69 protein-coding genes and 1 other annotated feature (2 of these 70 running past the window's edge) are annotated in these 56,405 nt (G+C 35.3%); of the genes, 14 read left to right on the forward strand and 55 right to left on the reverse strand.

Features of this window, described 5'->3' with window-relative positions:
- The 5 genes in view from ID741_RS14075 to ID741_RS14095 are tightly spaced (at most 17 nt apart) and all read right to left on the reverse strand, a layout consistent with a single transcriptional unit that may run on beyond the window.
- A protein-coding gene (locus ID741_RS14075) for an ABC transporter substrate-binding protein (RefSeq protein ID WP_438720366.1) crosses the window boundary here: on the reverse strand, positions 1–1,048 show its 5' portion. The gene continues 23 nt to the left of window position 1, outside the view; 1,048 of the gene's 1,071 nt are visible here — the first part of the coding sequence; it begins with the start codon at positions 1,046–1,048; the stop codon falls past the left edge of the window.
- Positions 1,045–1,890, reverse strand: a complete 846-nt coding sequence (locus tag ID741_RS14080; protein ID WP_438720367.1) for an ABC transporter permease — start codon at positions 1,888–1,890, stop codon at positions 1,045–1,047. Before ID741_RS14080 ends, ID741_RS14075 begins: the two co-directional genes overlap by 4 nt.
- Positions 1,890–2,693, reverse strand: a complete 804-nt coding sequence (locus ID741_RS14085; RefSeq protein WP_218324543.1) for an ABC transporter permease — start codon at positions 2,691–2,693, stop codon at positions 1,890–1,892. The genes ID741_RS14080 and ID741_RS14085 overlap by 1 nt, the downstream gene beginning before the upstream one ends.
- 9 nt (positions 2,694–2,702) lie before the next feature.
- A complete protein-coding gene (locus tag ID741_RS14090; protein WP_438720368.1) occupies positions 2,703–3,791 on the reverse strand; it encodes an ABC transporter ATP-binding protein in 1,089 nt (362 codons plus the stop codon).
- Positions 3,792–3,808: 17 nt separating this feature from the next.
- Entirely contained in the window at positions 3,809–4,351 is a 543-nt protein-coding gene (locus ID741_RS14095) for a helix-turn-helix domain-containing protein (RefSeq protein WP_218324541.1), read from the reverse strand.
- Positions 4,352–4,553: 202 nt separating this feature from the next.
- Between ID741_RS14095 and ID741_RS14100 the strand changes: the two genes are divergently transcribed.
- Genes ID741_RS14100 through ID741_RS14115 form a run of 4 tightly spaced genes read left to right on the forward strand, consistent with a single transcriptional unit; the run spans position 4,554 to position 7,487 of the window.
- Positions 4,554–5,546, forward strand: coding sequence for a YhdH/YhfP family quinone oxidoreductase (locus ID741_RS14100; RefSeq protein ID WP_438720369.1), 993 nt, complete (start codon positions 4,554–4,556; stop codon positions 5,544–5,546).
- A gap of 48 nt (positions 5,547–5,594) precedes the next feature.
- Complete coding sequence (gene coaB / locus ID741_RS14105; RefSeq protein ID WP_438720370.1) at positions 5,595–6,311, forward strand: phosphopantothenate--cysteine ligase; 717 nt, start codon at positions 5,595–5,597, stop codon at positions 6,309–6,311.
- Positions 6,308–6,853 carry a phosphopantothenoylcysteine decarboxylase gene (gene coaC / locus ID741_RS14110; RefSeq protein WP_218324538.1) on the forward strand — a complete coding sequence of 182 codons (546 nt, stop codon included), beginning with the start codon at positions 6,308–6,310 and terminating at the stop codon, positions 6,851–6,853. The genes coaB and coaC overlap by 4 nt, the downstream gene beginning before the upstream one ends.
- A gap of 4 nt (positions 6,854–6,857) precedes the next feature.
- Positions 6,858–7,487 (forward strand): ECF transporter S component, encoded by a 630-nt coding sequence (locus tag ID741_RS14115; RefSeq protein ID WP_218324537.1) that lies wholly within the window; start codon positions 6,858–6,860, stop codon positions 7,485–7,487.
- Positions 7,488–7,491: 4 nt separating this feature from the next.
- Here ID741_RS14115 and murB read toward each other — a convergent pair whose 3' ends face one another.
- Both murB and ID741_RS14125 read right to left on the reverse strand, forming a co-directional pair.
- A complete protein-coding gene (gene murB / locus ID741_RS14120; RefSeq protein ID WP_438720371.1) occupies positions 7,492–8,406 on the reverse strand; it encodes a UDP-N-acetylmuramate dehydrogenase in 915 nt (304 codons plus the stop codon).
- A 64-nt stretch (positions 8,407–8,470) separates the two neighbouring features.
- Entirely contained in the window at positions 8,471–9,382 is a 912-nt protein-coding gene (locus ID741_RS14125; RefSeq protein ID WP_438720372.1) for a Gfo/Idh/MocA family protein, read from the reverse strand.
- Positions 9,383–9,458: 76 nt separating this feature from the next.
- Between ID741_RS14125 and ID741_RS14130 the strand changes: the two genes are divergently transcribed.
- Both ID741_RS14130 and ID741_RS14135 read left to right on the forward strand, forming a co-directional pair.
- Positions 9,459–10,214, forward strand: a complete 756-nt coding sequence (locus ID741_RS14130; RefSeq protein ID WP_438720373.1) for an exodeoxyribonuclease III — start codon at positions 9,459–9,461, stop codon at positions 10,212–10,214.
- 13 nt (positions 10,215–10,227) lie between these two features.
- Positions 10,228–10,761: a 3'-5' exonuclease gene (locus ID741_RS14135; RefSeq protein ID WP_438720374.1), complete on the forward strand. Its 534-nt coding sequence runs from the start codon at positions 10,228–10,230 to the stop codon at positions 10,759–10,761.
- Positions 10,762–10,787: 26 nt separating this feature from the next.
- Here the strand turns inward: ID741_RS14135 and ID741_RS14140 are convergent, their stop codons facing one another.
- The 4 genes from ID741_RS14140 to ID741_RS14155 all read right to left on the reverse strand — a co-directional run bounded on the left by ID741_RS14140 (position 10,788) and on the right by ID741_RS14155 (position 13,695).
- Entirely contained in the window at positions 10,788–11,309 is a 522-nt protein-coding gene (locus ID741_RS14140; protein ID WP_438720375.1) for a GNAT family N-acetyltransferase, read from the reverse strand.
- Positions 11,302–11,769, reverse strand: coding sequence for a tRNA (adenosine(37)-N6)-threonylcarbamoyltransferase complex ATPase subunit type 1 TsaE (tsaE, locus tag ID741_RS14145; RefSeq protein ID WP_438720376.1), 468 nt, complete (start codon positions 11,767–11,769; stop codon positions 11,302–11,304). The genes ID741_RS14140 and tsaE overlap by 8 nt, the downstream gene beginning before the upstream one ends.
- Positions 11,770–11,873: 104 nt before the next feature.
- Positions 11,874–12,857, reverse strand: coding sequence for a phosphate acetyltransferase (gene pta / locus ID741_RS14150; RefSeq protein WP_218324530.1), 984 nt, complete (start codon positions 12,855–12,857; stop codon positions 11,874–11,876).
- Positions 12,858–13,011: 154 nt separating this feature from the next.
- Positions 13,012–13,695 (reverse strand): uracil-DNA glycosylase, encoded by a 684-nt coding sequence (locus ID741_RS14155; RefSeq protein WP_438720377.1) that lies wholly within the window; start codon positions 13,693–13,695, stop codon positions 13,012–13,014.
- 84 nt (positions 13,696–13,779) lie between these two features.
- Between ID741_RS14155 and ID741_RS14160 the strand changes: the two genes are divergently transcribed.
- Positions 13,780–14,643, forward strand: a complete 864-nt coding sequence (locus tag ID741_RS14160; RefSeq protein WP_438720378.1) for a Cof-type HAD-IIB family hydrolase — start codon at positions 13,780–13,782, stop codon at positions 14,641–14,643.
- Between the two features lie 21 nt (positions 14,644–14,664).
- Positions 14,665–15,183 carry an LURP-one-related/scramblase family protein gene (locus ID741_RS14165; RefSeq protein ID WP_218324527.1) on the forward strand — a complete coding sequence of 173 codons (519 nt, stop codon included), beginning with the start codon at positions 14,665–14,667 and terminating at the stop codon, positions 15,181–15,183.
- A 17-nt stretch (positions 15,184–15,200) separates the two neighbouring features.
- Here ID741_RS14165 and ID741_RS14170 read toward each other — a convergent pair whose 3' ends face one another.
- Positions 15,201–15,779 carry a GNAT family N-acetyltransferase gene (locus tag ID741_RS14170; protein WP_438720379.1) on the reverse strand — a complete coding sequence of 193 codons (579 nt, stop codon included), beginning with the start codon at positions 15,777–15,779 and terminating at the stop codon, positions 15,201–15,203.
- 116 nt (positions 15,780–15,895) lie between these two features.
- Here ID741_RS14170 and ID741_RS14175 point away from each other — a divergent pair, with 116 nt between their 5' ends.
- Positions 15,896–16,966, forward strand: coding sequence for an endonuclease/exonuclease/phosphatase family protein (locus ID741_RS14175; RefSeq protein WP_438720380.1), 1,071 nt, complete (start codon positions 15,896–15,898; stop codon positions 16,964–16,966).
- 107 nt (positions 16,967–17,073) lie between these two features.
- Here the strand turns inward: ID741_RS14175 and ID741_RS14180 are convergent, their stop codons facing one another.
- From ID741_RS14180 to ID741_RS14280, 21 genes are all read right to left on the reverse strand, one after another.
- A complete protein-coding gene (locus ID741_RS14180; RefSeq protein ID WP_438720381.1) occupies positions 17,074–19,827 on the reverse strand; it encodes a hypothetical protein in 2,754 nt (917 codons plus the stop codon).
- A 111-nt stretch (positions 19,828–19,938) separates the two neighbouring features.
- Complete coding sequence (locus ID741_RS14185; RefSeq protein ID WP_438720382.1) at positions 19,939–20,280, reverse strand: LPXTG cell wall anchor domain-containing protein; 342 nt, start codon at positions 20,278–20,280, stop codon at positions 19,939–19,941.
- A 93-nt stretch (positions 20,281–20,373) separates the two neighbouring features.
- Positions 20,374–21,453, reverse strand: a complete 1,080-nt coding sequence (locus tag ID741_RS14190; RefSeq protein WP_438720383.1) for a DUF916 and DUF3324 domain-containing protein — start codon at positions 21,451–21,453, stop codon at positions 20,374–20,376.
- A gap of 31 nt (positions 21,454–21,484) precedes the next feature.
- A complete protein-coding gene (locus ID741_RS14195; protein WP_438720384.1) occupies positions 21,485–22,186 on the reverse strand; it encodes a WxL domain-containing protein in 702 nt (233 codons plus the stop codon).
- Positions 22,187–22,207: 21 nt separating this feature from the next.
- Complete coding sequence (locus ID741_RS14200; RefSeq protein ID WP_438720385.1) at positions 22,208–22,942, reverse strand: WxL domain-containing protein; 735 nt, start codon at positions 22,940–22,942, stop codon at positions 22,208–22,210.
- A gap of 775 nt (positions 22,943–23,717) precedes the next feature.
- Positions 23,718–24,104, reverse strand: a complete 387-nt coding sequence (locus ID741_RS14205) for a hypothetical protein (RefSeq protein ID WP_438720386.1) — start codon at positions 24,102–24,104, stop codon at positions 23,718–23,720.
- Positions 24,105–24,120: 16 nt separating this feature from the next.
- Positions 24,121–24,546 (reverse strand): PAS domain-containing protein, encoded by a 426-nt coding sequence (locus tag ID741_RS14210; RefSeq protein ID WP_438720387.1) that lies wholly within the window; start codon positions 24,544–24,546, stop codon positions 24,121–24,123.
- Between the two features lie 356 nt (positions 24,547–24,902).
- Entirely contained in the window at positions 24,903–25,163 is a 261-nt protein-coding gene (locus ID741_RS14215) for an SWEET family sugar transporter (RefSeq protein WP_218324517.1), read from the reverse strand.
- A 289-nt stretch (positions 25,164–25,452) separates the two neighbouring features.
- Positions 25,453–26,151, reverse strand: a complete 699-nt coding sequence (locus ID741_RS14220) for a putative ABC transporter permease (protein WP_218324817.1) — start codon at positions 26,149–26,151, stop codon at positions 25,453–25,455.
- Between the two features lie 447 nt (positions 26,152–26,598).
- Positions 26,599–27,993 (reverse strand): Fe-S cluster assembly protein SufB, encoded by a 1,395-nt coding sequence (gene sufB / locus ID741_RS14225; RefSeq protein WP_438720388.1) that lies wholly within the window; start codon positions 27,991–27,993, stop codon positions 26,599–26,601.
- Positions 27,994–28,004: 11 nt separating this feature from the next.
- On the reverse strand, positions 28,005–28,481 hold the full coding sequence (gene sufU / locus ID741_RS14230) for a Fe-S cluster assembly sulfur transfer protein SufU (RefSeq protein ID WP_218324512.1): 477 nt from the start codon (positions 28,479–28,481) through the stop codon (positions 28,005–28,007).
- Complete coding sequence (locus ID741_RS14235; protein WP_438720389.1) at positions 28,468–29,703, reverse strand: cysteine desulfurase; 1,236 nt, start codon at positions 29,701–29,703, stop codon at positions 28,468–28,470. Before ID741_RS14235 ends, sufU begins: the two co-directional genes overlap by 14 nt.
- Positions 29,703–30,980, reverse strand: coding sequence for a Fe-S cluster assembly protein SufD (sufD, locus tag ID741_RS14240; protein WP_218324510.1), 1,278 nt, complete (start codon positions 30,978–30,980; stop codon positions 29,703–29,705). The genes ID741_RS14235 and sufD overlap by 1 nt, the downstream gene beginning before the upstream one ends.
- Positions 30,981–30,993: 13 nt before the next feature.
- Complete coding sequence (gene sufC, locus ID741_RS14245) at positions 30,994–31,764, reverse strand: Fe-S cluster assembly ATPase SufC (RefSeq protein ID WP_438720390.1); 771 nt, start codon at positions 31,762–31,764, stop codon at positions 30,994–30,996.
- A 204-nt stretch (positions 31,765–31,968) separates the two neighbouring features.
- Positions 31,969–32,817 (reverse strand): MetQ/NlpA family ABC transporter substrate-binding protein, encoded by an 849-nt coding sequence (locus ID741_RS14250; protein ID WP_218324508.1) that lies wholly within the window; start codon positions 32,815–32,817, stop codon positions 31,969–31,971.
- Between the two features lie 63 nt (positions 32,818–32,880).
- Positions 32,881–33,576, reverse strand: a complete 696-nt coding sequence (locus ID741_RS14255; RefSeq protein ID WP_218324507.1) for a methionine ABC transporter permease — start codon at positions 33,574–33,576, stop codon at positions 32,881–32,883.
- On the reverse strand, positions 33,569–34,597 hold the full coding sequence (locus tag ID741_RS14260; RefSeq protein WP_438720391.1) for a methionine ABC transporter ATP-binding protein: 1,029 nt from the start codon (positions 34,595–34,597) through the stop codon (positions 33,569–33,571). The genes ID741_RS14255 and ID741_RS14260 overlap by 8 nt, the downstream gene beginning before the upstream one ends.
- Positions 34,598–34,651: 54 nt before the next feature.
- Positions 34,652–34,894, reverse strand: a binding site (T-box leader).
- A 72-nt stretch (positions 34,895–34,966) separates the two neighbouring features.
- Complete coding sequence (locus ID741_RS14265) at positions 34,967–35,266, reverse strand: glycine cleavage system protein H (protein WP_218324505.1); 300 nt, start codon at positions 35,264–35,266, stop codon at positions 34,967–34,969.
- Positions 35,266–35,622 (reverse strand): arsenate reductase family protein, encoded by a 357-nt coding sequence (locus ID741_RS14270; protein ID WP_218324504.1) that lies wholly within the window; start codon positions 35,620–35,622, stop codon positions 35,266–35,268. Before ID741_RS14270 ends, ID741_RS14265 begins: the two co-directional genes overlap by 1 nt.
- Complete coding sequence (locus ID741_RS14275; protein WP_438720392.1) at positions 35,615–36,823, reverse strand: FtsW/RodA/SpoVE family cell cycle protein; 1,209 nt, start codon at positions 36,821–36,823, stop codon at positions 35,615–35,617. The genes ID741_RS14270 and ID741_RS14275 overlap by 8 nt, the downstream gene beginning before the upstream one ends.
- Positions 36,824–37,415: 592 nt before the next feature.
- Positions 37,416–37,601, reverse strand: a complete 186-nt coding sequence (locus ID741_RS14280; protein ID WP_438720393.1) for a hypothetical protein — start codon at positions 37,599–37,601, stop codon at positions 37,416–37,418.
- A 101-nt stretch (positions 37,602–37,702) separates the two neighbouring features.
- On the opposite strand from ID741_RS14280, the gene ID741_RS14285 reads away from it, so the two are divergent.
- From ID741_RS14285 to ID741_RS14305, 5 genes are all read left to right on the forward strand, one after another.
- Positions 37,703–37,918, forward strand: a complete 216-nt coding sequence (locus ID741_RS14285) for a hypothetical protein (protein ID WP_438720394.1) — start codon at positions 37,703–37,705, stop codon at positions 37,916–37,918.
- A gap of 16 nt (positions 37,919–37,934) precedes the next feature.
- Positions 37,935–38,264, forward strand: a complete 330-nt coding sequence (locus ID741_RS14290) for a DUF5960 family protein (RefSeq protein ID WP_218326063.1) — start codon at positions 37,935–37,937, stop codon at positions 38,262–38,264.
- Between the two features lie 59 nt (positions 38,265–38,323).
- On the forward strand, positions 38,324–38,587 hold the full coding sequence (locus tag ID741_RS14295) for a hypothetical protein (RefSeq protein ID WP_438720395.1): 264 nt from the start codon (positions 38,324–38,326) through the stop codon (positions 38,585–38,587).
- A 60-nt stretch (positions 38,588–38,647) separates the two neighbouring features.
- Positions 38,648–38,908 (forward strand): hypothetical protein, encoded by a 261-nt coding sequence (locus ID741_RS14300; protein WP_438720396.1) that lies wholly within the window; start codon positions 38,648–38,650, stop codon positions 38,906–38,908.
- A gap of 393 nt (positions 38,909–39,301) precedes the next feature.
- Positions 39,302–39,502 carry a hypothetical protein gene (locus ID741_RS14305; protein WP_438720397.1) on the forward strand — a complete coding sequence of 67 codons (201 nt, stop codon included), beginning with the start codon at positions 39,302–39,304 and terminating at the stop codon, positions 39,500–39,502.
- 14 nt (positions 39,503–39,516) lie between these two features.
- Here the strand turns inward: ID741_RS14305 and ID741_RS14310 are convergent, their stop codons facing one another.
- From ID741_RS14310 to ID741_RS14415, 22 genes are all read right to left on the reverse strand, one after another.
- The gene (locus ID741_RS14310; protein WP_438720398.1) at positions 39,517–39,864 is read right to left on the reverse strand and encodes a ribonuclease G; all 348 of its coding nucleotides are present in this window, start codon (positions 39,862–39,864) and stop codon (positions 39,517–39,519) included.
- A gap of 260 nt (positions 39,865–40,124) precedes the next feature.
- The gene (locus ID741_RS14315; protein ID WP_438720399.1) at positions 40,125–40,826 is read right to left on the reverse strand and encodes a DUF3800 domain-containing protein; all 702 of its coding nucleotides are present in this window, start codon (positions 40,824–40,826) and stop codon (positions 40,125–40,127) included.
- A 382-nt stretch (positions 40,827–41,208) separates the two neighbouring features.
- Positions 41,209–42,012, reverse strand: a complete 804-nt coding sequence (locus tag ID741_RS14320; protein WP_438720400.1) for an N-acetylmuramoyl-L-alanine amidase — start codon at positions 42,010–42,012, stop codon at positions 41,209–41,211.
- Entirely contained in the window at positions 42,013–42,324 is a 312-nt protein-coding gene (locus ID741_RS14325) for a hypothetical protein (RefSeq protein ID WP_438720401.1), read from the reverse strand.
- On the reverse strand, positions 42,324–42,530 hold the full coding sequence (locus ID741_RS14330; RefSeq protein WP_438720402.1) for a phage holin: 207 nt from the start codon (positions 42,528–42,530) through the stop codon (positions 42,324–42,326). Before ID741_RS14330 ends, ID741_RS14325 begins: the two co-directional genes overlap by 1 nt.
- A complete protein-coding gene (locus ID741_RS14335; protein ID WP_438719304.1) occupies positions 42,531–42,884 on the reverse strand; it encodes a hypothetical protein in 354 nt (117 codons plus the stop codon). It lies immediately after the preceding gene.
- Positions 42,885–42,914: 30 nt separating this feature from the next.
- Positions 42,915–43,382, reverse strand: a complete 468-nt coding sequence (locus ID741_RS14340; RefSeq protein ID WP_438720403.1) for a hypothetical protein — start codon at positions 43,380–43,382, stop codon at positions 42,915–42,917.
- A gap of 28 nt (positions 43,383–43,410) precedes the next feature.
- On the reverse strand, positions 43,411–43,536 hold the full coding sequence (locus tag ID741_RS14345; RefSeq protein WP_438720404.1) for a CD1375 family protein: 126 nt from the start codon (positions 43,534–43,536) through the stop codon (positions 43,411–43,413).
- A 37-nt stretch (positions 43,537–43,573) separates the two neighbouring features.
- Entirely contained in the window at positions 43,574–43,687 is a 114-nt protein-coding gene (locus tag ID741_RS14350) for a CD1375 family protein (protein ID WP_438719386.1), read from the reverse strand.
- Complete coding sequence (locus tag ID741_RS14355; protein ID WP_438720405.1) at positions 43,680–44,018, reverse strand: hypothetical protein; 339 nt, start codon at positions 44,016–44,018, stop codon at positions 43,680–43,682. The genes ID741_RS14350 and ID741_RS14355 overlap by 8 nt, the downstream gene beginning before the upstream one ends.
- Positions 44,019–44,041: 23 nt before the next feature.
- Positions 44,042–45,247, reverse strand: coding sequence for a BppU family phage baseplate upper protein (locus tag ID741_RS14360; protein ID WP_438720406.1), 1,206 nt, complete (start codon positions 45,245–45,247; stop codon positions 44,042–44,044).
- Between the two features lies 1 nt (position 45,248).
- Positions 45,249–47,318: a phage tail spike protein gene (locus ID741_RS14365; protein ID WP_438720407.1), complete on the reverse strand. Its 2,070-nt coding sequence runs from the start codon at positions 47,316–47,318 to the stop codon at positions 45,249–45,251.
- A 50-nt stretch (positions 47,319–47,368) separates the two neighbouring features.
- Entirely contained in the window at positions 47,369–48,085 is a 717-nt protein-coding gene (locus ID741_RS14370) for a phage tail protein (protein WP_438720408.1), read from the reverse strand.
- Between the two features lie 56 nt (positions 48,086–48,141).
- Positions 48,142–52,851: a phage tail tape measure protein gene (locus ID741_RS14375; RefSeq protein WP_438720409.1), complete on the reverse strand. Its 4,710-nt coding sequence runs from the start codon at positions 52,849–52,851 to the stop codon at positions 48,142–48,144.
- 211 nt (positions 52,852–53,062) lie between these two features.
- Entirely contained in the window at positions 53,063–53,422 is a 360-nt protein-coding gene (gene gpG, locus ID741_RS14380) for a phage tail assembly chaperone G (RefSeq protein ID WP_438720410.1), read from the reverse strand.
- Positions 53,423–53,456: 34 nt separating this feature from the next.
- Positions 53,457–54,044 (reverse strand): major tail protein, encoded by a 588-nt coding sequence (locus ID741_RS14385; protein WP_438720411.1) that lies wholly within the window; start codon positions 54,042–54,044, stop codon positions 53,457–53,459.
- 16 nt (positions 54,045–54,060) lie between these two features.
- Positions 54,061–54,429: a hypothetical protein gene (locus tag ID741_RS14390; protein ID WP_438720412.1), complete on the reverse strand. Its 369-nt coding sequence runs from the start codon at positions 54,427–54,429 to the stop codon at positions 54,061–54,063.
- On the reverse strand, positions 54,426–54,788 hold the full coding sequence (locus ID741_RS14395) for an HK97-gp10 family putative phage morphogenesis protein (protein ID WP_438720413.1): 363 nt from the start codon (positions 54,786–54,788) through the stop codon (positions 54,426–54,428). Before ID741_RS14395 ends, ID741_RS14390 begins: the two co-directional genes overlap by 4 nt.
- On the reverse strand, positions 54,789–55,124 hold the full coding sequence (locus ID741_RS14400; RefSeq protein WP_438720414.1) for a phage head closure protein: 336 nt from the start codon (positions 55,122–55,124) through the stop codon (positions 54,789–54,791).
- A complete protein-coding gene (locus tag ID741_RS14405; protein WP_438720415.1) occupies positions 55,114–55,464 on the reverse strand; it encodes a head-tail connector protein in 351 nt (116 codons plus the stop codon). The genes ID741_RS14400 and ID741_RS14405 overlap by 11 nt, the downstream gene beginning before the upstream one ends.
- A gap of 15 nt (positions 55,465–55,479) precedes the next feature.
- Positions 55,480–55,770, reverse strand: a complete 291-nt coding sequence (locus tag ID741_RS14410; protein ID WP_438720476.1) for an Ig-like domain-containing protein — start codon at positions 55,768–55,770, stop codon at positions 55,480–55,482.
- Positions 55,740–56,405 carry the 3' portion of a phage major capsid protein gene (locus ID741_RS14415; protein ID WP_438720416.1) on the reverse strand. 465 nt of this gene lie beyond the right edge of the window, so 666 of the gene's 1,131 nt are visible here — the last part of the coding sequence; its start codon lies beyond the right edge, outside the window; the stop codon is at positions 55,740–55,742. Before ID741_RS14415 ends, ID741_RS14410 begins: the two co-directional genes overlap by 31 nt.

Here is a 56,405-nt window from a genome sequence, read left to right on the forward strand (position 1 = left end):
CTAAATACAAATCATTATAAATCTGTAAATACTCTGAGCCTAAATCTTTATAAACCTCCAAGTGGCTAATCGTTTCATCATCAGGATAAAACTGCGGATCATTTGAGATTTCCTTTGGTAATAGTGCTAGTGCTTTTTCATTAGGTGTTGAGTAACCAATATATTCTGCGTTTTGAGCAGCATTTTTTGGTTGTAGCATGAAATTAATAAAATCGTAGGCGCCTGCTTGGTTTTTTGATGTTTTAGGGATGACAATATTATCAAACCAAAGATTGGAGCCTTCTGACGGAATAACGTAATGAAGATGACTATTTTCTGCCATCATATCAGCGGCTTCACCAGAAAATGTTACTGCTACCGCACTTTCTTCATTAGCCATATACATTTTAATTTCATCAGCAACAATTGCCTTAACATTTGGTGTTAAAGTATTTAATTTATCTACTGCCTGATTTAGCTGTTTCATATTTTTACTATTGATGGAGTCTCCTAAACTATCTAATGATAAGCCCATGACTTCACGCGCCCCATCAATCAGCATAATATTATTTTTTAATTCTGACCGCCATAAATCATCCCAATGTTGGATTTTTTCACCAGAAATAAATTTATCATTGTAAACAATGCCTAAAGTTCCCCAAAAATACGGAACTGAAAAAGTATTGTTCTCATCAAAAGATTGATCTAGAAAACGAGCATCGATATTTTCCAGTCCTTTAATTTTACTATGATCTAGTTTCAACAGTAACTTTTCTTTTTTCATTTTTTGAATCATGTATTCGCTAGGAATTGCTATATCATAGGCGGTACCACCTTGTTTAATTTTGGCTTCCATTGCTTCGTTAGAATCAAAGGTTTCATAATTGACTTTGTAGCCATATTCTTTTTCAAATTTAGTTAGTAATTTTGGATCAATGTAATCGCCCCAATTGTATATATTTAAGACCTTTGAACTAGCATTGCTGCTACGATTAATTTGCCAAACAGCTAACGATAAAATACAAATGATCCCAATCACACCAATGAATAAAGCGTATAGTTTTCTCATTTCAGTACTGCCACCTCCTCAAAATCCCGTTTGCGTTTGCGGCTTTTTTTCGAATTGTCGCGACTAATAAAATAATAACCTACAACTAAAATGAGTGAGAAGATAAAGACAAGTGTCGATAAGGCATTAATTTCCAAACTGATTCCTTGACGGGCTCGCGAATAAATTTCCACAGACATCGTAGTAAAACCATTTCCGGTTACAAAGAAAGTTACGGCAAAGTCATCTAAGGAATAAGTGAAAGCCATGAAATAACCCGCAATCACTCCTGGAGTCAAAAATGGTAAAATAATGTTTTTTAAAACTTGCCAATTATTTGCCCCTAAATCTCTTGCTGCGTCAATCATAGAATCATTCATTTCTCGTAATTTCGGTAAAACCATCAAGACCACTATCGGAATACTAAACGCCACATGGGAAATCAGCACACTGAAAAATCCTAGTTGAAACGAGCGAATCCAACCACCTAACATCGTAAATAAGATTAAGAAACTGGCACCGATAATTACATCCGGTGAAACCATTAAAATATTATTCAAACCTAATAACGCATTGCGAGAGCCGCGTTTTCTTGTATAGTAAATTGACATTGCGCCAAAAGTGCCTATCGCTGTAGCAATTAAGGCTGACAAAAAAGCTAAAACAAAAGTTTGCAACACAATACTAATCAAACGACTATCAGCAAATAAATTCTGATAATGTTCCCAAGTAAAATGAGTAAAGTTGCTCATATTGCCGCCTGCGTTAAATGAATAGAAAATTAAATAAAAAATCGGCAAATACAGCAAAACAAAAATAACTATTAAATAAATGTTTGCCCATGAAAATTTATTCTTCTTCATTAATTACGCCCTCGCTTTCTCTCACCCGTTAACATCATGACAATAAACATTGCTAAAATTAAAATCACTCCAATTGTTGAACCCATGCCCCAATTTTGAGTCACCAAGAAATGTTCTTCAATCGCAGTTCCTAAAGTGATTACCCGATTGCCACCGATTAAACGAGTCAGCATAAATAGTGACAAGGATGGAATAAATACAGCTTGCACACCACTTTTTACTCCATTTAATGATAGCGGGAAAATCACTCGCCGAAAGGTTTCAAAATTATTTGCTCCTAAATCACGACTGGCACTAATTAATGAAGGGTTGATTTCTTCCAATGCATTAAAAATTGGCATAATCATAAAAGGAAGTTCAATATAGGCAGCTACAAACATAAAGCTAAAATCAGTAAATAATAGCTGCTTCGGTCCAATCCCAATGAAACTAAGGAAATCATTGACTGAACCATTGGCACTAAAAATCCCGATAAAAGCATAAGCTTTCAATAATAAATTTACCCATGTCGGTAAAATTACCAGCAGTAAAAAAAGTTGCCGATGTTTTAGACGAGACAAAAAATAAGCAGTTGGATAACTCAAGAATAAAGTAAATAAGGTAATCAAAAAGGCAAAAACCACCGAATTCAGAGTCATTCTTAAATAAGTACTAGAAGTCAGATAGGTCCGATAATTATCTAAAGTAAAATGTCCCGACATATCAAAGAAAGATTGATAAACAATTAAAATCACGGGGGCAATTACAAAGAATAACAGCCAAAAAAAGTAGGGAACGGAATAAAAACGACGCATATTTTTCATAAGTTCCTCCTAATCTTCATAGCTTTCTAAACGAGCATCAAATTCTTCTTCTGATTCATTGAAACGCATTACATGGATATCTTCTGGTTCAAAATACAAACCAACTTGACTACCCTTTTTAGCTTTTTTGGTCGAATGAACCATCCACTCATTTCCATCAGAGTCAATGCCATTCATTTCATAATGAACACCACGGAATAATTGACTATCGACAGTTACAACTAACTTCCCTTTTTCTGGTGTCGTCAAAGTTAAATCTTCTGGTCGTAGTACTACTTCCACAGATTCATTTGGCCGCATCCCACCATCAACACATTCAAATTTTTTCCCAACAAATTCTACTAAATTATCTTCAATCATCGTACCGTTGACAATATTACTTTCTCCTACAAAATCAGCGACAAAATGATTAATCGGTTCATCATAAATATCAACTGGTGTACCACTTTGGACAATTCTACCCTTATTCATCACAAAAATTTCATCGCTCATGGCTAAAGCTTCTTCTTGATCATGGGTCACAAAAATAAAAGTAATTCCTAAGCGTTTTTGCAATTCTCGTAATTCATATTGCATGTCTGTCCGTAATTTTAAATCCAATGCTGATAAAGGTTCGTCTAATAATAAAATTTTGGGTTCATTAATAATCGCTCGTGCGATAGCCACTCGTTGGCGTTGTCCACCAGACATTTCGCTGATTTCACGATTTTCATAGCCTTCCAACTGTACCAATTTCAAAGCTTCTAAAACTTTTTTCTCAATCTCTTTTTTATTTAAACGTTTGATTTTTAGACCAAAGGCAACATTGTCAAAAACATTCATATGAGGAAACAAAGCGTAATCTTGAAAAACGGTGTTAACTTGCCGTTTATTTGCTGGTACATCATTCATCCGTTTGCCTTCAAGAAAAATATCACCTTCAGTTGCATCGGTAAATCCAGCAATAATTCTTAGAATAGTCGTTTTACCGCAGCCAGAAGGTCCCAACAAAGTATAAAAGCGACCTTCCTCAATATCAAAATTGATTTTTTTCAACACCGGTACATCATCATCATATTTTTTAACTACATCTTTAAAAGAAATAATTGTGTTTGTCATTTCTTCACTCCTAACTTCTATAAATAAGAATCTGTCGCTACAATCAATAGCTGACTTTTGCCATTCGCTGCATTTTGCAAACGATGAGGTTTACTAGCTTCATAATAAATACTCTCTCCTGCATTGGCTATGTAATCATCCTCGCCAAATTGCAAAGTAACCTTGCCAGCTAACACATAAATAAATGTCTCTGATAATGAAGGTGCAAATTGTTTATATTGCCCATTTTTTTCAAAAGTTAGCAAAATAGGTTCCATTTCTTTTTCATTTGATTCTGGAATCAACCATTTGATTTGATAACCATTGGATTCATCATGATAAAAAGTCATTTCTTCATCTGAATAAACAATTTTTTGATTGACATTTTTTTGACTAAAGAATTGCTCTGGCGTCACACCTAAAACAGCTAAAATATCAAAAAAAGTTTCCATTGAAGGTGATGAGACATCATTCTCCAATTGTGAGATATACCCTTTAGATAAATCGGTTCTTTCGCCTAGCTCTTCTTGAGTCAAATTTTTTTGAACCCGTAAATTTTTTAATTTCTCGCCAATTTTCATATATTTACTCCTTGTGTTTGGTATTAGTAAACTTAGAGTTTAATACAACTATTCAAGTATACGAAGATTATCCTAAAATGCAAGACAACCATCCCTTTTATGAGAATCTTTTAAACAAAAAAATAAAGCAGATTCATTTGGCTTTTTGTCTTTTTTTCGCTAATATAGAGGGTATAAAATTGTTTGAAGGGAGCACCAACTAATGCCGACCTATAAAAGATTTCGCGTATCCAAAGATCAAACTGTATCGTACCAAATTGAAAATTTTGAAAAACCACAACCAAAAGAAAATGAGGTATTACTTTCCATCAATTATTCCAGTGTGAATTATAAAGATGCTTTAGCAACAAGAGATAATACCGGGGTTTTACGTTACTACCCGATCACTCCGGGGATTGATTTAGCTGGGACAGTTTTAGTTTCTAATCATCCAGATTTTGAAGTTGGTGATACGGTCATCGCTAATGGTTTTGATATCGGAGTTGCTCATGATGGTGGCTTTAGTCAATTAGCGGTTATTCCAGGAGAATGGTTGGTTCACTTACCGAAAAATTTAAGTGAAAAAGATGCGATGATTTTTGGCACAGCTGGATTTACTGCGGCGTTGGCAGTGGATGCTTTGAAAAAACATGGATTAAATTCTGATAGCCGTGTTTTAGTTACTGGAGCTACCGGTGGTGTTGGTAGTTTTGCAATACATTTTTTAAAAGAATTAGGAATCAAAAATATTATTGCTTTAAGCCGAAAAGAAACTAAAATCGATGAATTAAAAAAATTAGGTGCGAGCGAGGTTTTACAACCACAAAGCTTTTTGCCAGAAAAAGCTCGACCTTTAAGTAAACAGTTATTTGATTTTGTAATTGATTCTGTTGGTGGCGATTTATTAAGTCAGTTAATTCCTTTTGTTGGCTATGGAGGTAGTTTAGCCCTTTGCGGAAATGCTGCTGGAATTAAATTAAACACAACTGTCTTGCCTTTTATTTTAAGAAGTGTCAATTTATTAGGAATTGATTCTGTCAATGTACCTTTAGAAAAACGGCTACCAGTTTGGGAGGAATTAGGCAGTTGGCAAGTCCCTGAAACTTTGACTATCAATACGACAACTTTGGAAAAATTACCTGATGTCGCAGAAAGTTTACTGGCAGGTACTCACGTTGGACGTACCATCGTTGAATTAAATACGCCATCCGTTTAAACATTTTTTTAATTTTATTGTCTTATTCAATATTAGGAGGAAATCAACATGCGTATCTTAATTACTGCTGGTGGAACGGCTGAAAAAATTGATGATGTCCGTTCGATTACTAATCATTCTAGCGGACGCCTAGGTCAAACGATTGCCGAAAAATTTCCCAAAGAAGTAGAAATTGATTACATTACAACGAAACAAGCGTTACAGCCTAAAGGTGACAATATCAAAATTTATTTGATTGAATCAACCACTGATTTAGCAAAAAAAATGACCGAGTTACTAGAAAAAAATCCTTATCAAGCAGTCATTCATAGTATGGCGGTCAGCGATTTTACTCCTGAAAATTCTGTCACTATGGAAACTTTGGAAGAAACAATTTCAAAAAATCCAACTGATTTAGCCAATGCTCTAAAAGTAGCTGCCGATAGTCGAACTGAAAAGAAAATTTCTTCTAATACTGATCATTTAGTCATCATTTTGAAGCAAAACCCAAAAGTGATTTCGATAGTTAAAAAAATCCAACCAGAAACGATCTTAGTTGGTTTTAAATTATTAGTTGACGTCCCGATGATAGAGCTATTAAATGTCGCTAAAACCAGTCTGGAGAAAAATCAAGCTGATTTTGTTTTAGCCAATGATTTAACTGAAATTTCTGGAGAAAACCATCATGGTTACTTATTGAATAAAAATGGAAAAGTTAAAGAAGCCAAGACCAAATCAGAAATTGCCGATTTAATTATTCAAGCAGTAACGGAGGAAACAAAATGAAAACTATTTTATTAGGTGTCTCAGGCAGTATATCTGCTTACAAAGCTGCCGATTTAACCAATGAGTTAACAAAATTAGGCTATCAAGTCGATGTTGTGATGACTGACAGTGCCACAAAATTCATCACGCCTCTTACGATTCAATCTTTGTCTCACCGTCCTGTTCATTTGGACGTGATGGAGGAAATTGATCCAGCTTTAATTAATCATATTCAACTAGCTAAGCAAGCCGATTTATTTTTAATCGCACCAGCTTCAGCAAATACAATAGGAAAACTTGCCAACGGGATTGCTGATGATTTATTATCAACAGTAGCACTTGCTCTTTTACCTGAAACACCGAAGTTGATTGCACCGGCAATGAATACTTACATGTATCAAAATCCGATTATGCAAAAAAATTTAGCGACTCTAACTGATTTGGCTGGTTTTAAGGAAATTAAACCACGAGAAGCTCTGCTAGCATGTGGGGATTATGGTCGTGGCGCTTTAGCGACAGTTTCAGATATTGTAGAAGAAGTATTATCGAACTTGAAGGGATAGCAACATGAAAAATATGAGTGTCAGAAATTTTGCTTTGACTGCGATGTTTTTAGCAGTCATGATTATTTTGGCGGTAACGCCTTTAGGATTTATTCCGATTGGTCCGATTAATGCAACCACGATGCATGTTCCAGTAATAATTGCATCAATTGTTTTAGGACCCAAAATCGGTGGCAGTTTAGGTGGGATTTTTGGGGTCATGAGCATTATTCGCTCAACCATTATTATTACACCGATGTCTTTTGCGTTCTCTCCACTAATTGCCAATCCATTAACTGGACATGGTGATTGGCGAGCACTGATCGTCGCAGTCATTCCACGTATTTTAGTTGGTATTGTCCCTTATTTTGTTTATAAAGGTGGACAAAAAATCTTGAATGAAAAAGCTGGTGGCTTAAGTTTATTCTTAGCGGGATTGGTTGGTTCTATGACCAATACAATTTTAGTCATGGGCCTAATCTTTATATTCTTCAAAGATAGTTATGCCCAAGCAATGGAGGTTGCCGCCAATACTGTTTTAGGTTTGATCTTAGGAATTGTCTTTGGTAGCGGCATTGTAGAAGCTGTAGTTGCTGGTATTTTAACGACGGCCGTCGCAGCCATCTTATTAAGATTAATGAAAAGAAGAGCCTGAGAAATTAATTCTCAGACTCTTTTTTTGGTTCTTCACCGATAATTCTCACTTCTGTTTCTAAATCCACATCGAATTTTTCTTTGATGACAGATTGAATATGGGCAATTAATTCAGTGTAATCTGTTGCAGTGGCCTGGTTAATATTAACAATAAAACCTGCATGTTTTTTAGAAATTTGCGCACCACCCCAGATCAAGCCTTGTAGCCCAGCATCTTGGATTAATTTCCCAGTAAAATGACCAACTGGCCGTTTAAAAACACTACCGCAGGATGGATATTCTAATGGCTGTTTTAACTGGCGTAATTCCGTTAATTCTTCCATTCTTTTTTGGATCAAAGCATAATCGCCTTTAGCTAATTTAAATCGCGCACTTAAAACAACGACTGGGTTTTCTTGAACTTTCGAATGACGATAGGCAAAGTCCATTTGACTAGCTGTCCAAGTTTCGATAGAACCATTTGGCAATAAAATTTCTGCATCATAAAACACATCTTGCAATTGGCCATCATAAGCTCCTGCGTTCATAAAGACCGCTCCACCAACACTTCCTGGAATGCCACAAGCAAATTCAAAGCCACTTAAATTATTTTCTAATGCCAAATAAGTTGTATCAATTAATTTCGCACCAGCTTGTGCTGTGATCATTTCACCAGACACTGAAATTTCTTTCATCTCTGTCAAAATAATAACCACTCCACGAATTCCGCCATCTCTGACAATTAAATTACTGGCATTTCCCAAAACTAACCATGGAATATTCGCTTCTTGACAAGCGGTAACTAAATTTTGAACTTCTTGATTGTTTTTTGGAAAAGCTAATAAATCAACAGGTCCGCCGGTTTTAGTAAAAGTATAGTTTGCTAATGGTTCATTTTTTAAAATTTTTATTTCTGGATATTTTTCTAAAATTTGGTACACGTCTTCTGCTCCCTTACATATGACATCTGATATATTCTATCATGGTCAAAATAAATTCACCAGATTAAATTGTATGACGAAAATGTTGGGCTAACAATTCAGCACATAAGCGATGACTTGAAAGAACATCTCTTTGCTTTAAATCATGCGATTCATGCTTTACAGCTGCCACAAATTGCTCCACTATTTGTTCAAATCCACGTTTAAACAAGGTCATTTCCCAATCGGAAAACTGTTCAATCGTAATGTCTCTTCCTCTGATTTCTTGATAATCGGTCAAATTTTCGACCATTGCTGTTTTTTCTGAATTGGTTACTTGATAACGTTCATATTTGGCACCACTTTGTAAATCCATCGAAATAAAGCATTCTGTTTGTTTTGTCGATAAATGCATATGTGCATAAGTCATCATTCCATCAGTTTCTTTCACTTTACCAGTCATTTTTATAATCTCGTCATCTAGCAAATAAACTGCTGTGTCGACTAGATGAATAAATAAATCATAAATGCCGTATTCAGTCGCTAGCGAATGACTGATTTCATTTTTTTCTAAATGAATTGTTCTCTTATTAGGCATTTCCTTTAGCGCAACTACTTTTGGCGCAAAACGTCGATTAAATCCTGCCATAAAAATCAGATTTTTTTCTTCTGCTAATGTTAACAATTCCTTGACTTCTTGATAATTCTCACTAATAGGTTTATCGATAAAGACCGAGATATTATTTTCCAAGCAAGTCTTTGCCAGTTGATAATGGGCTTTTGTAGCCGCATGAATCAAACAAGCTTCGATTCCTTGCGTCATTAATTCATTTAAATCTTGATAAACTTCACTAAAACCAAATTGCGCTGCTAATGCTTTACGAGTCATTTCATTACTAGAAGCAAAATAAAAATCTGCTTGATTGCGTATCTTTAAATAAGTAGGTAAGTATGCTTTTTGAGCAATACCACCAATACCAATAACACCTATTTTCATTTAAGTTTTCCTTCTTTCTTTTAAAAATTATTTCGTTTAAAATAAGTATATGACAATTCGTACAGGAGGAATCATTTTGAAATTAATTTCGTGGAACGTCAACGGCCTACGGGCAATTATGAAAAAGAACTTTATGGAAGTTTTTAACCAATTAGATGCCGACTTTTTCTGTCTGCAAGAAACCAAATTACAAGCTGGTCAGATTGAAATGGATCTACCAGGCTATTATCAATACTGGAATTATGCCGAAAAAAAGGGGTATTCTGGGACAGCTATTTTTACAAAACACGAAGCTCTATCTGTTCATTACGGTCTTGGAATGGAAGAACATGACCAAGAAGGTCGCTTGATTACTTTAGAATATCAAGATTATTATGTAATCACTTGTTACACACCAAATTCCCAAAACGAGTTAAAACGATTAGATTATCGCATGACTTGGGAAGAAGCTTTTCTAAATTACTTAAATCAGTTAAAAGCGAAAAAGCCCGTCATTTTCTGTGGTGATTTAAATGTCGCCCATGAAAATATTGACTTAAAAAACTGGAAAACCAACCAAAAAAATGCTGGTTTCAGCCCACAAGAACGTGAAAAATTCAACATTCTTTTAGATAATGGCTATATTGATACTTTCCGCTATTTCTATCCTGATTTAGAAGGCGTTTATTCTTGGTGGAGCTACCGCTTTAACGCCCGTAAAAATAATGCTGGTTGGCGGATTGATTATTTTGTTGTCTCTGACGATCTGAAGAATCAATTAATTGATGCTAAAATTTGGACAGAAATCACGGGTAGCGACCATTGTCCGGTGGAATTAGATATTTCTCTTTAAGAGGTGAAGCAACTTGAACTTTATTGCGATGGATTTTGAAACAGCTAATTATCAGACCCACAGCGCCTGTTCTTTAGCACTTGTCATGGTAAAAAATGATAAAATAGTTGGGGAATATTATACCTTAATCAAACCTCAGACAGATTTTTTCTGGAAAAATATTCAAATTCATGGTATTAAACCAGAAGATGTAGCAAACGCACCAGAATTTCCAGAAGTTTGGGATCAGATTAAACATTATTATTTAGAAAATCGCTTAATTGTCGCTCACAATGCCGGTTTTGATACAAAAATTTTAGCCGGTTGTCTGGATTATTATCATATTCCGCAGCCCCATTATTTATCCTTGTGTACAGTGCAAACAAGTCGGCGGCTGTTTCCCGAAATGCACAATCATCGGCTAAATACGGTCTGTGATGAATTAGATATCCCTTTAAATAACCACCATGATGCTTTAGAAGATAGTCGAGCGTGTGCTAATATTCTATTATATCAAGCAGAACATTTTGGTACCCACCCACTAAAAAAATTAGTTAAAGCTTTATAAAAACTAGCTTAGGCCATGAGCCTAAGCTAGTTTATCATTTTACTCATCAATAATACGGTCAAAAATTCGCCATCATTACTTCTTGCGCCCCGTTCCAAAGAAGCTTCTTCTTTAAAACCTAATTTCTGATACAAATGAATTGCTCGTTTATTTCTTTCTTGCACGGTTAATTCTAATCGATAAATTACTTCAGTTTCTTCTGACCAAGCAATTATCTCTTCTAGTAAAATAGTACCTAAACCCATTCCCCAGAAATCTTTAAAAATACTCATTCCAACTTCACCAACGTGTCGAATCGGTGCTTCTGAGCTAGCTTTCACTGAAGCATTACCGACAATCATACCATTAACTTCTGCCACTAATAAAATATTATTTTCGCTCTCATAAATAGATTCTAGGTTTATCGCAAGTAATTCCTCGGTCAACTCAATCCCCAGCTCATCAACGACTATAAAATCTGTCTCTTGATTAACGATATTAGTGAATGCTAAAATTTCAGCAGCATCTTCTGGAATCGCTTCACGAATGATTACTTCAAAATTATCCATACTTTTTCTCCCATTCATTCAAGATGCGCTCAGCAAATTTCTGTCCTTTTACACCGTGAGCGACTAATTCTATCTCGCGACTATTATCATCGACTTTATTTAAAATAAGTTCTAAATAATCTAACGGCATGTATTCCCCTAATTGCTTGCCCCACTCAATCACCGACAAGCCATCACCTTCAAAATAATCATCTAAACCTAAATCATCCGCACCTGATTCAATTCGATAAACATCCATATGATATAGAGGTAAACGACCTTGCTGATACTCACGAATAATCGTATAAGTAGGACTTTTAACCATCTGTTGAATCCCTAAGCCTAATGCTATTCCTTTAGTCAAAGTAGTTTTTCCTGCACCAAGATCTCCCGTTAACACAAGATTATCGCTTGCTTCAGCAGTCTGACCAATGATTTCTCCTAGTCTTTGACTTTGATTCACATCTGCTAAATAAATCATCTACATCTCTCCTCTTTGACAGTATAACGATTTCTGTCGGTGAAGCAAAGTAATCTCTACGAAAAAAAGAAGCCCAAATAACGAGCTTCTCTTTAAAACAAATTTTAGTCTTCAATTAATGTTTGTGCTGCCGTGATGATTGATAATTTGTAAACATCTTCTTCATTGGCACCACGTGAAAGGTCAGAAATTGGTTTGTTTAATCCTTGTAGGATTGGTCCAATTGCTTCAAACCCACCAAAACGTTGCGCAATTTTATAGCCGATGTTTCCTGATTGTAATTCTGGAAAGACAAAGACAGTTGCTGTTCCAGCTACTTTTGAATCAGGTGCCTTTAATTGTGCTACAGCTGGAATATAAGCTGCATCAAATTGTAATTCACCGTCAATTGGTACATTTGGTGCTAAACTTTGCGCAATCTTAGTTGCTTCTGCTACTTTGTCTACTTCTTCTGAGCTCGCAGAACCTTTAGTTGAAAAACTCAACATCGCAACTTTTGGATCAATGTCGAATAATGCTGCTGTTTTTGCTGATTCAGCAGCAATTTCAGCCAATTCTTGCGCATTTGGATTAACGTTAATCGCACAGTCAGAGAATAGATATTTTTCTTGGTCACGACCACGAACCATTAAGAACGCTCCGCTGGTTCGGCTGATTCCTGGTTTAGTTTTAATAATTTGCAGTGCTGGACGAACAGTATCACCGGTTGAGTGAATTGCACCACTGATCATACCATCAGTAATATCCATATAAGTCAACATTGTTGCAAAATAGTTTTCATCTTTTAATGTTTTTTCAGCTTGTTCTTTTGTTACTTTGCCTTTACGACGTGCAACAAAACTTTCAACCATTTCATCCCAACGATCAAATTTATCAGGATCAATGATTTCAAAGTTAGCTACGCGAATACCACGAGCATCTGCTGCCTTTGTAATTTCTTCTGTATTCCCCACTAAAATGGGTTCCATTAGTTCTTCGGCTTTCAAACGTGATGCAGCACCTAAAATTCTTGCATCAGTTGCTTCCGGAAAAGCAATCTTAATGTTGCGACGAACAATCTTAAATTTCAAGCTATCAAATAGTTCCACAGTTATAAACCCTCCAGTAATTATTTACACCAAACATCATACAACACTTCATAAGAAAAAAACAGAAAAATTTTGCTGTATTAGTAAAAAAATTCTAATGAATAAACAAAGAAAGCCTTTTAACAATTTCTCTTATATAACAGAAAACGTTGTATTATTCATCTGTTTCAGATAGTTCCCAATCAATTGGTTGCTCTCCCCAACTTTTTAAAATTTGATTAGTTTTCGAAAAAGGTTGAGATCCAAAAAATCCTCTCCTTGCTGATAATGGTGATGGATGTGGCGCCGAAATTATCGCATGCCTTTGTAAATCAATCATTTTGCTTTTTTCTTGTGCTGGCTTCCCCCACAAAATAAAAACAATTGGTTGTTCACGCTGATTTAATTTCCGGATAATTTCGTCAGTAAATTGCTCCCAACCCTGTCCACGATGAGAATAAGCAACCCCTTCTCGAACAGTTAAAACAGTATTCAATAATAACACGCCTTGATGTGCCCAACTCATGAGATTTCCGTGAGAGGCTGGCTTTATATCCACGTCTGTTTCCATTTCTTTATAGATATTTCTTAAAGATGGCGGAATTTTTACTCCGTTTTTGACAGAAAAGGCCAAACCTTGCGCTTGTCCTCCACCGTGATAAGGGTCTTGTCCTAAAATCACTACTTTTACTTGATCGTAAGGTGTTAAATTTAAAGCTGTAAAAATTTCATTCTGTGGTGGGAAAATTGTTTGTGTTTGATATTCTTCTTCTAAAAATTTAGTTAACGTAAAAAAATATGGCTGCTCAAATTGATCAGATAAAACCTTACGCCAACTATTGTCTAATAGTAATTCCATTTTTTTGCTCCTTTATACCTATGGGTTCATCATCAAGAATATGGTACACTATCAATGAAAAAGAAGAAAGTTAGGTGAACAATTTTGATTAAATTAATTGCTTCTGATATGGATGGCACTTTACTAAACCACCAGATGCAAATTTCTGAAGAAAACATTACCGCTATCAATAATGCTTTAGACAAAGGTCTAAAATTTATTACGTCTACCGGCCGAGGTATTATCCACGCAGAACGGGCTTTAAATCCCACCGCGATTCGCGTGCCGATGATTTTACTAAACGGTGCTCAAATTGTTAATCAAGATAGAGAGACTGTTTATACAGCAGCTATCCCGCAAGACTTAGCCTTTAGTGTCTTAAATCATTTAAACGATCAAGCCATTTATGCAGAAGTATTTACAGCAGAACACGTCTATTCTGAAAATCAAGCTGTCAGAGAAGCTTTTCTGAATCAAAATGTCTTAGATCATGCGCCAGATTTAACACCTGAAGAGTTAGCTGTCCAAGTGGCAAATGTGATTGAAGAACTCCACACTGATTTTGTTCCAGATATTCAGGCAGAACTTATCAAAACCCAAGAAGAAGTATTAAAAATTATTGCCTTTGATAAAAATGGGGCAGAAATTTTAGAAAAAGTCTCTGCAGATTTGGCTGGCTTAGGAGATTTAGCTATTACTGCTTCTGACAGTACTAACCTGGAAATTAATCATAAAAATGCTCAAAAAGGTGTGGCACTTGCTCATTATGCTCAACAGTTTGATTTTACATCAGACGAGATTATGGCAATTGGAGATAACTATAATGACATAAGTATGTTAAAATATGCTGGTACGAGCTTTGCGATGGGTAATGCAGAATTACCTGTTAAAGAAGTAGCCAAGTTTGAAACTGCCACCAATGAAGAAAGCGGCGTCGCCCTTGCCATTCAACAGATTCTTAGTGAATAATTCAAAAAAGCGGTGATAGAAATGACGGAATATTTTATTCAAGAACAACAACTCAGCGCAACTACCCGAACCGTCATTAAAAATTGTCAGGGAAAAGCGTTATATCTAATGGTCGGAAACTGGGGTCGCAAAGGCAATGTTTTGACCCTTTACGATATGTCAGGTGAAGTGGTTGCTGCCATCAAGCAGGCCAGCGTAATTTTTGGACACAAGTTTGAAATTTATCTTGGGATTGAAAAAGTTGGTAATCTCCACAAAATTTTTAATTGGCCTGGTGATTTTTATTATATTAAACATTTAAATTGGGCTGTTTATGGAAATATTTACCACCATAAATATAAAATCAATCATTTTAATGAACCGATTATGCGGATGGATAAAGCAACATTATTAACCGGAGATTACTATGTGATGGATGTTACCAATCCAAAAGATGCACCGATTTGTATTTGCATTGCAGCAATCATGGATTACTGGCTTTACAATCGAAAAAAACAACCCGAAAATACTTCAAATCTTGAAGTAAATTTCTCATCCTAAAAAAGTAGCGCAGTCGTCTATTTAGACGGTTGCGCTACTTTTTTCTGCATATGATCATATACATGTCCGCTCAATGTCATTTCCCCAACATCATGAAATCCTTGACGCGCATATAAACGTTTGGCTTGAGGATTACCTTGGTCAACATTCAAGCCGATAACTTCTTTACCGTCACGAAGGGCCAATTTATCTAATGACTCTATTAATCGTGAGCCAATTCCATGCCCTCTAAATTCAGGATTTACCGCGATTGAATCGAGATACCATTCTCCAGGCACAGTCTCAGGATCAATAAACATTTTAATATCTTCTTCAATCCCTTTTTCTTTTAAGTAATTCATCAGTGGTAAGTCAATCACAGCCTCATCTTCCGCTGGATAACCAAAAGCAACGCCAGCGATTTCCCCATCAATCTCATCGACAATACCACGACGATAACTGTAGCGATAAGTTGGATCTAAAAAACAATCGGCAATCACTTTTTTCGTCTCTTCTTCACTGAAATAGTTCAGAAAATCTAACTCCATATCCTTTAAAATAATTAAAATTAACTCTGCGGCTGCCATACCGTCTTTTTTTTCTGCAAAACGAATCATTTCCAAGCTCCTTTAATTAATTTCTATACCCAGTGTAACATCTCTTCCGCTAAGTTTAAAACTAACTAAGATTATTTTCTATAAAATTCTGCTATCATATCTTTGGAGGGATTAAAATGAAAAAAATATTGAAAATAATTGGTATCTTAATTGGCTTATTTGTTATTGTAATCGCAGGCTATCTTATCTATCTTTTTGCCTCTTATGACCGCATTGCTGATAACCAAGCATTAAAACCACAAAATATTTCTCAGCAAGAACTAACAACGAATACCGAATATCGCGCTATGACCTATAATATTGGCTATGGCTCTTATCCACCAAGTTACAGCTTCTTTATGGATGGTGGGGATAAATCAATTGCTGATTCTTCACAATCAGTGAAAGCTAATCTAGCTGGCGTCATAAATACGACTAAAAGTTTGGATCCAACCTTGGCTTTCTATCAAGAAGTCGATCAAAAAGGAACTCGTTCAAGACAAGTCAACGAAGTCCAAATGTTAAAAGATCAATTACCAAGCTATAATAATCTATACGGTGAAAATTATCACTCAGCCTATTTATTCTATCCCTTTACTCAACCAATCGGCCAAGCTAAATCTGGCCTAGTTACTTTGAGCCATGGAGAAATAACAGCTGCCAGACGTTATTCTTTACCGATTGAAACTAATTTTAATAAATTTTTCGACTTAGATCGCGCTTTTACTGCCGCATATATTCCTACTGAAAATGATAAGCAATTAGTTGCCATAAATATCCATTTTTCAGCTTATACAAGTGACAAGAAAATTCAAACAGCGCAATTTAATAAACTGTTTGAATTTATTAGCGAAGAATATCAAAAAGGTAATTATGTACTAGTTGCTGGCGATTATAATCACGATCTTTTAGGCAATAGTCCAGAAATTTTTAACACGACGAAAGAACGTCGCACTTGGACACACCCATTTCCAAAAGAAAAATTACCTGCCGGTTTTAGTCTACTAAATGAAGACTTAGCTAAAGATGCTGTTCCATCTGCTCGTGATTTAAACGAACCTTATCAAAAGGGAAAAACATTCACTACTTTAATTGATGGCTTTATCGTTTCAGATAATATTGAAGTGAAAAACTTACAAGTAGAGGATACCGAATTTGAATATTCGGATCATAATCCAGTTTATTTGGACTTTCAATTAAATGAATAAATTGAGTGACTCTTTTTAAATCAAAAAAGCTTAAAGAAAATTAATCGATAAAACAAATTTTCTTTAAGCTATTATTTTTGTTCCCATTTTCGTAGAGAAAATTTACTCTATGGCTGAATACCATTAATAAATGTCCAATTTAATGTTGCTTTATAATCCCCTTTAGAACTACCTCCAGCTGTTTTGATAGAAAAACCATTTCTCTTATTTTCTGGCACATTACCTAAATTACTCTCTAATGTCCAATCATCAGAAATAGTAACGCCACTACTAGCATCTCCATCCGAGTTGGCATCAAATATAGTCAAAGATTCATTTATTACATTTTTTGGTGCTCCGTTTTTATAATAACTTAATGCACCATTTAGTTCTTTAGATTGATTAGAATCAATTATTTTTGTACTTTCGACATTTAATGCCCAGTCAGTAGTATTAGTATTATTTTTAATTTCAAGTTTACCGTCAATACTTTCAGGGAAATAATTCTTTTCTTTGAATTCAGTCTTTTTCTCACCAAAATCTATTGCATTAGGAACAGTGAATTCTGGAAGGTTAGCTGCATAATAATAATTCACATTCGTTTGATTTTTTTCAAGCATACCCAAAGTTAATGAAACAGGATCAGCTAATTGATACTGAGTACTTTCTTTGTTTAAAGTAGCATATTTAAAAATCCAGTTATCCTTGTCATATTCGTAATCCTGCAAGTTTAAATTATAGGTACCATCAACTGCTAAATCGGTGTCATCAATCTCAATCTCTCTAGCCTCTGTGATAGGTTCATCCGCATTGTTGAGATATTTTAAATTAATTTTATACTTATTAGCTGATACATTTACCGTTTGTGTGACAATATCAGACTCTTGATTATATTCATCCACTGCTTTAAATGAAAATGTATGTGTACCTATATCTCCTACATCTAGATATAATAAATTGGGAATTTCGAATTCTTTTTCATCCCCAAGATCATTACTAGTATCAATTTCCGAAAGCAATTGATACTCTCCACCATCAAGTGAATAATACATCTTAACTTTGCCAGATTCTACCGAGCTGACTGTTCCTTGTAATTGACCGCGTTCCCTTAGTTTTAAATCTGTAGAGTTTTGATCATCCAATTTGATAATTGGTTTTTCAAATTTTTGTAACACATTTAAGATAGCCGAGTTGATTTTGCCTGTTTCGCCACCAACGCTTGCGGTAGCTGTACCATTAAAGTACACTGGACGACTGACATTTAAATAATTCATTAAGGCAGAAATCGGTTGCTGATTTCCTTCGTCATCTAAAATAGTTTGGCTAGTAACGATACTTTTTGTAGGGTCATCAGTAATATCTTTTCTTTCAAAGAAATCGACGATTCGCATAAACCGATTCCCTCGACCACCTTTTTCACTGAGGGAAGGATCATTAAGTTCTCCGTATGTCATCAACAAATCTTTATGAGATATAGTAAGATTTCTTTCGTTGTACAGCGAGCCTTCGAGAGCCATAGTATAATCATCTCCGTCAAGCTCTTGGAACTCTGTCGCCAGATAATTACCCTCACCGTCCAGTTGGGAATGAAGATTAAAACTTTTCAGAGGATCGAGGTTTAAACCATCACTGGATATTTGATCTGACACATCTCTAATCTTATCAATTGGTGAGAAATAGCTACTCCAGGAAGGGATTGAATTGTTTTCTACTGGATTTTTTTCAAGTTTACTTATATCGAAATACGCATCCTCAATTCCCCCTAATCTCTTTCCGTATCCAGCTAATCCTGGTGCTAGCATCAGTTCGTTATCAAGAAGGTAGAATGCCCATTCCAATTTATTAGCCGGATCAGGTGGTAAGGTTCCTTTAGTTAATACCTTACCTGGACTATTATCTGCTCCTTTAAAGGCATCAGCATTCCCAATAGGATCATAGTTCATTTCTATCAATTCATTTCTTGTTAAATTCCCTTCGTAACGATTGACGTCAATGTCAATATGCCCTGCAGCATGGCCGAGTATATCACCCAACCCGCTCAATGTGGCGATCAGACCTTCTAAAACAATAGGACGAGTGGTCATATCCCCTCTTTCAGACAACGAAAAGTTACTGTAATTTACACCTTTAATTAAGATATAAATGGCGCTAGGATCATCTTCACTCCATCTAGTGTATCTCGGAGCCCAAGTAACTGGAAAATAAAGTTTAGGAAATGGTAGAGGGACAGTATTAAGGGCTCGAAGTATATACCTTGAACTAGCTCCAGAGTTTTTCCAGTTAATTGATTTTGCCATCGAACGAGCATCTACACCTGGGGAAAAAGCTAGCCGCACGTATGCACCATAGTTTCCTGTCTGGATATCAGATAGAGCATTACTAGCTCCTTCAAGTTTTATACTTGCAGTCAAGGGAACAATCCCGGTACCTTTCCAAGTTCCTCCTTTAAATGGTTCGCTGCTCGAACCCGGTGTATAACTTGTCCTAAACTCCGCCTTAGGATCGATTCCGACAATATTAGCAAGAAATCCTGCGTCTCGAGTAAGTAGCTTCATTGATGATAATTTTGTATAATTGTTATTTGCTCCTAGAACCTCTCCTAGACCCGTTTGTTGAAAAGTTGTATAGTTGGTCTCCATGAGGCTTTCTAAGAAAATTCCAGTAACGTTACCGTTCTCATCTGTTTCCTCACGTATTTGACCCGCATTAGGATCATCAGCTCCCAGATTAATGTCTGGTTCATATTCTTTCCCAAATTTAAATTCGTCATATTCACCTAAATTTGGATCTTCATCATCTGCCGCAGCAGCTGTCAATGGAAAAACTGCTGCTAAAAAAAATGTTAAAAATAACATCATTAAACCTTTAATTTTTCTATCCATTTATACCCATCCTTATCTTAATTTCCAGATATATCTCAATTAAATATTATTTTAATTTCTCTATCTGAAAATTTGAATTCACAATAGTATAAAGGGGCTATTTGTTCTTATTCAGATAGTTTTTTCTTTCGCGTATTCCTTTTTCCTCTTATATAACAGGCAAAGTAAAATTATCAAAACCAAGAGAATGCCTATTAAAGATAGATTTATGGAAATTATTTCTCCCGTTTGTGGAAGGGTCTTTCTTATGTTACTTGCAGGACGATAACCAGTTGTTACCGGATTTCCTTGCGGTCCTGCAGGTTCACCAGGATCTGGTGTTGGCGAATCCGCAAATTCTGATAAAGTAACACTACCTGGTGTCGAAGCGGCCATTACTTCGACAGGACTGTTAATGAGGAGGATCCACAAAAAACAAAATATGGAACAAAACAAAGCAAAGAATTTTTTCATTGCTCAGTACCTCCTTGTTTCAAATCATTAGAAATAATTGGTGTATTGTATATACACTGAAATCATAATACTTACTAGTTTAAAGTTGTTAGTTTATCTATCCTGTCCTTCTTCTTTTTTCTTTTTACGACGATACAAGACAAAAAGTAATATTAATAATAGTATTATTAGAATGACTATTAATAATATAATTAACCATGTCCAATTTGATTCTTCGACTTCAGGATCATTAATTGCTTTTGAACTATATTCTCTCACTTCATTTTCCGTAATCGTGAAATCTTCTGTCCATTCCCAAGTCTTTTCTGCCCATTTTGGATCTGTCGTGGTCGCTTTTACATTCATCGTATAACGACCTGCTTCCATTGGTTTATCATTATAAAAAACTGGGAAGGAATAGTTTGAATTTGGTGCCATGATTAACCCACTAATTTCGTTAGAATACAACACTTCATACTCTCCACGTTTCATTACTTCTGCCGAAACAGTTAGATTAGATAAAACTGCTGCTTGATCATTTTGTAAATTCGCATTGATTACTTTTCGATAATTATTCAATCCTGTCGTAATATTTAGTAAGTTCATATTGGGTGCTTCAATCTCTTTATTCACAGTTAGCTTGATAGCCATCGCATAACTATACATGTTATTAATAGAAATTCCTTCAGAACTAGAAGTCGTTTCATCTTGCCCATCCCTTAAAAAATACCAAGAACCTAAATAAACACCATCTGGAATATTATCGGGTATTTTGATTTCTACTGTGACAACTTCAGAACTATTTGGTGCAATTGTAGCATCAATATCTGATGCTACAATCGTCGAAAAATCACTAACCTTAAATTTTAAACTACTATCGTATTTTTCTGGTTGGGAAGTATAGCTAATTTCTCCATTAGCATTTGTATAGGTTGTAAATATGTCAGAATGAACGCTGATTTCTTCTGCCTCGGAATTCTGAATCCGTGCTTGAATCGTTCGTGTTTCTCCTGGAGTCACCAGTAAATCATAGTACGAACTGGCTTCTGAAACTTGTGCTCCTTCAGGACTTATTTTTTGTACACTATATCCGACACCAGCATTTTGAGTTGATGCTACAGTGACTATGCTTCCCCCAATAAAAAACAAAAGAAATGCCAGCAAATTAACAAATAATATATTTAATTTTTTCATTCAGCATAACTCCATATATATAATTTATTTTTTAGCTATACACATTTGCAGTCAATGTCCAAGTTATAGTGGATTCATATGTCTTATCTTCTTTTGATTGTCCACCTGGAACATTTAACGCAACTTCCGCTGCATTCCAAGTGTTCACAGAAGTTGCTTTACCCACACCTGAGTTATCAACCCCAAATACGGTAAGAGTATTTAATTCATCAGCTGAAATAGTTCCACCTTTTGTAGAAATATTCGAAACAGGTGTTTCGCCAGTAGTGCTATTTCTAGCTACACCTGATGGCAGAACAAGCGTTGCACCAGCTAAAACATCACTTGTCGTACTTGTAAACTCAGTCATTCCAACATTGACGCTCCAACCATTGAGCTCAGAACGATTATCAGTTACTTGTAAATAATTAAGTTTATTGGTACTTTCAGGGGTATTTTTGTAGGTTGCTGCTGTTGCAGAAACTTTTTGTGTACCAAATTTAAATTGCTTTGGAATTACATCTAGTGACAATGGCCCTTGGTTCTTGGTTTCTTCATTATCACCATCATTTCCACCAGGATCAGGTTTACTCGGATCTGTTGGATCTACTGGTTTAGTCGGATCATCATTAATCACAAAAGAAATATTACCATCAGTTTCCCCCACTGAATTTTCTGCTGCTAATACAGGTGATACTGTAGACAGAGATAGAACAATGATTAATGCGATACTGGCTAATTTAAAATTTTTCACTTTTGTCTACTCCTCTACAAATTAGATTGTTGGTCCGGCAGTTAGTGACCATTCCACATTGTTCGTATAAGTTCCTGCTTTAGCTACTCCTGCAGGAATGGTTAATTCAACTTCGCTAGATTTCCACAATGAAGTTGAGGTTGCTTTCCCTTTATTTGTCGTTGTTGATGTTGGAGCAAAAACAGTTTGTTCAGCAGTTGAAATATTCAACCCAGATCCACCAACCGTTGTAAAACTAGTATCGATAGAAGTTGACGGAACATTTAAACTATTCCGAGCATCTGCTTTTGGTAATTTAATATAAGCACCCGTCAAAATATTGTTAGTCCCATCATCAGTCAATTCTCGATCTTGTTTAACTTTTACAGTCCAACCAGTAACATCTGCTTCACGATTATCCGTTACTTGTAAGTAGTGTCGATCACCTCGTTCTTCGGAATTATCCATAGCTACACCAGTGTAAGTATGTTTAGTTTGATACATTTTTTGCACACCAAAATCAAATTTTTTCGGTGCAACATCCAATGATAGAGGACCTTCATTTCCGGTACCTGGATTATCTGGATCTTCTGGTTCCAATGGTTTAGTAGGGTCTGTTGGATCTACTGGCTTAGTCGGATCATCATTTTCTTCTAAAACAATACTACCTGGAGTCTTAGCAGTTGACGGTAGACTCTCAGCATTTACTGGTAAACTACCTAGTAACAAACTACTGCACAACAATGCACCCATTAACATTTTTTTGTTCATTTTCATTCTGTACATCTCCTTTTCTTAATTAACAAATTGAATGCGTATTCAAAACTTCAAAAATACATATTCAAGTTATCTAATAAATCAAAAACGGACATCTCAAAAACAAAGTAACTATCAATTGGTTTTAGTTTCAGCGACATTTTACCAACTACACCATCATGCACCCCCTCAAAAATTCCGTTTCAAGACTAATAATTATTAGATTAAAGATTGAACACCTTTAATTACATTGAGAAAATTATTACTATCAACACATTAAAAAACAAATATTCAAAAAGACGATATTTTTATAACAATTTTTTATATATCGAAAGATAAAATAAGAAAATATCAAATAATTTTATATAAAATATTAAAAAGCTAAAAAAAAATACGCGTTTTTTGATAAATTTAATTTACAAATTAAGCTTAGAATCATTTTAGATGTTTGTCAAGAGAATTTTTAGTTATTCTTATTTAAAAAAATTATCTAAACAAACATTATATTTATTATTTTTTAAATTATTTTCAAAAAAATAAAAAAGCTTAAAGAATGTTGGTTTCAACATCCTTTAAACTTTTTTGTTTAATTCTATTATCCTACAGAACCTTCCATATAAAGGCTGGCTATTTTATAGTTTCGAGTAGATATGTTCATTCTCGCTATTGAAGTCTTTTAACCTAATAGCGATAAGATAAAAGCACATAGTTTTACCCAATGTCACAGATTTTTTCACAGACCACCAACGCCAAAATACATATTATTAAATTCTCATCTTGCGTGGGATATTATTTCTCATTTTATAGACGATTTTTTATTGTAAACTAAGGCATTTGTTTGGCCTATCAAACCTTTTTTTGCAGTCAATATAAACTTTAATTTGGCATTAGATACTTTGATAAATTTATACGTAGTACCATCACTATCTTTATATACTAATGCTTCATCAGTATTTTTATTAACTCGTCTGAGTTTCATCGTTTGTTGATCATCAATGGTCAATGATATCTCGTTACTTTTGGTAGATGTTATATCTAATGTACTGCTAAGTTCGCTATCAGAAGATTCCCAGTTCCCCACAAGCCAACCAGAATCATTGTCACTTTTTAAATTAATTATGGTTAAGATTCCGCCCGTTATTAACACAATAACTCCCATGGCTACTACTAATTTCTTCTTCACGATTCATTTAACTCCATTATTTAGAACCCTTTTTAATCAAATTCAAAAAGTGTCCAATTTTTGATTTACCAACTAAATGTGAAACGTCCTGTGTCACTTCAATACAGCCGATGTAATTGCCTTCGTCATCTCTCACTGCGAAGAAGCTAATTTGAATTTGTTTCCCTTTTGCTGGAATGACCATTACTTGTTGACTAATTTCTCCACTATGCATTTGATCTAGCAATTTATTTATTCGCTTATTGCTTTTTCCTGGGTGTACATCCAGAACATGCTTGTTCAAGGCACTCTTATCTCTGTCAAACAACCGCATAGAGTTATTAGAGTACCACTTCACAATGTCGTTTTCGTCGATAAAATCAAATTCCTGTGGTATAGCTCTGAAAATACCATTTAATTGTTCAATCGTTAGTCTGCCTGATTCTAATTCAATTGGTAACATATTTTTCCTCTTTTCTTTTTACACTAGTTTACTTAATTGCTCTTTAGCAACTTTTGATTAAATATATATTCTGATGTTTACCTTTTAAATGGAACTTCTGAAAGAAACTATATAATTTTCTAGCTACATTTGCCCCGCTTTTAAAAAGATAACGGCTAACTTACTATGAATGAACATTGCTGTAACTAAAAACTTCTCCAATTACAATTTTGATATATTATTTCAAGTTTTCCTATTTTTCGCATTTATATCGGCTAAAACCATTGGCGAAAATGTTAGGAAATAACTACTATAAGAACTTTTTTTCACAGTGAATCAATTCGCATGTAATGAGATCATCTTTGAATAATCGATTATTATAAAGCAGTAAGAAATGTTATTAAGCCAAATATTATCCCTGGAAAGTTAGCTGTTGCTAATGGGATATCTCTTGGTTTTTTTCCAAGCCCATAAATTACCCATAAGGTGCAATTCACTGCTGCTACCATTGGCTGTATAGGATTACCCTTTGAACCGGACAAGTTGTCTATTATCTGAGGTATATAAGAAACGTACATCAAAATTGACATGATAGTTGCTGTCCAACTCAAATATCTAATAAACTTATTGTTTTCCATTTTAAACCGCCTCGTATTCTTGAATAATATATTTTTTCTAATGATAATCTGTGCACGCTAAAAGACCTAGCAATACAACCGATTTTATTCGTCTAATCATTATATTTGTCTCCTTAAGTCTATAAATGCTTTACTATAAAAAAAGTGGTGGGCATTAATTAAAACGAAAAAATTTTTTCGTTAAAAATGAAAAGTAGTTGGTATGCTTCATTTGGTATTCTCTATTTTATTTTGTAATCATGGTTACATAGATAGAGAAATTTGGTTCTTAATATGAATTATGCTCATACTAATTACTTTTTTTAAATTTCATATTGGGATAATTCTTTACAATTCTATTCAGATTATGAAGTCGCAAATTTTTATGTTTTTGAGACAAATTTTCAAGCACCTTTGTTCTACCCTTTGAAGATCTTTTATTTTCGAATATATGTTTTAGCCTATATTCTTTGATTGCCGCGTTCTCAGTATCAGATTCATCTATGTGAACTTCGACTTCTTTTTTAGTAGTAATTGTAAATGTAAATGTCGTCACGACATCAGTTAAAAATAAGATTGCTAAAAGAATCGGGCCAATGCTCCGTGTATTATTTATGAAAAGATGAATATAATATTGAAAAAATGGATTAACAATTTTTATTAGAATAAGACAACCAATACCCCAAAAAAGAGAAACAGGAACAGCAACCCTTCCACCAATATTTAATGGAACATTTGTGTAATCCCATAATTTCATATTAAATAATTTTTCAAGTAACCAGCTAGTTATATATTCGATAATCGTTACAATTACAACAACATTGAAATATAAGTTTAGTAAGGTTCCCGCGTTTTCTGGTACTAATAACAGTACTGCAACTACACCAAAACCATAGACAGGACAGTATGGTCCTAATAAAAAACCTCGATACACAAAATGTTTATCCTTAATCGAACAAAAAATACTTTCCCAAACCCAACCTACAAATGAATAAACAATAAATGTCATAAAAAGTGTTTCAATACTCAATTTATTTACCTCGCTACCTGTCTTTATTTAGTGTGACTATTTCCAACTTCAATATTTTTTGGATGTTCTGTTAGCCAATACAGTTATTTTTTAATTATTTCCTATGCAAAAAATAATGTTGAACTAAATCACCTAGAATTAAGTATACCAAAATATGCTAATAGTACGATGGACATTTTACAATGAATCTATCTCAAAGTTTTATTATCTATATTACAAACAGTTACAACTAGGGTGATATATTCGATACTGTTATCTTGACCATATATTTATAGACCTACTTCCCATTACCGCAAAAGCTGATAAATTTGCTCAATTTGTTGGTTTTAAAAAAAGTCACAGACCTTTTCACAGAGCCTACTATTTTTAAGCAAAATAAAAAGCTAGAAACCCTACAAAATAAGGTTTCTAGCTAGTAAAACAGGTTTATCCCACACTGCCTTCCATCTCATACTGAATCAAACGATTCAACTCAACAGCATATTCCATTGGTAATTCTTTGGTAAATGGTTCCACAAATCCCATAACAATCATTTCAGTTGCCTCTTGTTCAGAGATTCCGCGACTCATTAAGTAATACAATTGTTCTTCGGAAATTTTTGAAACTTTGGCTTCATGTTCTAGCGATACGTTGCCATTCATAATTTCGTTGTAAGGAATGGTATCTGAACTCGATTGATCGTCCATAATGATCGTATCACATTCGATATGTGAAAATGAGCCTTCACTGTCTCTTGTAAAACGAACGGTTCCACGATAATCTACCGCGCCGCCATCTTTGGCAATTGATTTAGAAACAATTGAGCTTGAAGTATTTGGTGCATTGTGAATCATACGGGCGCCATTATCTAAAACAATATTTTTACCAGCTACAGCAATTGATAACATTGTTCCGCGAGCGCCACGGCCATTCATGTACACTGATGGATATTTCATGGTTACTTTTGAACCTAAGTTACCATCGATCCATTCCATCGTCCCGTTTTCTTCAGCAGAGCCACGTTTGGTTTCTAATGAATAGACATTATTTGACCAGTTTTGAATCGTTGTATAGCGGCAATAGCCATCTTTTTTAACAAAAACTTCTACTACAGCAGCATGTAAACTATCTGAAGAATACGTTGGTGCTGTACAGCCTTCAACATAGTTTATACTTGCGCCTTCGTCAACGATAATTAATGTCCGTTCAAATTGTCCAGTGTTGGCTGAATTAATTCGGAAATAAGACTGAATTGGAATATCAGTTTTTACTCCTTTTGGTACATAGATAAAGCTACCACCTGACCAAGCAGCTGAGTTTAAAGCAGCTAATTTATTATCTGTTGGAGGAACCAAGGTCCCAAAATATTCTTTCAATAACTCTGGGTACTCTTGTAAAGCCGTATCCGTATCGGTAAAGACAATTCCTAATTTTGTGAATTCGTCTTTCATATTGTGATAGACCACTTCTGATTCATATTGGGCGGAAGCACCGGCTAAGTAAGCTCGTTCCGCTTCAGGAATCCCTAAACGTTCAAAAGTTGTTTTGATTTCTTCTGGTACATCATCCCAGTCACGGGCTTTTTTATCACTAGAGCGGATAAAGTAATTAATTTTATCAAAATCTAAATCAGATAAATCAGGACCGTAATCTGGCATTTCCATCTTATAAAATGCTTTTAAAGATTTTAAACGGAAGTCAAGCATCCATTCTGGTTCATTTTTAGCACGAGAAATTTCGCGAATGACATCTTCTGATAATCCGTCACCGGTTGTGAAGACGGGCTTAACATCATCGTGAAAACCATATTGATATTCTTCTTGTAATTCAAGTTCGCTCATACTTTTCACTCCTATTCGTTATGAAGTTGTTCTTCTTTGGCTTGACCAGTTTCGTCAGTTAAAGCTTTTCCTAAAGCTTTCCAAGCTAAAGTCGAGCATTTGATGCGGGCGGGGAATTTCGCCACACCTGATAGCATTGCGGCATCACCGAGGGCATCACTGTCTTCTTCTGAGATTTCGTTGCCCTGCACCATTTGAGCAAAAACAACTGCCAAATGTTCGGCTTCTTCCACTGGTTTTCCAATCACTACATCGGTCATCATTGACGCAGACGCAGAGGAAATAGAACAGCCACTGCCAGAAAAAGCGATGTCTTCAATCTTTCCATCTTTTACTGCTAATTCCAATTCGATTACATCACCACAGGTTGGATTATTCATTTCAATATTTGCAGTAGAATCTCCACTAATCTTTCCAAAATGATGGGGATGACTTGAATGATCCAAAATGACTTGGCGATATAAATTATCTAGTTTAGATAAGGCCATCTTTGAAAAACTCCTTCGTTGCTTCGATTGCAAAAATCAATCGATCAGCATCTGCTTTTGTATTATAGAAATAAAAGCTTGCCCGAGCTGTTGCCGGGACATTTAAGTATTTCATTAAAGGTTGGGCACAATGATGTCCTGCTCTGACTGCGACACCTTCCATATCTAAAGCTGTCGCTAAATCATGAGGATGCACGCCGTCAATATTGAAAGCAATCACACCCGTATGACTAGCTACATCTTGCGGACCATAAATAGTAACCCCTTCAATGTTTTGCAATTTTGGTAAAACGTAATCAACCAATTCTTGTTCATATTGGTGAATATTTTCAATCCCAATTTCGTTCAAATAATCAATCGCACCACCTAGAGCAATTGCGCCAGCAATATTTGGTGTCCCTGCTTCAAATTTCCAAGGTAATTCTTTCCAAGTGCTGTCAAAAAGATTTACAAAATCAATCATTTCGCCACCGAATTCAACTGGTTCCATCGCGTCTAAATATTTACGTTTGCCATATAATACACCGATTCCAGTTGGACCGCACATTTTATGCCCACTAAAAGCAAAAAAGTCAGCATCTAAATCTTGCACATCCACCTTCATATGTGGAGTTGATTGGGCACCATCAACAATCATTACTGCATCGTTAGCGTGCGCTAATTGAGCAATTTCTTTAATCGGATTAACGACACCTAAAACATTTGATACATGAGCTAATGAAACAATCGCTGTTTTTTTGTTGATCACTTTTTCGACTTCTTCCATGTCTAAATGACCTTCGTCAGTAATAGAAAGATAGCGTAAAGTTGCTCCTTTGCGATCCGCTAATTGTTGCCAAGGAATAATGTTTGAATGATGTTCCATATAAGAGATGACAATTTCGTCGCCTTCTTTTACGAAAGCATCGCCATAACTTCGCGCCAACCAGTTTAATCCAGTCGTCGTTCCCCGGGTAAATAAAACTTCTGCTGTTTCGCCTGCATTAATAAACTTGCGGACCTTTTCACGACTTGCTTCGTAATCTTTGGTTGCGCGTTCCGCTAAAGTATGAACACCACGATGAACATTTGCATTGTCGTGTTCGTAGTAGTAACGTAAAACATCTAATACTTGGGTAGGTTTTTGAGTCGTTGCTGCATTATCTAAATAAACCAGTGGTTCGTCATTTACATCTTGAAATAAAATGGGAAAATCATTTCTAAGGCTAGAAAAATCTTTCATTATTTCGTCAACTTCCCTTCGATGGTGGCAATTAACTGATCTTGCGTCGCTTTCACTGGAATCGCCGTTAAAACTGGACCTAAGAAGCCACGAATAACTAAACGCTGTGCTTCATCTTTTTTTAGTCCCCGGCTCATTAAATAGAATAATTCATCTGGATCTACACGACCCACACTGGCTGCGTGACCAGCAGTGACTTCATTTTCATCAATTAATAGAATCGGATTGGCATCGCCACGAGATTTTGTCGAAAGCATTAATACGCGACTTTCTTGTTGCGCATCTGCTCCTTTGGCACCTTTTAAAATATGTCCAATACCGTTGAAAGTTAAAGTAGATTTTTCTAAAATGACACCATGTTGTAAAATGTGTCCAATTGTATGAGGCGCTTTATTGGTCACTCGCGTATCAATCCCTTGAACTTGTTTACCAGTACTAATGGCTACAATTTTCACTTCAGAATGAGCACCGTCACCCACTAAATCAGAATCAAAATCAGCAATCACATTACCATCATTCATGACACCAATTGCCCAGTCAATCATAGAATCTCTTAATAAATATCCGCGACGGTTCATATAAGTCGTAATATTTTCACCTAGTGAATCCACTGCTGAGAATTTTACTTGGGCACCTGGTTTGGTAATCACTTCTACTACCACATTACCAGTTAATTTTTTTGCTTCATTACCATGAGATTCAAAGCGTTCCAAATATGAAAATTGGCTGTTGTCTTCCGCAACAATTAATACATGTTTAAAGAAATGTGCATCCGCATTGCCATCATGTAAAAATAGACTTTCTAAAGGTTTTTCAATCACAACATTTTTTGGCACGTACAAAAATACACCGTTATTCATAAAAGCTGCATGTAAAGCAGTTAATGAATTTTCTGTGTAAGGCACAGCCTTTGTCATGAAATATTCTCTCACTAAGTCACCATGTTCTTTGACTGCCGTTACAAAGTCAGTGAAAATTACCCCTTGTTCAACTAACTCCGGTGAAATCTGTTCAAAAACGGTTTGTTCACCTTGTTGAACTACCATTGGATTGTCTGACATATTAGAAAAATCAGGGACATTTCCAGTAGTTACTTCTGCTTCAGGTTTCACATTATATAAATTCCAACGGGCGAAACGAACTTTTTCAATCGTTGGTAAAGGTAGTTCATCAATTTTACTTAAGGCATCTACCCGCAAATCAGTCAGCCATTGAGGTTCTTCCCATGCCGCTGAATAGCGTTGCACGTCTTCAAGATAATCAATCCATTTTGTCATTTATCTTGCCCTCCTAAACTTCTTCTTTGTAGTCAATACCTAATTCTTTTGAAATGCCGGCATAGCCTTCTGCTTCTAGACGACGCGCTAAGTCAGCGTCACCTGTTAAGACAATTTTGCCATCCATCATGATGTGTACCACATCTGGCACGATATAATTTAATAAACGTTGATAGTGAGTAATCACTAAGGCGCAAAAGTTTTCTCCTCTTAAAGCATTGATACCTTTTGATACAACTTTTAGAGCATCAATATCTAAACCAGAATCAATTTCGTCCAAAATCGCAAATGTTGGTTCAATCATCAATAATTGTAGAATTTCGTTCCGTTTTTTCTCTCCACCAGAAAAGCCTTCGTTTAAGTATCGTTCAGCCATTTCTTCTGGCATATTTAATAAAGCCATTTGTTTATCTAGTTTTTTCAAAAATTGCATGACTGAAATTTTATCGTCTTCTGGACGGCGCGCATTCATAGCTGCTCGCATAAATTCAGCGTTGGTCACACCAGGAATTTCACTTGGATATTGCATCGCTAAAAATAGTCCTAGACGGGCTCTTTCATCCACTTCTAACTCTAAAATATTTTTTCCATCAAATAAGATTTCTCCTTGGGTAACTTCGTAATTTGGGTTACCCATGATGGCTGCTGATAAGGTTGATTTTCCTGTTCCGTTTGGCCCCATGACTGCGTGGATTTCGCCGGTTTTCATGATTAAATTAACACCTTTTAAGATCTCTTTATCTTCAATGGCTACGTGTAAGTCTTTGATTTCTAAAACTGACATGAATTTCCCTCCAAAAAAATATTTTTCCGTTCTCACATATTTTAATCTAAATGAGAATGGAATACAAACGAATTCCGATAAAATTCTTTAAAAAAATAATCTTTATTTAGAATAATTATAATTTCAGAAAATAGCAAGGATCTTTCAATAAAAAAACTCTGAAAACGTTTTTTCGTCTTCAGAGTTTCAACATTATTTATTTAATTATTCACCAGCATCACTAGCTACTGGTTTAACTGAACCGCCCCATTTTTTAAGGATCCAGTCTTGTACTTCTTTTTGATGTAATACATCATTCAATTTTTGGATATTTTCGTTATCTTTATCTTCTGTGCGTGACACTAATACATTTACGTATGGTGAGTTATCTTCTTCTAAAGCAATTGAATCTTCCAATGGATTTAAACCAGCACCATAGGCAAAGTTGGCATTAATTGCAACAACTGTTTTTGGTTCATTTTGATAAGTTGTAGTTAACAACGATGGATCAATATCGTGTTTAAATTCAAGGTTTTTAGGATTGTCTGTAATATCATCAAAAGTTGCAGTCTCTAAATCGGTTCCTTCTTTAACATCAACTAGACCAGCATTTTTTAAGATAGTAATAATTCGGCCCCAGTCAGATTCTGAATTCGAGGTAATAATTGTCGTTCCTTCAGGAATGTCATCAATATTTTTGACATCTTGTGAGTACAACCCCATTGGCTCAATATGAATGGCACCAACGTTACTGAATTTATAATCATTTTCTTTGATGGCTTTATTTAAGAATGGTAGATGTTGGAAATAATTGGCATCAATATCACCATCTGCTAAAGCTTTATTTGGTAGAACATAGTCATCAAATTTTTTAATTTCTAAGTTCACACCCTCTTTTTCTAAAATCGGTTTTACATGTTCTAAGATTTCAGCATGAGGGGTTGGTGAAGCGCCCACCACTAATGTATTACTATCGCCGCCTGAACTATCAGAACTTGATGAATCACTATTACCACATGCTGCTAAGCCAAATGTTACTAATCCCAATGCTACTAATCCTGCCCATTTCTTCATAAATATTTCCTCCCATATTTTAAGATAATCTATTTTTTATTTCATTGAATCCTGAATTTACTCTCAACGTTTGTCGGTTTTCTTTGTTAAGAAATCTCCGACCCCTTGAACGATGAATACAATAATTAGAATAATGATTGTTGCTACAAAAGTTACGGTATAATTTCCTCGTTGGAAGCCTTCTTGCCACGCCAGTGAACCAAGTCCTCCTGCACCAATTGCCCCCGCCATCGCTGTAAAACCAATCATGGAAACAGTAGTTACAGTTAAGCCAGAGATCAACGCTGGTAAACTTTCTGGAATCAAAACTTTGATAATCGTTTGAAAATAATTAGCACCCATTGCATCAGCAGCTTCTAGCACACCACTGTCAACCTCACGAAAAGCAATTTCAACCAAGCGTGCATAAAATGGTGCTGCTGATAAAACTAAAGCCGGAATGGCCGCCTGAGCTCCTAAAATCGTTCCAACTAAAGCTCGGGTAAATGGAATAATTAACACCATCAAAATCATAAACGGTGTCGAACGGAAAATATTACTTAAAATCGATACGATACCGTATAAGATACTTCTGGCAAAAGATTTCTTACGACCAATTGAATAAAGCAACAGACCTAAAAGCAAACCTAAAACCAAAACAATTACCATCGAAACGATCGTCATATATAAAGTATCTCTAACAGCTTCTTTCATTGTGGTAGGATCAACATTGCTAAAATTCAAATATTGTTCTACAAAACTTTGATTATTATTAGCCATGATGCAACACCTCCACCCCAACTTTTTGACTTTCGAAAAATTCGATAGCCTTGGTGACTTCGCTACCTGTTAATTGCACAGTCAAAGTACCAAAAGAATTACCAGCCGCTCGTTCGATGTTGCCGTAAATGATACTGACATTCACATCAAAATTTCTAATAGCTTGTGAGACGACTGGTTCACCCGCATTGTTTTCGACAAATTGTAACGAAGCCAATGTTCCTGTTGGGTTTTCTTTGATAAACTCTGCTAGTAAGGCAGCTGGGTCATTTTTTGGTTCTAATTCTTGTTGTACAAAAATTTTAGTCGCGGCTTGTTGTGGATGACGGAAAACTTCTTGAACATTGCCTTCTTCCACAATTTTTCCTAGCTCCATTACTGCGACTTTATTACAAATTTTTCTAACCACATTCATTTCATGAGTAATTAAGACAATGGTTAAGCCTAATTGTTGGTTAATATCTGCCAATAATTCCAACACTTCTTCGGTTGTTTGTGGATCTAAAGCACTAGTGGCTTCGTCACATAAAAGTATATCTGGATCATTCGCTAGTGCTCGCGCAATTCCGACCCTTTGCTTTTGTCCACCTGATAATTGGGATGGATAAGCGTTACCACGGCCTTCTAAACCGACTAGTTTTAATAACTCTTCTGCTCGACCCTTACGCCGCTCTTTCGGTACTCCAGCTAATTCTAAGGGCAATTGAATATTTTCTAAAACCGTTCGTGACCACAAAATATTAAAATGCTGAAAAATCATGCCTACTTTTTTGCGAAATTGTCGCAACTGATTTCCTTTTAATTTCGTAATGTCTTCACCATCGACGATGACTTCACCAGCAGTTGGTGTTTCAAGACCATTTAATAAACGAACCAACGTACTTTTCCCTGCCCCTGAATAACCAACAATACCAAATACGTCACCTTTTTCGACTGTTAAATTAATGCCTTGTACCGCATGAACTGTGCCAACTTTGCCGCTAAATGTTTTTACGACTTGACTAAGTTCGATGAATCCCATAAATCTTCCTCCTCCAACAAAAAAAGCCTCCGCCCCAAATGTATAAAAAGATACACTTAGGACGAAAGCTCAAACTTTCGTGTTACCACCTATTTTTGTCATTATCTCGCAATAATAACCTCTTCAAGTACTTGTCAACGACGCATACTTAGGTGCTATATCGGGCACACCCGTAACGAACTCATCGTCCGCTAAAGCTCAAAGACCATCTTCTACCTATGCAACTCCATTCCTTTTCAGCTACCGGAACTCTCTGTATGACTTGTTTAGATATACTCTTCTTTTCATTGCTTGTTGTTATGTTGAAATGAATTATAGCAGTCTAAGAAATCTCTGTCAACAAATTCATCAAGCTTAATTTTTCTCAGCTTATTTTTTAATTTTGACGATCCACGCAGCCACTTCGTCTTTAGGATCAATTTTTTCTGGAGTTTGTAAGAAAATTTGATTGATTTCTGAAACTGTTCCTGCTACTGGACTTTTAAATTCACTTACTGCTTTTTCAGCTTCTAATTCTGCCAAAACATCATCCATTGCTAAAATTTGGCCTACTTTAGGTAAAGAAGCAAACGAGATTTCGCCTAACTCATCTAAAGACGTTAATGTAAGACCAATCGTTGTAAAATCATCTGTTTCATCTAGCCATAAACCGTTTTTTTCATTTGCCATTAACTAAACACCTCTTCATAAGTTGTATCTTTAAAACCATTCACTACAAAGTGATTGTCTTTAATAATCATTGGTCGCTTTACTAGCATGCCATCACTAGCTAATAATTTGCTAGCTTCCGGGATGCTCATTTCTGGAACTTTATCTTTTAATTCTAGTTCACGATATTTCATCCCGCTAGTATTAAAAAATCTTCGTAATGGCAACTCACTATTGGTCAACCATTTTTCGAAATCCTTTTGACTTGGTGTTGCTTGAACTAAATCAATTGTTTCAAATTGAACTTGATTTTCTTCTAGCCAAGCTTTTGCTTTTCTACAAGTAGAACATTTTGGATACCAATAAAATTTATACACGTCGCGCCCTCCTGTGAAGCTCAATTTCTGGATTTTTTTTACTTTGATACCGCATGGATAAAATTAGACCGACACCAATCATATTCCCTATAATTGATGATCCCCCTTGACTAATAAATGGCAAAGGAATCCCAGTCAACGGTAATAGTCCGATATTTGCACCAATATTTTCAAAGACGTGGAATAAAATCATCATAATAATCCCAGTCGATATATAAGCATAAAATTCATTGTTCATGTCAAAACTTACCCGAATCATCCGATAAATCAGTAAGAAATATAATAAGATAATTAATGCTCCGCCGACAAAACCAAAATTTTCACCAAACACGGTAAAAATCATATCAGATTCACGCACTGGTACATAAACATTACTTACATTATAGCCTTTACCAAACATACCTCCAGAACCAATTGCCATTAAAGAATGGGCTAATTGAAAGCTATCTCCCTGTGGGTCATGGAAAGGATCTAACCATGAATCAATCCGGGAAAACTGATAATTCTTAAAACCAATAAAGCTTAGCACTTCACGACCAGAATCAGTTGTTACTAGAAAAATAACGGATCCTGCTAAAAGAACCGCCAAACTCATTACCGGAATAATAATAATCCAGGAGATTCCGGACATTAAAAACATACCCGCAAATATCGCAAAGAAGACCAGCATTGTTCCAAAATCATTTTGTGCCATGATTAAGCCTAAGACTGGAATCGTGACTAGAAACATCTTACCAATTAATTTCAAATCACTTCTTAAACTGCGCACGCGATGGGCTACATTATGTCTTGTAATCACATAAGCCATCATCAAGATATAGGCAATTTTCATTAATTCCGCCGGTTGAAAGGTTAAACTCCCAAAGCGGAACCAGTTTTTTGAACCTGTCGAAGCCGCCAACGTAGGATCATAAAATCTCAATAAGGCCAACATGACCGCCAAACCAAGGCCATACAAAAATGGTGTAACTTTCCAAATAAATTTCGCATTAAAGTGAATAATAATTATAATTGCAACAGCTCCAACGATGTACCATAAAGCTTGCATCGATAAGCCAGTAAATACATTAGGATTTCTCGGGTCATGACCCAGAGCAACATACAATGATAATAAACCGATTAGGCATAAAACAAAGACTGGTAAAATCACACCATAATCAATGCGACTGTCATCATTGCTTCTTTTTCTTTTTTTATCCATTTTTCATCTCTTTTCCACCAGTATACTGTTACATTATAGACGCTCCTGATGATAAAACAAAGCGGCAATCATCGGTCTTTTGAAAAACTTTGAAAAAAGAGCACGTATTATTTACACATATGGTAAAAATAAAAAAGTTTGGCTTTATAAGAATTTTACTGAAAATAGTTTTTAAATAAATAGGATTGATGGTATAAATTTTATAAAGTAAACGTAGTAAATTGCAAAAAAATAATCTCTTTAAACATAATAATCAATGGATGGGTATGGTCAAGGAATACGTTCAGTTAAAAAAGCAACTTTTTATACCGAAAGATGAAACTTTAGGTATTAATCTAAAATAATTAATTTATTTTTTAAATTAAAAAAGACAAATCCACATTTTGGTGTGAATTTGTCTTTTTATGCCAGCTGCAGGAATCGAACCTGTGACCTACGCGTTACGAGTTTGTTATTTTATAAACACACCCATCAATACCCATTGATACAAAAGCATTTTAACAGACTGATTTAACAGTGTTTATTAGTATTTATTTGTGTTGTGCCCACGCCTCTGCCCACGGACAAACCGTTAAATAAGTTATTTTATTAACTAAATTACTGTTTTGTCATACACATATTCTACATTGCCATTTAAGCCTGCTATGCCTTTAAAGAACTTCTTATCCTCTTGCTTCATCCATTCTTCACGCCACAAGAAAAACAAATCATTTTTAACTTCGATTTTATCTATTTTTCCTTCTCTAAGATCCTTGATTTGCTTATTAAAATTATCCACTTGTCCCACCTTAAAAATATGATATCATACATTTTAATAATTTGTTCCCCTTTACAAAAACAAACATACGTTCGTATAATGTTGGTGAGGTGATTAATATGATGGAAGATTTCATTAGGAAGTATTTGGGAGATGAATACGGAGACTTTTATAAAGACAGCGATATTATTACACAAAATGAAATAGATATAAGTATTATCAATATTCTTTCAAAAAGAAAGTCAGTAAAAGAAGTCAATATCACAAAAGAGATAGTTCAATCTGACAACAAATTAAAGCTTAGTTATATTCTTGAAGCTGATTTAAAATCTAGATAATTTTGAGGTGCTTAATATGGTATATCCATTTGAAAACGAAAATATTCATGTCAGAGCGGAATTCCCATATCATTTTAAATCAACTGATCAATTAGAAATAGACTTGATGTCAGTGATAATGGAACCCATACCCTTCTTTGCTTTTCACGACAGCTTATTATTGACTTTATTCCATAGTAAGAAAGATTATTTTTTGATTCCTGCTAAGAAAAATAAAAAGAGAAGAAACTTATATTTCCGTTTCGATGTCCAAATATTGAAACCAAAAGACTACAACTCTCCTTCTGGTTCCACAATCTTCCGATACAACTATAAAGGATATGATTTTGGTAAGGAACTTAGCTAGTTTATATTGATTTTTTAAAGACATATGGTGCTATGTTATACTAATTCCGAGGTGATGGCATGGATAAGTTTACAGGATTGTTGACGAAGATTAGACTGCTTCAAGATAAACCGCTGTTGGTGAGGTTTACCTTGAAGTCAGATGATAAGAGTCTCAACTGTATTACAGCTAAAGAAATATTAGGTCAACGTATCCTGATGCTACCAGATGATAAATACACAGCAGAAGTTGTAGGATTATTTAATGTAAAGGAACAATTAGTAGTTAGACAATTAATTGTATTAAATCCAGATAATTTGATTAAAATAATTGATTTATGGTAATAAAATGAACTTATTTGAATTAATTTTATCAAAACATTATAATATCAGTGGGGTATTTTTATGATAAAACACGTTGGTATTATGACAGACATAAGATTTAGCACGAGTCTTACAAGATTCACATTGATTACCGAAAGCTCTATTGTTGATTGTGTTATTGGGGATTTATTTTTAGGCGCAAAACTTTTATGTTTACATGATAATAAGTATGTCATTTCAATTGGTGGGGTTAATGATGTTTACGATGACTATGATGAGATAATAGTTAAACGGTTTAAAATATTAAACAAAGACAGATTAACTGATGATTTAGGTTTGTAAAGTCCGATTTTTCGGGCTTTTTTTGCTGAGAAGTGTTGACACATTATACTATGCATAGTATAATGTAAATATAGTTAAGGAGGAGGTGAACAGATGAATTTAGATGAACTAAAAAAAGCAGTCGACATTGTTGTAGGAATCTTAACAGCCACCACGCTACTAAAGAAACTCCTTAACAAAAAAGACGACTAGCTTTTGGGGGAGGATTCCTCCCCTGTTCATTTTAAATTTATCATATTATGACGAAAAAGAAAATCATTTTATTGTTGCTTCTAATTTTTAATGTTGTGTCTGTAGCTTTAATTATTGGTGACTGGGTATCTCCATCCTATGGCTCTTTTATGGTTATGGTAGATGCTATTTATGTCATTTTTGATTCTAGGAGGAAAAACAATGACAGAAAAAAATAGTCAGACTGAAGCCAACAAACGTTGGCAAGAAAAAAATAAGAAACATGCTTCTTATTTAAGTGATCGTTCACGTTCAAGGTCATTCATAAAAAATAAAGCCACTCTTGAAGACCTTGATGAACTCAAATCTCTAATCATTGAACGTGAGCGTGTTTTAATGGATGAAAAAAGACCACTAAATTAGTAGTGGTCTTTTAATTAATATCCTGGGTAATTATTTACAAATGTTGCCAAAGCTGCTGCGATAAAAACAAAATATAGTACGATAAAAATAATTGCAATAATAAATTGTACCAAGCCTGCTCGGCTCCATGTTTTTTGAACCGCTAAAAATGTTTCCACATCTTTATAATCACCTTTTTGCCAAGCCCATTCGTTACCTTTAAATCCACAGATAAAGATCCATACGAGATTAAATAGTGGTATTAGGCATAATAATGGTAAATAAGTTTTGTTACCTATCCCCCACATAATATTGTACATAAATGCTCCCCAATTCCATCCTTTTACTTCTTGTGGTACTACTTTGTTTGATAACTCGTCCATCAAAAATCCTCCTTTGTTCAATTAGAACTTTTTAATCATACCAAAATGAGGAATAAATGTGAATAGAAAAAAGACCTTAGCATTCGCTAGGGTCTTTAGAAAAGTTAAGTTTATTGAAGCAGACGACTTCGAGACGACTACCACACAGGCAGCTTACAAAATGTGTATTACCTTAATAATTCACTTACGCGTTTTTCGAAGAATTATAATCTTGCTTCGAATTTAGTGTAGCATATTAAAAAAAAATTGGCAATAATATTTTAATATTTACAAATTTCTATTTTACAAGAATTCCAAGGGAAATAATGGGCACATCCCACATTGCAGCATGATAACAACTCAGTATTTTTTTTATCATTATTCAAACCTATTGCATGATTTTTTGCAATTCGAAAAATTGTATTCGAAAAAAGATCTATAACCTGTATTAAATCTTTAGATTTCGAATCTTTATACGAAGTTTTTATTTCATCAAATTCTTCTGTTTCAAACAAAAACTTAATACTTAAATATTCTTGTAAACTATTCAAAGAACCAATCGCTGTATTTCTATCATCAATTTGCAAGAAAAGCTCCTTCGTTTTTTTGGTAGATGATATTTTTTTAATTTCTTGTATTGAAAGATAAAGAAAATAATTAAATGCTAGTGATGTATTTGATACTAAATTATTAGAGATATGAAAATTATCAATTATTTTGAAATGAAATTTCGCATCTGTTTTATCTGACAGCCGTTTAAAAATCATTTTTTTCATACCATAGGGCATTTCAGAACCTTTAATCTCATCTTTTATATTAAAAGTACAGCATTTATTCATTCCTATGTATTCTTTCTTAGCTCTCCTAAACTGACGAATTACATTATATGGGTCATCCGTTTCTAAAAATGCTATGATAAAAAAACGTCTTTTTTTATTTTTACTTTTCGTAATAATCCCTGACTCATCTATGAATAATCTCATCTTCTAATCCCCCATTACATTCAAATTATCCATTCCATTATAGGCATGTTTTATATAAAAAAACAATGGGTATCTAAATTTAAATATAACCAACTGAGCTAAGGGTACGGCTTGTATTAGTATACATTATTTGGTAAAGTTTTGTTAGAGGTTCGGGCCTCTCCTTGATATTCTTACTAATCCGTCATCTCGTTTGAGGTGACGGTATTTTTTATTTTCAGATGGCGAACATATGTTACAATAAAAATAGAGAGCAACAGAATTCCCCCAGATCTACTTCCCCAAGTTATCTGATTCTGCTGCTCTCTATTTTTTTAAGAGTGCTACTTTTTTATATGACACCATAAATATATCAATTTTCTGAATATTTAGCCAACGATATCTATTTTAGATTCTTTTTGATATTGTCAATACCTTCAGTAACTGAATTTCTGAATGCTTCGTCTTCGTAATATCCTAAAGTCCGAAAAACTGCATCGGCTGTGGAATTATTGTCCATCCAGTCAAATACTTTAATCTGTTTTCCATCGTGTGTTTGAGAGTAGATTGCTTGCATGGCATTCCAATCAGCCTCGCTGTGTAACACGCTCACTTTCGGTCCTTGTACATAAAAAATTGCGTTTCTATTTGCAAATGCGTAAATCATATCTTCATCCTCCTGTTTTTTAGGTTCTTCTTTTTCTACTGTTATACCTCTAAGCTCTGCCATCGCTAAAATAATCTGAGCAATATAGTAATCTTTAACTGCATTTGTCGATTGACCATGTAACGCCCAAGAACGGTGAGGGCAGGCAGTTGCTGAAAACTCTCTGTGTAGCTTTACTGTTGATCGGTTCGGTGTCATATTTTCGTCAATAAACCATCTTGCTACGACCTTAAATCCATCTTGTTCATTTTGTCGGAAAGTATTTTCGTTACCCATCGATTGGCAAAACTCTATACCTAAATACCACATATTCCCTTCGGAGTTTGCAGTATGATACGCCATATAATCATAGTCTTCAGCAAAATGCGTACCATCACTCGCTGTATATGCGTGGGCAAAACCTAAATAGGCATCATGTGTAGGTAGCCATGCGCGATAGTATGCTGAAGTTGCTGCTTGACTACCGGCGTCATTGTGAAGTACCCATCCTTTAGCCTTTCCTGGTCTCTTACCAGCTATTCCAGAATAAAAAAGAGTCATTTATTCCACCTCCACAATCTTGTGATTAGGTACTGAAATAATGGTTCCATCAATTACTTTTAATTTAGTAAATAGCTCGTTACTCCGGACAACTTCTAATTCACCATTAAATCTGAAAAAATCTCCTTTGGTAAATCCATCAAAGTCTTTTTCTTTACCATCGACATCATATTCTTGATAACCTACATCATTGTATTGATTGGTCATCTCCACTGTACCTTTTTCGAATGAGTCAAAAATAATGTAATCATCTTGCTTTTCTCTTACTTTAAAAGCACCTATCAAAGTCACTTTTTTACCTGCTTCAATCATTAGTTATCCTCCTTCTCAAAATTCGAAGAACTTTTAATTGTAATGGCTCCTAAAAAAGCAGTAACCAAGCTTAACGTGGTTACTGCTAGTTCGGACATTTCCCATCCATATGCTTTGCCTAAACCGCCAACTAATGCTGTTAAGGCTGGCATGAAAATCATGACAAGCCATTTCACTTTGTCATATGTTTCGTTTTTCATCTTCATTTATCTTCCTCCTATCAACTTCAATATTTCTAATACAAATGCAAAAATGACACCGGCTGAGCCACCGATGCCTAATGCTAATTTCCAAAAATTTGAACGATCCAACATTTTCAACTCATGCTTATTCTTTTCATCAATGCCATTCCTGTTGATAATTTCTCGAAGAATTTCTCCATTTTGTTCTGATTGTCTCGTGTTCTGATCCCGAAGAAATTTATTGTTTTCTTCTATGCGAATGAGACTATCATTCGTTGCTTTTTGAAGTTCTAGAGTAACATCATTTAATCGGCCAATTTCTTTATCATGTTGCTTCAATTTTTCTTCATGTTCTTGGACTTGTCGTTCTAACTCCAAAATGCTTCACCAACTTTCAACAGAATCATTTTATTCCCAGAACCAGCTTTCTTTACCCAGTTCTTGAATGCGAATAAAACTTACTCCATAAGCATAGAAATCATTAGTATAATTAGTGTCCGCTTCTAGCTCAATCACATCACCTTTTTCGAAAGAAAAACGATTTGTAAAGGAGATATCATTTTCCCAACCAATGTCCCCACTTAAACCAGCTAATCTTGCTAAGAATTTTCCATTTACTTTTAAATTTAAGTAACAATACGTCCCGTCTTTACGAACCATAGAGTTAGAAAACATACCATCAAATTGCAGCATTGCATCACGTTTCAAAGTGATTTTCTTCCAATCACTAGACAAATCAAAAACATCATTATTAAGAGACCGTTCATTATCCCAGCCCTTAATACCCGCACCAAATGGTAACAATTCACCTTTACTCACTTTTTTATTTTTAACTACGCCACCGCCATAAGCGATTCCAAAATTTTCATTATTCATATTTTTCATTTCTCCTTTTAAAAGTTAATTATTCAGCCAACTCCGGCAGATCCATATCAACTAAGATTCCTTTTACTTGTTCACGAATTTTTTCAGGTACTTCAGCGATTACTCGTTTACCTTTAATAACTAAGGTTGCGTATACTACAGCCATGGTGTTCACCTCTTTTCTAAGCATCAAAAAAGCCATCCTAATTTTCAATCTCTGAATCAAGGATAGCTTGAACTTCGTCTTTAATTTTATCTGGTACTTGTTCAATTGTTTTCAACCCTTTCTGGATTAAACTGGCATAGATTTTAGCCATCTGTTTCACCTCCAGCGACTATCTCAAAAACTTCTGCAATGGCAATCTGTGCATCTGTTAATTGTGCATCTAAATTTATTTGTTTTTCTTTCAATTCTGCATTTTCTTTTTGAATGCCTGTAGAAAGACTCTCCAATAGTTTTAATTGTTTTGAAACATCCTGAGTTGTAGCTTCTTCCCATTTGCTAGATGGAAAATCGAAATATTGTGACTGTTCATTTTTTAAAACAAGAGGTGCAACTTCCGTATAAGGTACCTGTGCTTCATAAGTGTCTCCAACCTCTACAGTTTCAAAACCAATGGGGTATAATACTTTGTAAATTGTTTTCAATTTTATTCACTCCTTTATTTTAATTAGCTTGGCCAAGGATCTTTTGTAACCCAAGTTCCAGAAACATAAGAACTACCATTTCCAGATTTCACATTAACTATTATCCCATCTAAATAAGCTCGTGCATCGGTTGGTTGAGCCGCATTCCTTAATAAGGTCAAGGGATGCAAGACTGGTGTCGTTCCACTTCGTTGATAACCTGCTGGTATTTTGATAACCCATCTTGTTTCTGTTCCAGATGGCCAATTACCACACTGAAAGTTGAAAGCTAAAGTCACAACATCTCCGACTCTGGTTAAGATACCATTGACGCCAGTCACATAGGTTGTGTCACTACGATCTGAATCTGTGATGGGCCTTTCAGCAATCCCCGCTTGAACAACTTTTCCCGCTAATTGAAGACCATCTTGAAAATTCTTCGTTCCCACAACTGTTTGATTTCCAGTTAGAGTGGTTGCTTGATTGCTTATAGCTACTTTAGTTGTGCTTGGCGACATCCATTTTAAGCCGGTTGTACCGGCTATCGCTTCTGCATTAGTTGCTTGATCTACAGAATATCTTAGGTATCTGCTATCCGATTCTGATTTAGTATAAAAATCACCTTTCTTAAATTGCTCTAGTGCTGCGCTGATTTCTGTAATAGCAGTGGTTTTTGTTGAATTTACAGACGTTTCATAACTACCAATGAGAGTCTGTAAGTCCGTAATCTGATTTTGAATACTTATAAATTTTGTATTTGTCGAATCGATATAATCTGTTTGTTGCTTAGTCAAAGCATTAATATTTTCTTTTTGTAATTTGTTTAATTCAGTGACAAGTTTGTTGTATTCAGTAATGACTGTTTGTGCTTCCTCAGCATCTATATCTGCGTTGTTAGAAACATCAATTTTAAAATCTCCTGTAGAGTTTCTTACACCAGACTTAGCAATTGAAAAATAGGCCCGTTCATAAACTCCTGGTGTACCGAACGCAGCACTAGGAAATGTATACTCAAAAGTTCCTGTAGAAGCATTAGTTACTTTTACATTGTCTGAGTCAAAGACTTTCGTCTTCCCTCCATTTGTCACACCTTCAAATGCGACTGTATATCCTGCTAGTGAGAACTGTTGATCATTATTCGTTACATTCACAGTGATAGTCTGTAATTTCTCGTCGCCCACACGCCCGTATATAAATGGTAGCCAAATTGGATCCTTAGATAAGTCTAGATTTAATATCTTATTGGCCATTTTATACCTCCTCGCTCATATTCAATGCCTGCTCAATTTTCTTAATCCGTTCTTCTTGGTTTTCAACTATGTCAATCAGCTCTTGATTAGTAAGAGTATTTAGATTAACTTGTTTATTCATGTCAATTTTTAAGTAATTATCAGATTCTCCTGTCTCACTTAAAAAAGTCGAATACTGAGCAATCATCCCAAATTGGCGATCTTTTGGTGGTTGCTTGACCTCATTTTTCGACAGATACTCTTGTCTCCAATCAAAATCGACCATACGGATCTTTTTTGTTTCACTAATGCCATCAACTGCTGTATCTTCGATATTTTTTTTCAACCGGATATCTGATTGGTTATATATGGACCATCCATGCATGTCAATTGACCGATAGAACTCAGCATTTCCTGATCCTCCGCCATAAACAATTAGTTTTTCTCCACAAGACAATTCCCTAATAACCGCTAAACTACCGCCAATATTGTTCTTTCCATGTCCATAAAGTCTAAGATAAGTATCTCCCGCAAATAAGAGTAATGTCTCTGTATTTATATTGTTGCCATACATGCCACTTACTGGATTACTTGAATTTAAGGCCTCATTTTCAGAATTGTAAAAACTGATTTGTCCATACCTAATTCCAAGAGGCGAAGATTTCCCTCCTTCTGATTGTACAAACTGCGCGCCTTTTATAACCCCTCCAGTAATGTTTGTCCCTGTAATGTCACTTGCTGATATAGCTACACCGATAATATTAATTGCCCTCAGAATACCAGTGGTCATTCTGTCGGCAACAATCGCCCCATTGTTCGTCATCGCAAGCCCATATGTGCCATTGTAGCCAGTGGAACTAAATCCTAAACCACCAGCATTCCACCGCCATACATTCTTTGCAGTATTCACATTCGTAGTGTCCATAATTAGTATTTCTTGTGGATCCGCTAAAGAAGGATAAATCACAACATGACCTACACCAGGATTTTTTAAAATATCGCTGGCTTCCTTTTGTGCGTTCTCTAGCCAATTGACTTTATTTATTATTTGATTCGTATTCTTTTCAGAGTCAGCCATTACTTTTCCAAAGTCAGTCTGGGCCTCTCCCAATTCAATTGAATCGTACTTATCAAGTGCGACATTCCAAGAAGTTTTTATGATTTTTGCAGTCGTATTAATTCCTAATTCATTAAATGCAATAGTTACAGTATCACAGAGATCCAATGTTTCAATTGTCTTCAACTCATCTGCTAAAACAGAACTTGCTAAATCTTCGAAGCTTGTTTTGATAGAGAGTTTAGGGATTCCTATATTATTATTCTTGATATAGGCTTTCACTAGATTCCTTAAAGCATCTACAGATTTTGGTTCATCTTCACTAAAATCAACCATCAAAACTCGTCGTTGTGTGTAGTTGCCAACGTAGTCACTATCAATGGTAGTCTCTGGAAGAACCATTATTTCTTCTGTTTCTTGATTTTTAGCCCATCCATAAACTGAGGTATAAGTATTCGCAATATTCTCTTCTTGAGTAATATCTGTTAAATTTTTTCCATAGGCGATAATTACATTGGTTTCTAAACCTGCGGAAGCTAATAATCGGACTTGGGTATTGTTAAAAACGTACTCTCCTCTAAAATTATCTAAGATAGAGCCCTGTACCCCACCCAAAACTTCTTGCGCATTTTTAAATTTCGAAGGGTCTGATAAATCAAGAGTTGATTTTGTTGTGACATCACTATAGAAATCAAAATCACCTTGAGGCAACATGCTTGTCTTCAAGTGATTCAAGGCAGCTTGTGCAGGTACATTGGAAACTGTTGCTGCTTTCTTGACTGCTGTACGTAATAATTGATATCGATAATGTTCACAATATACTGTCACAATTCCATCAATAGGTTTTGTAATGGTTTCTATTTCAAATTTTTGACTCTTTGCCCGTTTTGTTGGTCCTGCATCAGCAACTATCCATCTTCCTATCTTTAACTCTTTAAACAAAGGGCTAATTATAGGATATTGAAAAGAGAGCGTATATATCCCATTTCGCTCTCTATCAACTATTGGATTTTTAGCATCTGTTAATGGACCCAAGCCAAGAGATGACCTATTATTATTCGTTTTATCAAATAGAATAAGTGTACTCATACAGCAATCGTCCTCCATCTAGGCTTAATTTTAAAATTAGTGATGTTTGAAAAAGTAAACGTACTAAATCCCGGTTCCAATGTAATAGGATTGTAGCCATCAGTATTTAAGAAACAATACTTTGATACATTGACGCCACCCTCTTTATAAGCAATGCCATTTTCACAATCCAGTGTAATTGTTCCAATACCAGCTTCTTTTGCAATTCTGAATTGCTTGTTAGTTGAACCATTAGAAATGTATATATTACTGTCACTTGCGGCAGTTGTTTTATAAAAAGTGATTAACGGTTGGCTTGGGAATAACTCAGGATTATTTATTCTTTGACCTGAAGGAATATCTCTTTCACTTTCACCATCTAGCCGAAAAATAAAAGGCTGACACTTGAATGTAAATTCAATGTCTAGCCACTCTCGTTTTTTATCTTCTGCGGTCACTGTTGCATAACAAACTGCCTTATAAAAGTATTCGGCGTATTCGCTAAATGCTAAAGGGGAATAGTCATGTCCAACATATAACCACTTCACAACATCTCTTAATTGTGCTGCAATCGTTCGATCTGCTTCCTTAAACATCCGAACAGGAAATTTTTTTTCGAAATCCAGAAACTTTCCGTTGTCATGAATAATATCTGAACTTCTCCCCATTACGTCGCTCTGAAAATCAAGCGACGCTTCTGGAATAGTAAACTGCATGTCGTTTAATATGATCATATTAAACTCGTTTGATTTTCTATTTCTATATTGGAAATAAGGATAGTTAGTTAAATTTATTGTAATCTCCCCCTCAGTTGTCTTTCAACTGTTGTAGCCAAATAGTTAGACATTGAATCCATCAAGTCCTTATTTGATAAGTCTGCATGTTCAATAGTTATATTGACTCCAGAATTCATCTTAGTTAATCCCTTTTGAATATCTTTCAATATGGCTAAAATTTGCGGATTATCATTTGAAAAACTGATATTTTTAAGGCTATTACCATTCTGTAATTTACTCATATTGCTCATTAGAATTGAGTCGTTAGATACACCTACCCCATCAGCGTAATGCGGCACCATGCGTCTTGTTTCTGCTGCAGGATACACTTTTGTTCCTTTCGGAGCATTTGGAATATAGACATTCCTACCTTCTGGTATGATTCTTGATCCATTTGGAAACTCTACTAACTCTTTGTACAAAGCCCCCTTTTGATCATTTACAATCATGTCTCCACCAGAGTGAAAATTAGTCCCCTTTTTGAATCCAAAAGCTTCGCCTATAGACTCAAATACGCGCTTAATTCTAGTAGTAAGTGTGACCTCTTTATCTCTTTGTTTTGAAAATTCATTGACTTCATTAGTTGCATTTCTAGCCGGCCCAGATGCGTTATCATTAGCATTAAGGTTTTTAGGAGGTGGATTAATGCCATCATATGTTCTCAAAGAGCTTCCACCTTGATTTGAGGCGTTTTGGACGTTAGATGAGTCACCTTTTAGATTCTTGTCTGGTGCATTTGTATTCTTATAATTATTAATTGCATTCTCGCCTTGATTAGCAGCAGTTTGTACATTGTAGGAATCTCCTAACAAAGTTTTCAAAGATGGATTATTAGCATCATACTCACTTAACTTGATCGTTCCATCATTAAGTTTTGTAATAATATCAGTGTTATCCCCCATCATTTTTTTCAAATTATCTGGTAGTGTGACCCATGCATTATAGCTTTGTTCAGAAGCAAATATTTTATTAGACAAGTCAGTATTATCGGCTAACATCTTTTTCTGATCAGTTGGCAATTGATTCCAACGGTTTAATGTTGTTTCTGAGGTGGTTAATTTACTAAGCAAATCAGTATTTTCTGCCAAGATTTTTTTTTCGTCATCTGGCAGACTATTCCAACGATTAAGGGAAGTTTCTGAACTATATATTTTCTCTAAGAGATCAAAGTTATCTGCATAAAGTTCTTTTGTCTCAACTGGTATTGCTGACCAACTTTTTATTTTCTCCTCAGATTGACTAATAGATTGCAGAAATTCATAATTATCTACTTTTAATTCCTTAATCTCTGGTTGATATTCATCCCATTTGCCTAAGCTGAGCATTGTTTCAGCCATAGTCTCTGGCGTGTTTGAATATAAAATGGCTTTCTTTTCATCAAAGGTCATTTCATTCCAGTCTCCTGAACTTTCAAGAGCCTTGTACATATTTTGGGAAAATTCATCTTTCAGTATTGCTTTTTTATCTTCCCAAGCCATACCATCCCAGTGACCATTTGCTATCGCCGCTTCTCCAATAATCAGTTTTGCGTTGGAATCAAGATTTGCGTCATGAATAACCAATCTCATATTATTCCAGGTTGTTATGTCTTTAGTGGCTTCAATAACTATCTCAGAAACATTGGATTTTACTTCACCAGTTTTTTCATCAAAAACAAGATCATTCCATGTTTGTGCCGCTTTTTTTCCAGCTTTACTGGATTCATTCGCTGTCCATTTTAATTTATCTGCATTTTTCTTTGCATTTTCAGATAATTCATTCGCTGTAGAAATAGCACTCTCAACAATTTGATCATTATATTTCATGGCCTCGAGACCTGACTCGCCCATGCTACTAATCAATTCCCCATTAGCTAAATTGACTACATCTAATAAATCAGGGTATTTATTGGTAATCGTGGCCATTTGCGAATCTAAGCCCTCTATTGTTGCATCGTTTGCTTTGTCCCAAGCTTTTAAATAAGACTGTGCGATTTCACCTTCTAAATTGTAGCCCATTTCTTTCAACTGATTTTCTAAGTCTTTTCTTCGCTGTTCAGTTTCATCTTTAGCTGTCCGTCTTTGTTTTCCTAAAGATTCCAACCATAATTGAGCCTCATCTTCAGAAGCCTTTGCTACATCACCTGTCATTGCCGCTAATATTTTTTTCTTCTCTTTTGCAGAGACATCTAGTGTTTGAACATAAGCTTCTGTTGTGTTTCTAGATAAGTCTTGAATAACCTTTGCTTCAGACACAGACACTTCTCTATCATTCGCTGCAGCATTCTTTTTTATCTCAGATATTCTGTCAGTATTCTCTTGAATTGTTTTAAGAGCATCCTCAGCAGTTGATTTTTGATTATTCAGTGTTTGTAAAGTAGCATCATCAACTGAAGCAGGCAATTCTTTAATAAGTTTATCAAGTCCTTCAATTTTCTTGATAAGACTTTCTTCTAGTGTATTTCCAATTTGCTCAAAGTTTGTAATCATAGTTCCAGTATCATTACTAAAGCCTTGGGTCATTAGAGTAAATTGTCCGCTTGCAGCTTGCGTTTTTGTTTGTACCTTATCTAAGGTCTTATCTGTTTCAGCTCCTACATCGCTTCCCCATTGTTTTACACGCTGACTGGAATTCCAAGCTTCTTCACCAAAAAGTTTCCATGCACCATATCCTATTGCCAATGCACCACCAACCCCTGCAATTCCCAAAATTGCCGGACCTAATGGACCAAGTGCAGCAGTCATAGCACCAATCCCTGACGTACCTGCGGCGGTTGAAGCTGCTGATCCAAAAACGCTCATTTTACTTGCTCCGCCACCTAAAGCTACAGATAGTGTATCTACTTTAACAGCGCCAGAAGCTAACTCTTTGGTCAATTCAGTAATTGCTTTTTTCTTAGCCATACTTGCAGAAAGATCAATAAAACTTTTACCTAATCCACCTATACCAGAAGTCATTTTCCCAGTAATTGATAGCATTGGACCTGCTGCTGCAGTGAAAGCTAAAAGTCTAACAATCATTTGTTGCGTTTTAGGATCAGCTTCATTGAACTGTTTTGCTAAATCACCTAGTGTTTTAATTAAAGGTTTTCCAGCTTCTAAAGCTGATCTTAAAGCGTCAACAAAGGGACCACCCATATCTATCGCAGCATTAACGGCTTCATTCTTCAGCATTTTCAATTTGGATTCTGTCGTTTCATAACGCTTGTTTGCTTCTTCGGTTAAAGCTGTATTTTCTTTCCAAGCTTTATTTCCCATTTTAATAGCATCGCCAAAAATACCACTGGCATTAGCAGCGCGGAGCAAGGAATCTCTCAGTCTAACTTCTGTTATACCCATATCATCGAGTACTTTAATGGCTGAAGTTCCATGTTTTTCAGAGTCTTTTAGGCCAACAATAAATTCTTGTATTGCTTTACTTGGGTTTTCCTTAAATAACTTTGCAAATTCTTCGGAAGTTAAGCCAGCTACTCTTGCGAAACTGTCTAATGATGTTTCAGCTTTGTCTGCTGTATCATACATTTTTTTCAATTCTTTAGAAGTTAGCCCCATTTTTTCAGCAACTTCTTTTTGTTCCTTGCCACCATTCCGGACGGCATTAGTTAATTGGTCCATGGAAATGCCTGCGTCACTTGCTTTACTTTGTAATTCTCCAAAGGCGCTATTACCTGTTTCAACAGCTAACTGCATTTGAATCATTACTTTAGAAAAGGCAGAACCACCGGCTTCCGCTTCAATACCAACTGACGATAGTGCTGTAGACAATCCTAAAATTTCCCCTTGAGACATCCCTACTTGTTTACCAGCACCAGCTAACCGAAGACCCATCTCAGTAATTTCCGATTCTGTAGTCGCAAAGTTGTTTCCTAAATCAACAATAACTGAGCCTAGTCTATCAAAATCTTTTTGTGACATTCCTGTAATATTAGCAAAACGAGCCAACGATGTTGCTGCAGTTTCAGCAGACATATTCGTTGACTCGCCTAAATCGATCATAGTTTTAGTAAAACTTTTTATATTTTCAGTTTTTATTCCCAACTGACCTGCTGCTTCTGCTACATTCGCAATTTCTCTATGACTCGCCGGAAGTTTTGTTGCTAAATCACGAAGACCATTCTCTAAATCCTTATAAGAATAAACCACTTTTCCTGTAGAATCGACAACTTCATCATTTGTTTTCTTTACTCCTGCAAAATCACTTTCCCATGATACTGCAGCTTTAGTCACAGCCGCTGCCCCTGCAGCAATCGGTATCGTAACCCCTTTTGTCATAGAGCTACCAATACTTTGCATCGTTTTTCCAGCTGAAGCAAATTTTTCACTTGCTTGATTTATTTGGCCTGTTAACCCTTGAGTTTTAACTTCCATTTCTGCCATTGATCCTGCTGTAGCAATCATCTCTTGTTTATACCCTGACAACTTAGCCTGAGCATCATTGTATTTTTGAGCTGCAGCAGCAGTTTTCGAAGTAGCATTCCCTTGGGCATCTAGAGTGTTATCATATGCTGTTTTTAAATACCCTAGTTCCTTCTCCTGTGCCTGGATAACTTTGGTTAAGCCTTGTTGTTTGGCCGCTAAAGAATTTAATGTAGTTTGACCACCACTGGCAACTTTAAACCCTGCTTGCATTTCTCTTACTGCAGTTTTTGTTGCTCTTTGAGCACCGGTTAACGAATCAGAAAAGGCTGAAGAATCAAGACCCAACTTTATTACCATTTGTCCTAGGGGTTTCCCGTTTTGAACCATTATTTACCTCCTTTCTATCGTATTTGATCAAAATATTCGTGCATCGGAACTACTTGTTTCTTTTGCTTTTGACTTTCAAATTTACTAAATATTACTTGGTAAAGGTAAGTTACATCAGTTTCTAAGACATCGTTTATAGTCCAGTTAGGAAATTGATTGATAATATTTCTAATCAAATTTAATTGTGACTCATGGACCTCTGACCAAGAAATTATTCTTTTGGGTCGTTCGTACTAATCTCTTCTTCTTTCTTTTCATTACCTAAAACACGATAATTTATGATTTCAAAAAGTTTAGGGATTTCCAGTGTGTCTAGTTCATCCAGCAAGATTTCTTTTGTAATTTGATCATCCTCAAATAAATCTGCCAGAAACTGTAACCTATAATCAAGCAGTTCGCTTTCTGTTGCTCCAGTTCTCCCTTCTTTAAAAGCCTTTTCAAATAGTGCTGCTTCACCACTTGTATATGCTAGTGCTTTTTTTATAGGCACTTTATCTTGTAAAAAAACTTTCTTTTTATTGTTAATTGTTACAGTAACTTTAATATCTCCATTTTGTTTCAGCTCTAACATAAAAACCCTCCTAAAAAATGGTTAGTCATTGCGACTAACCATTTCCTCCTTCTGTTGTTGTTCCAAATAATTCTGTTTCTAGTGCCACAAATGAAGAATCACTATCAGCAAATCCAACAGTTTGATTTTCACTATCAATCACTTTCGCAATAGGAGTAAATTTATACTCATCGGCTTCTGGTTCGTATGAGTCTCCATTTAATGTTTCCGCAGAAACTGCATCTCTACTAAATTTCCCTGCATATAAGCCCGTTCCAATTTTTTGACCACGTAAATCTGCAGATTCAAATAAAATCGCACAATAAGGAGCGACTGTTTTTTCTCCTACATGAAAAACGCCATTAGTTCCCGATGTTCTTCCTAAAACTTCATGTTCAATTTTACTAGGTAAATCTAGAGCACTAAAGGTCGCTTCCACTTCTCCAGTACCTTGTTGTGAGACATAATAAGGTGCATTTGATCCATAAACTTTTACTGCTTCAGGAGATAATCCAGTAATTTCAAATCCACTTGTTGCCCCTTTATTAGTTTCACCTTTAACTACAAATTTTTTATCGACAACCGGTTTTAAATCTTCATCTAAAATTTGAATAGTCGCTTGTTTAAATCCTACTAATGTCATTTCTTTTCCTTCTTTCTTAAACTTTTAATTTCGTATAACTATATTGTCTAGTAATAACCTGAACATGTTTAAATTCTTCATGTGGACGATTGTCGGCGTATTGAAGAAAGAATCCATACTCCTCGACTCCTCTATCTAGTAGATCATTAAACTGTTCGATATCTTGTTTTTGGATATCCAAAAAGGCCATGACTTGAATCAGATAATTCCTGCTGGAATATCGATTTGAGCCATAGCCTATGTTGGATTCATTGACGTTTTCTACTTTAATAATTGGTAATTTTGATAATTTTTCATAATCATCCTGGACTCGATAAGCAAAGATGTTTGCTGTAGGAAATATATTCGGTAGGACTTCGCCTGTTAATTTTACGACTGGATTCATATCCCTAACCCCGATTTTAATTCGTTCATATATTCCTTCATCACTTCTTGTACTTCAGTCTCTACAGTCTTTTCAATAAAGTGTTGCCCAGATTGGTGTTCAGTCCCCATATTGACAAAATGAGCTCGCCAATATGCACCACGTCCATAACCTACTAAAACATCTCCGTTTTCTTGAACAGGACCCACAGTTGTTGCTATTTCTAATCCATGACTATCAACTGGAGTATTTGCTTCTAAACGTTCTCCTAGAATATGGCCTGCGGTTTTTCCGGCTTTTCGTCTGATTTTTCCATCAACATCAGCAATAGTTTTAGAAATGTTCTTCTCCAGGTCTCCCCAATCTACTTCTACACTCATTTAATCCACCTTCTTTATGATCAATACTTGAAAATCATCATTTTCAACATCCGGATTCACTTCCATGATTTCAAAATGCTGGTTATTAATTACTACCCGCCAATCACTTTGAACTTCTTGCTTTTGTTTTTGCCGAATAATTATTGTCCGAGTATTTTCAAAAACTGTCCCAATTTCATTTTTGAGTTCTTTTAAAAATTTTTGCTTATTTGCAAACCAACAAGAAAAAACAGACTCCCATTTGGGAACCTGTTGTCCGTTTACTCCGACTGTATAACCATTTTTCTTTTCAAACGTTAACCGTTTATTTAGTTTGCCTGTTCTACTAACTGCCATTCAGACCCACCTCTTTATAAACGAGATACTCTGATTTCAATTGCAGCAGGATAGAAGTGAATCCTAAATCGTATTCCCGCAGCGAACCATTAGCAGTAGTTGACTCAATAGTTGCTGATCGTGCTTTGTAGTAATGATCTGCTAACATAATAACTGCTATATTCAACATCTCATCGATTTCGTTGTCTTGAGTGTAAAAAGAGGGCTTATCTCTACCAATAGCCCCCTTGATATATGCAATTGCGGCAGAACAAGCTCTCTTAACTTCTGTATCATCATCTGCATACTCGATTTTTAAAGCCGATTTCAACTCTTCTAAATCTTTGTTAGGGTCAAGCATGAATTACACACTCCTTTACGAAACTGTTACGTCACAATTCGATGTTTTACCGGCATCCTCAGTTGTGACAGTAATAGTTGCTGTACCTGGAGAAACTCCTGTTACCTTCCCTGCTTTCGGCGTAACTGTTGCAACTGAAGTATCGCTAGAGCTGAATGAAATATTTTTATTCGCTGCATCTCCCGGAGTTACCGTAGCTACTAATGTTTCGTTCGCCCCCACCGCAATAGAAGTTGACGTTTTATTTAACGTAACCCCTGTTACTGATGTTGGGGCTACGCTTTTTTTGCTAAACGGAAAGCAGATGCTAGCTTAATTTGGTGATCGAACCAAGCTGTCACTACGAATAAATTAATACCTGTTTTGACATCTTTATCTTGTTCATAAGTTGCACCAATATCGTAGTTGAAGTGAGAGTAATAAAAATCACCTACGACTGGTGTAACTGCAGCATCAGTAAAGATTACTGGTTTTCCTAAAATTTGTTCCGGCTGTGCAGTGTATAAAGTAGCATTTCCGTTTGCTAAAGTTTCAATAATGTTCAAGTAATCGGCATATTTCATCATAATTTTTGCATTTTCACGGTAGTCCTCATGCAAATCTGCGATAGCTGATTTAATTGCTTTGTAAAGATCGTCTCCAGTAACTTCTTTAATATTAACCACTGTTTTATCATAGAAGCTCATATGCTCTTCACCAGTTTTCGGAGTCTCAGCAAAAGCGACTTTACGTTCTTTAGCAGCCACACCAGATTGCAGATTCATTTCTACAGTAGATACTAAATTCGTATTTGTTCCTGAAAGAATTGTTTCGGAAATACCTGTGAATACTTTGAATTTGTGACGAGTAAATACAACATTATCTCCTTTGGCTTCTAATTCTTTTGCTGTCTGCATGTCAGCAATAAAATCATCATCATCTAAAGTGAATGTTACTTTAGG

This window comes from Enterococcus sp. AZ103, assembly GCF_051714685.1.
In the GTDB taxonomy this organism is placed as follows: Bacteria; Bacillota; Bacilli; order Lactobacillales; family Enterococcaceae; genus Enterococcus_A; species Enterococcus_A alishanensis.

What these genes read in the sequence shown, in the direction of transcription:
- ID741_RS14255 (WP_218324507.1), bottom strand. Translation starts at nt 33,576, where the DNA reads ATGGCTAATAATAATCAAAGTTTTGTAGAACAATATTTGAATTTTAGC.
- ID741_RS14290 (WP_218326063.1), top strand. Translation starts at nt 37,935, where the DNA reads ATGGTATATCCATTTGAAAACGAAAATATTCATGTCAGAGCGGAATTC.
- sufC (WP_438720390.1), bottom strand. Translation starts at nt 31,764, where the DNA reads ATGTCAGTTTTAGAAATCAAAGACTTACACGTAGCCATTGAAGATAAA.
- sufU (WP_218324512.1), bottom strand. Translation starts at nt 28,481, where the DNA reads ATGGCCTTATCTAAACTAGATAATTTATATCGCCAAGTCATTTTGGAT.
- ID741_RS14330 (WP_438720402.1), bottom strand. Translation starts at nt 42,530, where the DNA reads ATGAAGATGAAAAACGAAACATATGACAAAGTGAAATGGCTTGTCATG.
- gpG (WP_438720410.1), bottom strand. Translation starts at nt 53,422, where the DNA reads ATGTTAGAGCTGAAACAAAATGGAGATATTAAAGTTACTGTAACAATT.
- ID741_RS14180 (WP_438720381.1), bottom strand. Translation starts at nt 19,827, where the DNA reads ATGGATAGAAAAATTAAAGGTTTAATGATGTTATTTTTAACATTTTTT.
- ID741_RS14395 (WP_438720413.1), bottom strand. Translation starts at nt 54,788, where the DNA reads ATGAGTGTAGAAGTAGATTGGGGAGACCTGGAGAAGAACATTTCTAAA.
- ID741_RS14285 (WP_438720394.1), top strand. Translation starts at nt 37,703, where the DNA reads ATGGAAGATTTCATTAGGAAGTATTTGGGAGATGAATACGGAGACTTT.
- ID741_RS14155 (WP_438720377.1), bottom strand. Translation starts at nt 13,695, where the DNA reads ATGGAATTACTATTAGACAATAGTTGGCGTAAGGTTTTATCTGATCAA.
- coaB (WP_438720370.1), top strand. Translation starts at nt 5,595, where the DNA reads ATGCGTATCTTAATTACTGCTGGTGGAACGGCTGAAAAAATTGATGAT.
- ID741_RS14200 (WP_438720385.1), bottom strand. Translation starts at nt 22,942, where the DNA reads ATGAAAATGAACAAAAAAATGTTAATGGGTGCATTGTTGTGCAGTAGT.
- sufB (WP_438720388.1), bottom strand. Translation starts at nt 27,993, where the DNA reads ATGAGCGAACTTGAATTACAAGAAGAATATCAATATGGTTTTCACGAT.
- ID741_RS14165 (WP_218324527.1), top strand. Translation starts at nt 14,665, where the DNA reads ATGACGGAATATTTTATTCAAGAACAACAACTCAGCGCAACTACCCGA.
- ID741_RS14220 (WP_218324817.1), bottom strand. Translation starts at nt 26,151, where the DNA reads ATGACATTTATTGTTTATTCATTTGTAGGTTGGGTTTGGGAAAGTATT.
- ID741_RS14080 (WP_438720367.1), bottom strand. Translation starts at nt 1,890, where the DNA reads ATGAAGAAGAATAAATTTTCATGGGCAAACATTTATTTAATAGTTATT.
- ID741_RS14325 (WP_438720401.1), bottom strand. Translation starts at nt 42,324, where the DNA reads ATGATTGAAGCAGGTAAAAAAGTGACTTTGATAGGTGCTTTTAAAGTA.
- ID741_RS14385 (WP_438720411.1), bottom strand. Translation starts at nt 54,044, where the DNA reads ATGACATTAGTAGGATTTAAACAAGCGACTATTCAAATTTTAGATGAA.
- ID741_RS14210 (WP_438720387.1), bottom strand. Translation starts at nt 24,546, where the DNA reads ATGTTACCAATTGAATTAGAATCAGGCAGACTAACGATTGAACAATTA.
- sufD (WP_218324510.1), bottom strand. Translation starts at nt 30,980, where the DNA reads ATGACAAAATGGATTGATTATCTTGAAGACGTGCAACGCTATTCAGCG.
- ID741_RS14185 (WP_438720382.1), bottom strand. Translation starts at nt 20,280, where the DNA reads ATGAAAAAATTCTTTGCTTTGTTTTGTTCCATATTTTGTTTTTTGTGG.
- ID741_RS14250 (WP_218324508.1), bottom strand. Translation starts at nt 32,817, where the DNA reads ATGAAGAAATGGGCAGGATTAGTAGCATTGGGATTAGTAACATTTGGC.
- ID741_RS14345 (WP_438720404.1), bottom strand. Translation starts at nt 43,536, where the DNA reads ATGGCTGTAGTATACGCAACCTTAGTTATTAAAGGTAAACGAGTAATC.
- ID741_RS14215 (WP_218324517.1), bottom strand. Translation starts at nt 25,163, where the DNA reads ATGGAAAACAATAAGTTTATTAGATATTTGAGTTGGACAGCAACTATC.
- ID741_RS14140 (WP_438720375.1), bottom strand. Translation starts at nt 11,309, where the DNA reads ATGGATAATTTTGAAGTAATCATTCGTGAAGCGATTCCAGAAGATGCT.
- ID741_RS14360 (WP_438720406.1), bottom strand. Translation starts at nt 45,247, where the DNA reads ATGGCCAATAAGATATTAAATCTAGACTTATCTAAGGATCCAATTTGG.
- ID741_RS14115 (WP_218324537.1), top strand. Translation starts at nt 6,858, where the DNA reads ATGAAAAATATGAGTGTCAGAAATTTTGCTTTGACTGCGATGTTTTTA.
- ID741_RS14340 (WP_438720403.1), bottom strand. Translation starts at nt 43,382, where the DNA reads ATGAATAATGAAAATTTTGGAATCGCTTATGGCGGTGGCGTAGTTAAA.
- ID741_RS14295 (WP_438720395.1), top strand. Translation starts at nt 38,324, where the DNA reads ATGGATAAGTTTACAGGATTGTTGACGAAGATTAGACTGCTTCAAGAT.
- ID741_RS14275 (WP_438720392.1), bottom strand. Translation starts at nt 36,823, where the DNA reads ATGGATAAAAAAAGAAAAAGAAGCAATGATGACAGTCGCATTGATTAT.
- ID741_RS14170 (WP_438720379.1), bottom strand. Translation starts at nt 15,779, where the DNA reads ATGATTCGTTTTGCAGAAAAAAAAGACGGTATGGCAGCCGCAGAGTTA.
- tsaE (WP_438720376.1), bottom strand. Translation starts at nt 11,769, where the DNA reads ATGATTTATTTAGCAGATGTGAATCAAAGTCAAAGACTAGGAGAAATC.
- ID741_RS14375 (WP_438720409.1), bottom strand. Translation starts at nt 52,851, where the DNA reads ATGGTTCAAAACGGGAAACCCCTAGGACAAATGGTAATAAAGTTGGGT.
- ID741_RS14265 (WP_218324505.1), bottom strand. Translation starts at nt 35,266, where the DNA reads ATGGCAAATGAAAAAAACGGTTTATGGCTAGATGAAACAGATGATTTT.
- ID741_RS14405 (WP_438720415.1), bottom strand. Translation starts at nt 55,464, where the DNA reads ATGCTTGACCCTAACAAAGATTTAGAAGAGTTGAAATCGGCTTTAAAA.
- ID741_RS14300 (WP_438720396.1), top strand. Translation starts at nt 38,648, where the DNA reads ATGATAAAACACGTTGGTATTATGACAGACATAAGATTTAGCACGAGT.
- ID741_RS14085 (WP_218324543.1), bottom strand. Translation starts at nt 2,693, where the DNA reads ATGAAAAATATGCGTCGTTTTTATTCCGTTCCCTACTTTTTTTGGCTG.
- ID741_RS14320 (WP_438720400.1), bottom strand. Translation starts at nt 42,012, where the DNA reads ATGACTCTTTTTTATTCTGGAATAGCTGGTAAGAGACCAGGAAAGGCT.
- ID741_RS14190 (WP_438720383.1), bottom strand. Translation starts at nt 21,453, where the DNA reads ATGAAAAAATTAAATATATTATTTGTTAATTTGCTGGCATTTCTTTTG.
- coaC (WP_218324538.1), top strand. Translation starts at nt 6,308, where the DNA reads ATGAAAACTATTTTATTAGGTGTCTCAGGCAGTATATCTGCTTACAAA.
- ID741_RS14100 (WP_438720369.1), top strand. Translation starts at nt 4,554, where the DNA reads ATGCCGACCTATAAAAGATTTCGCGTATCCAAAGATCAAACTGTATCG.
- ID741_RS14125 (WP_438720372.1), bottom strand. Translation starts at nt 9,382, where the DNA reads ATGAAAATAGGTGTTATTGGTATTGGTGGTATTGCTCAAAAAGCATAC.
- ID741_RS14315 (WP_438720399.1), bottom strand. Translation starts at nt 40,826, where the DNA reads ATGAGATTATTCATAGATGAGTCAGGGATTATTACGAAAAGTAAAAAT.
- ID741_RS14350 (WP_438719386.1), bottom strand. Translation starts at nt 43,687, where the DNA reads ATGGCTAAAATCTATGCCAGTTTAATCCAGAAAGGGTTGAAAACAATT.
- ID741_RS14370 (WP_438720408.1), bottom strand. Translation starts at nt 48,085, where the DNA reads ATGATCATATTAAACGACATGCAGTTTACTATTCCAGAAGCGTCGCTT.
- ID741_RS14305 (WP_438720397.1), top strand. Translation starts at nt 39,302, where the DNA reads ATGACAGAAAAAAATAGTCAGACTGAAGCCAACAAACGTTGGCAAGAA.
- ID741_RS14400 (WP_438720414.1), bottom strand. Translation starts at nt 55,124, where the DNA reads ATGGCAGTTAGTAGAACAGGCAAACTAAATAAACGGTTAACGTTTGAA.
- ID741_RS14175 (WP_438720380.1), top strand. Translation starts at nt 15,896, where the DNA reads ATGAAAAAAATATTGAAAATAATTGGTATCTTAATTGGCTTATTTGTT.
- ID741_RS14235 (WP_438720389.1), bottom strand. Translation starts at nt 29,703, where the DNA reads ATGAAAGATTTTTCTAGCCTTAGAAATGATTTTCCCATTTTATTTCAA.
- ID741_RS14095 (WP_218324541.1), bottom strand. Translation starts at nt 4,351, where the DNA reads ATGAAAATTGGCGAGAAATTAAAAAATTTACGGGTTCAAAAAAATTTG.
- ID741_RS14260 (WP_438720391.1), bottom strand. Translation starts at nt 34,597, where the DNA reads ATGGGATTCATCGAACTTAGTCAAGTCGTAAAAACATTTAGCGGCAAA.
- ID741_RS14090 (WP_438720368.1), bottom strand. Translation starts at nt 3,791, where the DNA reads ATGACAAACACAATTATTTCTTTTAAAGATGTAGTTAAAAAATATGAT.
- ID741_RS14390 (WP_438720412.1), bottom strand. Translation starts at nt 54,429, where the DNA reads ATGAATCCAGTCGTAAAATTAACAGGCGAAGTCCTACCGAATATATTT.
- ID741_RS14310 (WP_438720398.1), bottom strand. Translation starts at nt 39,864, where the DNA reads ATGGACGAGTTATCAAACAAAGTAGTACCACAAGAAGTAAAAGGATGG.